The sequence below is a fragment of the Bacillus sp. ES1-5 genome (genome assembly GCF_022487605.1).
GTDB classification, from domain to species: domain Bacteria; phylum Bacillota; class Bacilli; order Bacillales; family Bacillaceae_G; genus Bacillus_A; species Bacillus_A wiedmannii.
This window is the reverse complement of sequence record NZ_JAKVPU010000003.1, coordinates 189,328-246,998: the sequence shown is the minus strand read 5'-3', so window position 1 is coordinate 246,998 and position 57,671 is coordinate 189,328. Positions and strand designations below refer to the sequence as shown.

Below are 57,671 nucleotides of genomic sequence, written 5' to 3'. Positions count from 1 at the left end.
CTTTTGATATACGTGATACAGCGCGAACGACAGCGCGGCCAAATGCATCATGATCTGGATGTACGCCGTGCTCTGGATAAAATGTAATAATTCGAGATGGATTTACTTCTTGAATGATTGCTTCAATTTTATCTGCAACGAAATCAACATCTTCAAATTCTAACGTTTTATCATGGAAACCAAGCATTCTTAAATCTTGAATTCCCATCGCTTCACATGCATCTTTTAATTCTTTTTCACGGATATTTGGAATCGTTTCACGGTTAGCGAATACATTTTTCCCCATGTTACGTCCCATTTGTCCTAAAGTACCACATGCATACGTTACAGGTACTCCTTGATCTGTTAATAAGCGAATTGTTCCTCCCGCCGCAAATGCTTCGTCATCTGGATGCGGAAATACAACAAGTACATGTCTCTCCATAAGTTTCCCTCCTTCTTACTTAAATGGTGTTAAGCTTAACTCAAGTGCAACTGCTAAGCGGCCTTGATTATCATGTCCTGCTAGTAATAAACGCTCTTTATCGTCTACTTCCCAGTGCGTAATACCTTCTGCATATACCCAGCCGTGATCCATTTTTAAACCAACTCGGTATGGATTCGTTCCAGTAATCTTCCCGCGTTCAAAGCGAATAATTGCATTTCGAATGAATGCCCCAACTGTCATCATCTTTTCGTTAAAGTGTGACGCATACGCTCCGTTCGTTGTTTCTAAATGAATATATACATCTTTATTTACAAAGCGTTCAATTTCATTTTGAATAAGAGAACTATCTTTTACTATTTCCATCGGAATTCACCTCTTTAAACCATTTTACGCAAAAATAATGTAAATTGCTATCTCTATATTAGAGGACAACGCTCACTTTTCCTAATAATTTGCACTATGTTTTTTATATTTTTTATATGATATGTAAAAATCATATTTCTTCCTTCACTTTGTTAAATAGTTTTCTTTCTTTTTTGAATTTGCTACAATATATTTTATCCCGTATTTATGCAGCGAGATACATTTCGACAATTGAATACATACTTTAAAGAAGGTGACATGATTGGAACAATCAGCACATGAAGTAGCAAATTGGCAATATTATTTTGCAATTGCCGTATTTTTAATCACGTACGGATTTATTATTTCTGAGAAATTGAATCGTGCTGTAATCGCACTATTCGGCGCTGCTATTATGATTATTTTTGGAGTTGTAGATTTACATACCGCTTTCACATCACATATTCAGTGGGAAACGATTACCCTTTTAATTGGGATGATGATTCTCGTACATATTACGAGTCAATCGGGCGTATTTGAATTTGTGGCCATTAAAGCAGCGAAAGCAGCTGGTGGAAAACCAATCCGCATTTTATTATTACTATCCTTATTAACCGCAGTTGGTTCTGCATTTTTGGACAACGTAACAACCGTCTTATTAATCGTACCTGTTACACTATCCATTACACGTATTTTAAAAGTAAACCCTGTTCCTTATTTGATTTCAGAAGTACTATTTTCAAATATAGGCGGAACAGCAACATTAATTGGTGACCCACCGAACATTATGATTGGATCAGCAAATAAACATTTAGATTTTAATGCCTTTTTACTGAACTTAGCTCCAATCGTAATCATTATCTCTATCGTTACACTTGGCATTATTTACTTTATGTATCGCAACAAACTAAAAACAACACCTGAGCAAATCGAAAAACTTATGGTATTAAACGAAAAAGATTATATTAAAGATCAAAGCCTCCTTTTAAAATCGATCACGATTTTGGGACTAACTATTTTAGGCTTTATACTTCATTCTGTTATTCATGTAGACGCTGCGGTTGTCGCGATGACAGGCGCTACACTTCTTATGCTAATTGGAGTAAAAGAACATGATATTGAAGATGTATTTGCCCACGTTGAATGGGTAACCATTTTCTTCTTCGCTGGATTATTCGTTCTCGTTGGCGGGTTAATTGATATCGGGCTTATTTCTTCACTCGCAAAAGAAGTGCTCGACGTAACGAACGGTGATATCGGTTTCGCTGCGATACTTATTTTATGGGTATCAGGCATCGCATCTGCGACGATTGACAATATCCCATTTGTCGCAACGATGATCCCGCTTATTCAAGACTTAGCTACAGGACTCGGACTATCTGTCGACTCTCCGCAAATCGAAGTACTATGGTGGGCGTTATCACTTGGGGCTTGCTTAGGAGGAAACGGAACATTAATCGGAGCATCCGCAAACGTAGTCGTTGCTGGTATTGCAAAACGTGAAGGACATGCTTTCTCTTATATGGACTTCTTAAAAATTGGTTTACCGTTAACAATTATTGCGCTATTGTTATCACATGCTTACATATATTTACGTTATTTAATGTAGAAGTTGTATTGCATGAAATTATATCGTCAAATAAAAAAGGTTTGCAGCACTATGCTGCAAACCTTTTTTCATCACCAAAATATACCAATAATTGCTAACCCACCTAAAATCATACCGCCAATTTGTCCGACGATTGTTGGTGATAATTGAACACCTTTTCTCACCTCAACGACCGGTCTTTCGTGCCTTAGTTGCTGCACTTCACTTTGAAGCTGATGTACACTTCCATGTAATTCTTTAATTAGTTCCTTTAATTCAGCGACTTCTTCATTTACTGGTTTTGCTTTTTCTAAATTCATTTTGCATAACTCCTTATAAATTCAATGAACACACTGTAAATTTTCGCCAATTATCATTATATCTCCTGCATACTACATATATAATTTCGAATCTACTTTCTAACCTTGCAGCTCCATCCATTCATCCCGCAATATCCCCATAATAATACGATCAAAACACTTCCCATCTCTTTGAACCGCTTCTCTCATACAGCCTTCCATCTGAAAACCCATCTTTTTATACAGCTCAATAGCAGCTTTGTTATAAGAAATAACATCAAGACCGATGCGGTGCAAATTCAATTCATAGAAAGCATATTTTAAGATAAGATGGATTGCTTCTCTTCCATATCCCTTACCTCTATCATTTGCATCTCCTATACCAATTGCTAATAAACCCGTTCTGTTATTCCACTCTATACCATGAATCGCCACAAAACCAATTAATCGATTATCTTTAACTGTTCTTACCATGAAAGAAATGCTATTTGATCTCCGTCCCTTTAATAGCCCATCACTTGCTATTTCATGTAACGATTGCGGGAATGCTATATCTGTATCGAGATTTCTTACATACTCACTATCTTCTTGCCACATAGCCATTACTGCAGCGTCTGCTTCTCTCATAACTGATAATTTAATCGATTTATTTTGAAAAAGATTCATTGTCATTTCAGGCTCCCCCTTTTTTAATAACGGGGATACTTATTTTAGCTTATTTATCCCCTTGTTCCATAAACTGTTTCTTAAACGGGATACTTACAATAAGCGCTGACATTGGCACATCTCCTCTACATTAAATTACATTCATTGTATAATTTTTCATTTATTCTAACAATAAAAAAAGACCCTCAAAATTTAGAGGATCTTCCTAACAACGAATCGATATTATTTCGTAAACATTTTCTCCGCTTCATCCATTGCCATTTTGTTACCTAAAGCAGAATAGTCAAGCCATGGTTGGTCATTAATGATGTATACGTGCTTACCTTTAACTGCTTTTAAGTCTTTCCAAATTGGTGTTTCTTGAAGTTGTTTAAATGCAGCTTTTGCCTTATCGTCTCTATTTACAACAACGAAAATAGCATCTGCATCAAAGTCAGGTAATACTTCTTGTGAAATGACTTCGAAAGGACGGTTTCCATCAATTTTCTCTACACCGTTTGCAGGTTGTAATCCTAAGTCTTGGAATAAAATTGGTCCCATCGGTCTTTTCGTACTAAATACACGTAATTCTTTTGCAGTAACACGAATTGCCATTACTTTTTCGTTATTACCTAATTCTTTATCTATTAAACTTTTTACTCGTTTTGATTGCTCTTCGTAATCTTGAATATATGTATCCGCTTCTTTCTCACGGTTTACAAGTTTACCAACTTGTTTTAACTGATTTCTCCACGTACCTTCATCTAAATTGAAAGAATGTGTTTTTGCAATTTTTTCGTATTTCGCTAAATCTTTGCCCGCGTATTTTTCATCCACATAAATGTCAGTTGGCTTCAATTGAAGTAATGCTTCCATATTCGGATCTGTTACAACACCAAGTTTCTTCGTATCTTTCAACCGCTCTTTTGCATGCGGTAAGAAATCTTTTAAATCTCCACCAATAACAGAGCCTACAGGTGTAATTCCTAATGCCAGTAAATTATTCGTTAAGTGAATAGACATAGAGGCGATTTTCGGATCATTACTTTTTTCAGTTTTTTTCGTTGCCTCTTCATTAGATTTCGTTTGACCACATGCTGCTAATACTAAAATACACATCATGCTAAATAAAATAGTAAGTTTCTTTTTCATATGTTCTCCTCTTTGAAGTATTTATTTTGTTTTTGTAAGTAAATAAAGAAAATACGGTGCTCCTAAAGCTGCCACTACTACACCAGCTGGAATAGAATTTGGCTCGAATATAGAACGACCTATCGTATCTGCTAGTACTAAAATAATCATTCCGATAATGCCAGCAAGCGGGAGGAAATGTTGATAGGTAGTACCTACTAACTTTCTTGCAATATGCGGAGCAACTAAACCGATAAAACCAATTCCTCCTGCCATCGATACACTTGCGCAAGATAATCCAACCGCTGTAGCTAAAAGTAGTAACCGTTCTTTTTGAACAGAAACACCAAGCCCTGCTGCCACACTATCACCTAGTGACAATGCATTTAACGTTTTAGATTTTAGCCATGCATACGGGGTTAGTATGAAAATCCAAGGTAATAATGCTAAGACATGAATCCAATCCCTTCCCCACACGTTACCAACTAACCATCTAGAAGCGAATGTATACGTCTCATCATTTAACTTGAGGGAGAAAAATAACGAAATCGCACTAAATCCAGCCGAAATAGCAATACCAACGAGAATAAGTCTAATAGGAAGTAAACCTTTTGACCGATCATGCGCAAGTATAATAATTAAAAACGCAGCTAGTACTCCCCCGCCAAATGTAAATAACGGTATTAAAATCGATGCATTCTCATTAATAGAATGAAAGAAAGTAACGAATATAATTAGCCCGAAAGATGCACCTGAATGTAATCCTAAAATACCAGGGTCTGCAAGTGCATTACGTGATAGCCCTTGCAAAATCGCACCGGAAATCCCAAGGCCAATACCGGCTAACATTGTAATTATAATTCTTGGCATACGATAATCGTATAGCACTGTTGCGCTCTCAAAATCACCATAACCGAAAAGCGTTTGAATTACTTTGAGCGGTGCAATGCTCAGTGTCCCTGCATTTAAACTAATTAAAATGACAGCGATACTAATACAACCAAAAATTGTAGTTACAGTAATGGCTCTCTTTTTATCTGTGTTCAAAAGATCCTTCACTTATAGCTCCCTCCCAACTTTACGTGCTATATAGAGGAAGAACGGAACTCCAACAAGAGCTACCATAATTCCTATTGCAAGTTCTTTAGGAGGGTTTACTGTTCTTGCCCCTAAGTCAGCTAAAACTAATAACATAGCTCCTAAAAATGCTGACATAGGAATAATGAGTCGATAATTCACACCAACTAATTTTCTAGCAATATGCGGGATAACTAGTCCTACAAACCCAATAGAGCCAACAGCTGAAACAGATACACCTGCAAGAATGACTACTATAATCATCCCTAGTATTCTCGTTCGGTTCGTTTTTACTCCTAAATTCGTAGCGACATCATCCCCCATTGATATGAGTGAAATAGACCGCCCTAACACTGTCGCAAAAACAATTGTTATGAGAATAATAGGAACTAAAAATTTCAAGTGTTCCCACTTAACCCCTGCAACACCACCAGCGTACCAAAACGCTAAATCTTGACTTAAGTCATAATAAATCGCGACACCTGAACTTAACGAATGTAAAAGCGCAGCCATAACTGCCCCAGCGATCGTTAATCTCATCGGTGTTAATCCGCCTGATGTTGCTGATCCGATAATAAAAATGAGTACTGTACTTAAGACCGCTCCAATAAAGGAGACAATCATTAAATAGGCATACGGCATATGCGGGAAAAAGGCAAAACTAAGTGCTACTACAAACATCGCACCTGCATTTATGCCAAGCACACCTGCATCCGCTAAAGGATTTCGTGTTACTCCTTGCATAACAGCTCCAGCCACCGCAAAAGCAGCTCCTACAACTGCTGCACCAATTACCCTTGGGAGTCTTAATTCATAAATAATTTGGTGCTGCGTTAATTTCGGATTATAATCAAAAACCGCTGTCCATACGGTTTGCAAATGGATATCCTTTGCACCAAATGCAACAGCTAAAAATATAGAGCCGATTAAACATAAAATTGTTAAGCTCATGAAACATATGAACTTAATATGTAGCCAGCGATTATTGCCAGCATATACAGCAGGCTTATGTAACATGTTTCATTTCATCCTTTATATTCAGTTGTTTTTTATAATTATTTTTTATTTGTAATTATTATTGATAATAATTATCATTTTCATTTAGATATTATATCGCCACTTTTTTTAAATAGCAAACTATTTTTTCACTTCGCTAAATATTAAAATACTTATTACAATTCCCTTCCAAAACTTACAAATACACGCAAAATAGACTACTAGCTTATTTTTAAAAGTGTAGTATACTTAATCATTATTTTGAGTTTTCAAATAAAAATATCCAAGGTGATGCAATGTTATATATAAAACAACTACTCTATTTTACTTATGAACAAGCATTATCCTGTTTATTCCCTGTCGTTATTTTTTTAACACTAGCCCTTTCAAAAATCGTTTTTATCCCAGGATTATACCGATATGATTTCATACTCATCGTATGTCTTCTTATGCAGTGGATTATGTACAAGACTGGGCTTGAGACGAAAGACGAATTAAAAGTAATTACTGTCTTCCATCTCATCGGCCTTCTACTAGAAATATATAAAGTACATTTCGGTTCATGGGGTTATCCGGAAGAGGCATATTCAAAAGTTTTTGGAGTTCCGCTTTACAGTGGCTTTATGTACGCAAGCGTTGCAAGTTACATATGCCAAGCGTGGAGAAGATTGCACTTACAAATGCACCATTGGCCGAGGGCTATTTTTGCCATACCGCTAGGCGCTATGATTTACTTTAATTTTTTCACACATCATTTTTTATATGACTTTAGATGGGTATTAACTGTTCTTTTATTCATCGTTTTCTTTCGAACATTTGTAGAATTTTCATTACGAGGTGTTACATATAAAATGCCACTCGTTCTCTCCTTTTTCCTTATTGGTTTCTTTATTTGGATTGCAGAGAACATCGCAACTTTTTTCGGAGCATGGCAATATCCAAATCAACGGGAAGCGTGGAATCTCGTTCACTTAAGCAAAATTAGCTCATGGTTTTTACTCGTTGTTATTAGCATTATGATTGTTACACAACTCAAACGTTTGAAGGAGTCCAAAAAATAACGCTGATTATGTAAAAACAGGTAGCCCATCACTCATTAAAGAGTGATGGGCTTTTTTAATAATATTTTTTTAAACTGCTCGTTATAAATTCATCATAATTTACAAGAGCATAAATTATGAACTACTACTAGCAGAAGATGTTGTAGCAGATGAAGCAGCAATCGTTGCCATCATAGCTGCCTGTTGTGCTTGTATGAGGACTTCTATCATTGTTTGTAAACCTGTGTTGGTAGTTTTACTTTCCTCACCTTTCTGACTTACGAACAGTTGAATAGCAATAAGAATATTTGTATCTGTATGCCAACGGAACAATTTCTCTCCCTGCAATTTTTCAATAAATGCTTTAATAGAATGAATCTCTTTTTCTCCATCCTCAAGTAACGCTAGTAGCCCGATAGCTGGATAATGCATCTGTTTCACTTTTACCTTTTCTTGTTTTAACAAATTCCATATGTTTGTACATGTTGCAACTAACATTTCTTCACGGACATCCTTCTTTAGTGAAAGAATGTGACTTAAAAATTGAAGATCGTTCCCCTTACGCAAACCCGCTTTCGCTAGTTTCTGATACAGACGTTCTACACGGTCCATAAGTGTTTCTACATTCTCTGATTGTCCTGCTAATAAAACCGCGAGCGGATAATCATTAGTACCTGTAAGAAAAAGATGATCCTCTTTCATGCGTTTATATACTTGCATCGAACGCTGAACGTGCGTGCCATGCTGTTCATTTTCTTCTGTTAAAAGCACAGCTGCTGCGAGATAAGTAAATATACTTCGGCTAAAACCACCAGCGACCAATTGTTCATATAAATCTAAAAACCTCCGAAAAGCTTCCTTGTAATCTGTAAAGTGAATATCTAAAGTTGCGGCCACCACAAAGCGATGATAAGACTTTAAGTATGAAAACATCCCTACCTGATTCTTAATATAACTACTAATTTCTAAAAAACGGGCGAGATCAAACAATTTATCACTACTTGCATACATAGCAGCAATCATCATACCTGTTCGAGAATCACTCGTTTTCCATTTTAGTTCTCCCTTTAATTGTGCATATGTATGTGTGTATTGCTCCAACTTTTGTTCTAATGTAATCATAGTATTCACCCCTATTTCTAGTCTTCTCTATTATTATACGCATATTCCATATTTAGGAATACTATAATTAATAATCACACCATAAAAATCAGTAGATTTATTTATACTAATAATTTTGTTTCCTGTCCTTCTTCATCAGCATCACGATGATAATCCCTAATCCTTCAAAAAGTTATACAAAAAAGGTAGATAATAATTTATCTACCTTTTTTGTATATATTATTTAACATTATACCTTTATTGTGAAAAATAAGGTTGCAACTACCTACACCCCAATTTTGACAAAGCATCCGTGGTTTCGTTTTTTAACTAAAGAACTTTTATAATACGTTCCATCGCCTTCATTTGCCCAATATGATCAGCTTCATGATAAAGCATCATACCGTATAGCTCCCCTACTGTTTCCAATCCTAGGAATGGCTCTGGCAGTTTATTTTCAAATGCTTCTGCTGGAATTTCATTAATACGTTTTGCTTGTTCTTTTAATTGAGCCGTTAACACTTCTAACGATGGTCCTTCTGTTTTCCATTTAGACGGTCTTGATCCATATCCAAACATACCTGGATATTCAGTTGGTAATTGTTTAAATTCTTTTCCAAACATGAAAACTTCTGCTGCCGTTAACACATGACCGATATGCCAACGAATTGTATTGTTAAAACCCTCTGGCTGCGTATCCGCAGTTTTATCATCTAACGTTTCAATAAATTTAACTAATGCCCCACGCGTTATTTCAAATTGTTTTAAACCAATTATTCTATTCATTTTATCGTTCCCTTTCTTCATGCACAATTTATTATGAACTAAGAATGTTCAACTTATTAAAGTTTCACTTTGTTTAATTTATCAGAAACAATGAAGAAATACATCTAATTTGCTTAGTAAAAATAATAAAAAGGTTCACCTCTCGTAAATATAGAATTACTTACTACACAAATAGTTTAGTAAATAAAAGAGGAGTGTTAATTTCATGTTACATGTTTTAAAACAGCAATATAATCTTATTAGCGCTACAAGAGAAACTCTATTTTCGTTTTTGGAAGAAATCCCACTAGAAAAATTACATAGTACTGTTCCTAATTTCGGGAACGGTAGCATTATAAAGACGCATATTCATGTAGCCGATTGCTATCGATACTGGCTTGGATCATTCGCATTCAAGCAAAAACGGGCAGATTTTTCATTTGCTAGTGATTATGAAATTGAGCATGCAGATGTCGCGAAAGTCCGTGCTAGATTTAAGTTAGTAGATGAGGTTGTAATACGTTTTTTAGATGAATACAATGACCGTTGGCTCGAAAATATAGCCAATGAAGTGAAATGGCAAAAAGAACCTTGGAGTTCAACACCGCTATGGCTTTTAACTCATACAGAAACACATGAGTTTCATCATAAAGGACAAATCGTATCAATGGCTCGTCACCTTGGATATACTCCTCCTGATACAGACCTTAGTTGATTCGTTTTTTCAATTATTATGGCCATACTTAAAAGTGATTATAAAAATATACTATAAAGAACCGATACTTGTTACATGCAAGCATCGGTTCTCTCTATACAAAAGTGACATTTATCTGTCACATAAAATCAAATATTTCTCCACTTAATCCCTTGCAAAAAACTCCCTCGTTACATCAATAAATTGCTGTAACGGCGATGTCATCCATTTATCTTTATGCCAAGCAATTTGTGTATAGATCGGAGAGATTGTATTCTTTAAAACTAACTCCTTTATCGTTCCTTCTCGTATATCTTTTTCAACTACTATCGCTGGCAAAACGGCTATACCTAAATCCGCAATGACACATTGTTTAATTGCCTCGACACTAACAAACTCAATCTTATTTGCTGGATATACATCCTCTGTACGAAATAACTCTTCAAATAAAGTCCGATACGAGCAACCGAGTTCTGTTAGTAAAAGTGTTTCACTCTCTAAATCTTTTGTAGAAACGGAAGGTTGCTCAAGTAAACGATGCGTAGGAGCAGCTACTACTTTTAATTCTTCTTTCATAAGTGGCTCCACATGTAAAACATCTTCTGTTTTGCATTCGTCTAAAATAAATGCAAGATCTACTTTCCCTTCCATTAATTGTTCTTTCGCATCTTTATTGGATTGCGCTGGTTTAAATATAAGCTTGATTTTGGGGAATTGTGCTTTAAACCTCTTTAATATAGAAGGAAGCCTGTATGTACATTGACTTTCTTGCGCACCAATTATTAACGTACCTGCTAGTTCCTCATCATCTTTCACAGCCATTTTCGCTTCGTTACTGAGTGCGATCATCTTGTCTGCATATAGTTGAAACTTCCTTCCTGCTTCAGTTAAGAAAAGACGTTTTCCTAACCTTTCAAATAACGGCGTACCTAACTCAGCTTCTAACGTTTTAATTTGCGCCGTTACGCTCGATTGAGCAAAGTTTAATTTCTTCGCAGTTTGTGTAAAATTCAAAGTATCTGCCGCTACTTTAAATGTAATTAATTGTTTTATCTCCATTTACCATACCTCTTTTCAATCGATATTTCCGATTGATTCCATCGAAATAATCTTCTTTGTCTATCGATATTTGTATTGTATGATAAAGAGCATCGACAAACAATAAAAATGGAGGTATTCCATATGAAAGCACTTTGTTTCGAACAGTTTGGAAATCCAGATGTACTACAATATAAAGAAATACATGATCCAATCATAAATCCAAATGAAATTCTTATCCGCATGAAAGCAATCGGTTTAAATTTTGCTGATATTTATAGACGCCGCGGCGATTATCATCTCGCTGGCAATCCACCATATATATTAGGTTATGAAGGCGCTGGTATTGTTGAAGAAGTAGGAGCTAACGTTACGAATATCACTCCTGGAGACCGTATTGCATTTGCTGATGTTCCATTTGCAAACGCAGAATTAGTAGCTGTTCCATCAGAGAAAGCAATCCCACTTCCTAAATCTATTTCTTTTGAAACAGCCGCTTCTGTATTATTACAAGGATTAACTGCACACTATTTAACGAAAGATAGCTATCAAATAAAACAAGGTGATATAGCTTTAGTACACGCTGCGGCTGGTGGCGTTGGGCAACTTCTTATTCAAATGATTAAACTACAAGGCGGAGCAGTAATCGGCCTTACGTCATCAAACGAAAAAGCAAAAGTAGCCACGTTAGCTGGTGCTGATCACGTATTTTTGTATACTGAAGCATGGCCTTCAAAAGTACTTCAAATAACAAATGGTACTGGAGTAAATGTTGTATATGAATCAGTAGGCTCTACATTAGAGGAAAGTTTTAACGCTACTAAAATTGGTGGTACTGTCGTATTTTACGGAATGGCTGGTGGTAATCCTGCGCCCGTTGATCCGCGTATGCTTATGGATACTTCAAAAACTTTAACTGGCGGAGACCTTTGGAACGTGCTTACTACTTTTGAAGAACGTAAGCAGCGCTCTACTCAATTATTTGATTGGATCGCTAGTGGAAAATTAAACATTGCTAGTCCTACTACATTCTCTTTACAAGACGGTGCCCGTGCCCATGAATTATTAGAGAGCAGAAAAAGTACTGGGAAGATTTTATTAATCCCATAATTCACAAAATGAAAAGGAAGCTAGATTTCTCTACCTTCCTTTTCTTATTTCTATTTGAGATTTAATTATATTTCCACACTTTCTTTCCCTTTTGCAACATAGCTCATATCTCCAACTGATTCGACTGTATATGTTCCACCTTGATATACAATCTTCGTCACACTAGCGTTTTCCACTCCAAGTTTTGTTTTGCTACTGTCTAACATTTCTATTAAGGTAGTAATCAAAAGCCCATGAACGACAACTAATACGTTACCGCCGCCATTTTTAGCAGCTTCTTCACTAATTTTATCAATCTCTGTTTTTATACGAGTAGAAAACAACTCCCAATCTTCCGCTTGTTTCGTAGGGTCTGCTGCTCTAATAAGATCAATAACTTCTTGAATAGAAAACTTCATGAGTTCTTCTGGTGATGAAACGCCCGCAGCTTTTCCAACCACATCCCACATAATTTCAAGTTTTTCACCTTCAAAAATACCGAAATTCAATTCTCGTAAATCTTTTATTTGCTCAAGTTTCAATTTTGACTGCTCACTATATTTTAATACTAAATTAGCAGTTTCAATTGCGCGGCCGCTGTCACTACTATACGCATTCGTAAAATGAATATCTTTTAATCCTGCTCCTAAATTTGTAGCAACTTCCACACCTTTTTCTACTAACGGAGAGTCTGCCCAACCTTGCGCGCGATGATTCGTATTTAATATTGTTTTACCGTGTCTTGTAACATATAACGTAACTGCATTCTCATTTCTCTCTGTTTCTCGCTTATTCATTCTCTTCGCTCCCTTTACATTGCTAAATCAATTTTACCATCTTAATTATTCATAGAGCAAAATATACGTCAGTAATATTCTTACTAAAAAAACGCTATCTTTCTGTATATCCCTACAAAAAGATAGCGTCTTTTATAATTACATTTCTTAACCGATTTTCCTACTCAGCAAAAGCACTCGAATATTGCACCCTTCCTTCTACACCTTCAAGAGCATTCTCCCTTAGTTCCATCGCCATAAACACTTCATCTGGCACTTCAAATGGTGCCTTTATATTCCACTCACTTGCTTTCTTAAAACCAAATTTCGGATAGTACTCTGGATGCCCTAACACTACAACTGATCCATATCCAAGTTCTTTCGCCTTTTCTAAAGCAGCTACAATAAGCTTTCCACCAATTCCTTTCTTCTGATGGCCCCTAGCAACTGAAACTGGCGCAAGCGCTAATGATTCTACAGAAGCCCCATCTTGTTCTATTGTAATTTTTGATAACAGAATATGACCAACTATTTCCTCATCTACCGCAACGATTGATAACGCTGGAACAAACGCGTCACATTCTCTAATACGTTTTACAAGTTCATGTTCTGTTTTATCACTAAATTCTTCCTTTAAAAATGCTTCTTTTACGACTTCTTCTGTTTTTCTATAATCGTTTTTTTGTTCTTGTCTAATCGTTACCATTTTAACTTATCCTCTATTCTTTCTTATTTCTTTTTGGATTTTACGAAGCGCTTTTTTCGATCCGCGCTCAATATCATGCTGCATTTTTCTTTCTTTATAATCGACAAATAGTGTATTTAAATCGTATCCCTCTGGGTATAATTCTTTTGCTGCTACCTCTAACGTAATACGTTTTACATTCACTTCAACAAATTCACCGTTATAATATACAACGACGTTATAGAAATTATCTATTTCCTTATAGATAATACCAAAATCATCATAATCTAATACATTTACACGATCCCCGATTTTATACTCGTAATGGTTTTCTCTTTTTTCTTGCACGAATTTCGGTTTTCTAATTTTACTTTCATTTACTTTTTCTAGAGCGTACTCTTTATTCCCCATATACTCTTTCGCTCTTTTCAGTACATGTTCTCTTACATTCATTTTATTCGCAATCCAAAGTGCATTACTTTCACCTGATTTACCGATTACTAATTTATAAAGCGGTTCTAGTGTCTCACTATTAAATTGCATCGCTGCATTCATAAAATCATCATGCATTTCTGAGAAGCGCTTAATTTCACCGTAATGCGTACTCGCAATTGTAATACATCCTGCAAGGTACAACTCTTCTAAAATAGAAATTGCAAGTGCTGCTCCTTCATTCGGTTCAGTCCCGCTTCCTATTTCATCAAATAATAGCAACGTATTATTATTTGCCATCCTCATAATCTCGGATAGATTTTTCATATGAGATGAAAATGTACTTAGTGCGTTTTCAATACTTTGATTATCACCAATATCTACAAATACATTTTCAAAAATAGCAATTTCTGTTTCTTTATCTCCAGCGATATGAAGGCCTGACATTGTCGCTAATGTTAACAAACCGATTGTTTTTAATACAATTGTTTTCCCGCCCGCATTCGGTCCTGTAATAATTAAACTTCGGTAGTTTTGACCGATTTCAAAGTTTAATGGTACTACTTTCCCACTTAAAAGCGGATGCTTACAATTCACTAAATGAATATAGCCATGATCGTTTAACTTCGGTTCTATTCCATCAATCGATTTACTAAACTTCGCTTTTGCAAATACCATATCATACTGACTAATTAGCTCCATGTTAATCTTTATACTATAAATGTTTTCTAACACCATTCCTGATAACGTTGCTAAAATTTGATATTCTTCCATCGCTTCTTCTGCTTTCAAACTTGCGAGTTCTACATTTAACTTTGTAACGGTATGTGGTTCTATAAATACAGTAGAACCTTTTGCAGATGCTTCAACAATACTTCCCGCAACTTGATTTTTATAGGTGGATTTGATTGGAATCGTATAGCGATCATCCTTTTTACTAATAAAGAATTCCTGAATATACTTCTTATTTGTACTATTATTTAAAAACTTCGTTAAACGTTCTTTTATTTTTCCATCTACAGCATCGATATTATTTCGAATTCGTTTTAACTCTTTACTCGCCGCTGTATCAATGCTACTTCCTTTAATTGAAAAGTTAATTTCCTCTTCAATACTTTTAAATTCAGTCATTGAATTTGCATATGAAGCTAATACTGGCGCAAAAAATTCTTTATCTATCATAAACTTTTTAATCTTTCTACAGCCACGTAAAAAGTCAGAAACACTTACTAACTCTTCAGGATCTAAAATCATCCCTTTTTCTAATTTTTGAATTGTACTAGCAATATTAGAAATGCCGAAGAAAGGAACATGCCCTTCTGCATCTAATATAGCCCTTGCTTCTGTCGTTTCATTTAAACGATTTCTCACTACTTTTATACTTGTACTCGGCTCTAATTTATTTAATAATTCCTTACCTAACCCACTTACACAATAAGATTTCACTATTTCCTTTAATTCGTTATATTGTAACTTTTCAAAAGTCATCGTATTCATTTTGTTTCTCCTCACTATGATTGATGTTTATCATAAATGAAGATACCTACTCATTAGATCCCAATGAGTTTTACATTATTCAATTACCATTTTTATACATTAAAAACATATACAAAAAAGCTGCGGGGATACCGCAGCTTTTACATTTACAAGGCATGTGTAATAACATATGAGGAAATAAGCCATCTAAAAGGTATATGGCATTCCTCTTATTACACGCTTTATAAAGTATTGTAGGTATCTTCATAGGTTTCGAAATAAATGCATGACAAAATTAGGGGTATGATATACATAAAATTCCCCTGGTCTTATCCGATTTATTTCATTAAATTTTTCCTATTTAGTACCTACCGCACTCACAAAAAGCACCTCTCATTAATTTATATTATAGTCATTGAAATCTAATTTACTGAAATCATCATACTATATGTTTTGTAAGAAGTAAAGGTGTCATACTTTTATAACTATACAGAATGTAAAAAGAAGAGGAAACTTATATTTCAGTCTACCTCTTCTTTTTCAACACCAATTTACTGCTGAACATATATAGAAACTGAGCCTCCACTTACATGGAATTGCCCCCATCCATCCTTATTAATTGTTACAGTATTTGTTTGATTACCTGTAATATCGTACCATACTTCCCCTGCGTTATTCTTTCCAACATCCATCCACTTTGCCCCTCCTGGTCCATCAGAGATTAATGTTGCTAAACCAGAATTAGCATGTACACTATCACCTTCTCTTGTCCAGCCAATCACATCTGGATGATCAAAATAATCACGCTGCGTACCATATGCAAAGTTTTTTCGTGCCGTTAAAATCGGATCAATTTTGTCCTTTAACGCTGGAATTTCATAGTTACTATTTCCTTTTGTACCATAGTAATCACCATAGAAAACAGAAGGATATCCCTCTGCACGCGTTAAAATAAATGCATATGCCAACGGTTTGAACCAAGGGCTCACTACAGATTCCAATGACTGACCAGGCTGTGAATCATGATTTTCAACTAGCGTAACTGCAAGTGTAGGATGATTCGCAACTACTGTTCCTTTTAAAATATTTCTCATATCATAATTCCCATTTCCTTTTGAAGCATAATGAAAATTGTAATGAAGTGGTGCATCGAACACAGATTGATTATAATTGACCTTCGCTAAATAATTATTTAAAGTCTGGATATCATTTTGCCAATATTCAGCTACTGCAAACATTTCTTTCCCCGTTTGCTGTCTGACATGATTTACCCAATCGCGTAAATATTCATGATCAATATGTTTAACAGCATCTAAACGAAATCCATCTAAATTTAATTCATTCGCATACCACGTTCCCCATTTTTTCATTTCATTCGCAACATCTGGATGATCAAAATCAAGATCCGCATACATCAAATAATCATAATTTCCATTCTCGCTAGACACTTCCCAGTCCCACGCTTTACCTATGCCCCTAAATTTATAAATTCGGTTTAATTTCCTTCCTTCATCCCAATCCGTTCCGTCAAAATGATACCATTTCCATTTGAAATTAGAATAAGAATCTCCGCGCCCCGGAAAGTTAAATCCCGTCCACGCACTAATTTCATAATCACCTGATACTTCAACATTTCGATTGCTCGGATCTACCTCAACTGCTGTGACAGTTTCCGTATAATCAGCCCCACCTTTATGATTCATAACTACATCACCGTATACATCGATGTTTTTCTTATGTAAAGCGTCAATTGCAGATTTCAATTGTTCTTTCGTCCCATATTTCGTCCGCACTGTTCCCTTTTGATTGAATTCACCTAAATCATATAAATCATATGCTCCATATCCTACGTCATTTTGCGTAGTTCCTTTATATGCAGGTGGTATCCAAACAGATGTAATTCCTTTTTGCGCTAAATTTTCAGCATCTGAATGCAAGCGATTCCAATGATTCCCATCATTCGGAGCATACCACTCAAAATACTGCATTAACGTTCCATTGTTAACCGTATCTGCATACACTTTACTTCCCCCATGTATACTAAGTAAAAACAAAACAACCGACAAGCCGACTACTGTTATTTTTTTTAACATATTTACAACATCCCCTTCTAAGAAAACGTTTGCATAGTTTATCGGAATTATTATAATATTCGTTCTAGAATTAGTAAAGTAGCAATCTCTCACTCTCCCACATTATTTTTTAATCTAACATCAAATATTCACCAAATACTGCACCGTAGTTTTTATTTCACATCTTATTCAAGATTGTTTACAATTTATCTATAAACGCATAACGGAGGGATTTCTATGACGGACTTTCAAAAACAATTTTTTTCAAGATTACATATAGAAGAAAAACACAAAGTTTCATTTGAAGATTTACCTAACATTATGTGCGCAATGGCACAAACTGTCCCTTTTGAAAACTTAAATATTCTCGAAAACAGCTTTACACAAATATCAAAAGAAAATCTAAAAGAAAAAATTTTAGTAAACAACCGTGGCGGTCTTTGTTATGAACTCAATCCTATTATGTATTACTTCCTTAAAGACGCTGGATTTGATGTTCATCTCGTTTCAGGAACAGTGTACAATGCTGCAAATTCTATATGGGCTGTTGATTCTGGCCATATCGCAACTGTTTTAACACATCATAATGAACTTTATTTAATTGAAGTAGGATTCGGATCATACTTACCTCTTGCACCTGTCCCTTTCTCAAGTGAAGTCATTCACTCCGTTACAGGAGATTATCGTATTCGTAAAGAAATGACTGAAAAGGGAAACTACATTTTAGAGATGCGTAAAAATAATGAGTTTTTGGATCAATCTTCTGCTGATGATTGGACGTTAGGCTATGCATTTTATATAGAAGAAGTAGATGAAGAAAAAGCAAATGCAGCACAAAAAATTATCGTTGAACATGAGGGCTCACCATTCAACAAAGTACCTCTTATTGTAAAATTAACTGAAGATGGGCATGCATCTTTAACAAAGGATAGTCTGACACTAGCGAAAAACGGTAAAAAAACGAAAGAAAACGTTACAGATGTGCAATATAAAAAGCTTTTACATTCAAAATTCGGAATTACATTATAATTTTTTAAGCCTTGCCATTTTAGCAAGGCTTTTCATTTTCCAGCAGGGATTTTTTGCAATTTGTTGTATTTCATAGTTATATAGGAATATAACTACATATTTAGAAAGGAAATGATTATGACTGAACTTAAAGATCGACTACAAGTAGCTGATAAGGAGAAATGGGATTTAACGGATATATACCATAGCATTGAAGATTGGGAAAGCGATTTTCATAAAATTGAAGTATTAACGAAAGACTTACATGAGTTTAATGGCACTATTCACGACGGCAATAGCTTATTAGCTTATTTAACAAAGAGTGAAGAAATTTCTAGCATAATATCTTTAATGTTCGCTTATGCACGATTACAATCTGACCTTGATACGCGCGATACTGACGCCCAATCTCTTGTCGATAAAGTATCACAATTACACGTGAAAGTAAGTGCGGCTAAATCTTTCTTTTCCCCATTCTTACTTAGCGTAGATGAAAACACATTACATTCTTACATAGAAGAAGCAGAAGGCTTACAATATTATAAAGAAAATTTATTTGAATTATACCGTTATAAAAAACACGTATTGAATAAAGACCAAGAAGAGATTTTATCACAAATGGGTGAAGCACTTTCCTCTCCGCAGCATACATATGGCATGTTAAATAATGCGGATATACTATTTGGTGAAGTGACTACTGATGATGGAGAAAAAGTTACTTTAACGCGCGGAATGTATGCAAAGTTAATAGAAGATGAGAATCGCGAGAAACGTAAAGAAGCCTATAAAGCTTATTACAAGCCATACGTTCAATTAAAGAATTCTATCGCTTCTACTTTATCTGCTGCTATTAAAAATAATGTTACTGTTTCAAAGCTAAGAAAATATCCATCAGCTTTAGAAAAGTCATTATTTGGCGACATGGTTCCGAAAGAAGTATATGAAAATTTAATTGAGACGACGAAAAAAAATATTCAATCACTACATACCTATAATGAACTTCGAAAAGAAAAATTACATGTAGATGAACTACGTCAATACGACTTGGGCGTTGATTTAGTAGCGGGTGTAAAACAAGACATTCCATATGACAAAGCATTTGACATGATGATCGAATCACTAGCTCCATTAGGTGAAGAATATATTGAAACATTAAAAAGCTTTAAAGATAAACGCTATATCGACGTAAGAGAAACACCTGGAAAACGTTCCGGCGCTTATAACTTTGGTGTATACGGTGTTCATCCTTTCATTCTTTTAAATCATCACGATGATTTAAATAGCCTTTTCACTCTTACTCATGAATGTGGACACGGCATGCATACACATTACTCACACGGATACCAACCAAGAATTTCTGCACACTATACTATTTTTGTCGCAGAAGTTGCTTCTACAGTAAATGAAGTGCTATTAATTCATCATTTATTAAAAGAAGCCAAAGATGCTAATGTACGTAACCATTTAGTAAACCATTTCATCGAGAAATTTAAAGGCACTTTCTTTACACAAATCATGTTCGCTGAGTTTGAAAAAATCACACATGAAATGGTGCAGCAAGGTAAACCATTAAATGCCCAAGTCTTTAGCGAAGTTTATGAAAACTTGTTTAGAGAGTATAATGGCGACTCTCTCGTATTTGACGAAGAAGTAAAATACGGCTGGGCTAGAATACCGCATTTCTATCGTCCATTTTACGTGTACAAATATGCAACTGGATTCGCTTCTGCAATCCAAATTGCTGATAAGTTATTGAGCGGCGACCCAAATGCTCAAAAACATTATATTGAATTCCTTAAAGGCGGAAGTTCTGACTATCCATTAAACTTACTGAAAAAAGCTGGTGTTGATTTAACTACGCCAGAACCGATTGAAAGTGCATTAAACCGTTTTAGCTCACTTGTTGAAGAATTTTCAGCATTATAAAAAAGCATGCAGAGTATATACTCTGCATGCTTTTTTCATTTCGGTTACTTTATGCTAAATGTTGCTGCGTCACACAGTGAATCATGCCACCATACGCAAACAGTTTATTTACATAAATACCGACAATTCTTCTTCCCGGAAACTGCCCTTCAATGATTTGAAGCCCTAACTTGTCATGCTCATCCCCATATATAGGAACTAATACAACTTCATTTCCAATATAAAAATTCAAATATGAGCCCTTACAGTCTGCTTCTTTTACCATTTTTCTTGTCACCGGTACCGGTATGAGCTGAAATGGTTTTCCATCTATATTTCTTGCTTGTCGCAATTCTTGATAATGCTTTTCGTATGCTTCCAAAAGGTATGATTCACTTTCCCCGAAAGGATCATATTCATAAAGAATTGTATTTTCATTTACAAAACGCGCTGCCCCATCAATATGGTAATCTGTATCTTCATCATAATTATCCTCTCCGCGAATACCAGTTATCCATATAAAATTCGTTACTCCCAGATACTTCGTTAACTCTATTTCAATCTCTTCCTGACTTAGTGTAGGATTTCGATTTTCGTTTATAATAGAAGTTTTTGCCGCCATTAAGGTGCCATTTCCGTTTATCTCTATTCCCCCGCCCTCCAAACAGACACTAGATTTAACTTTTGGAATGCTAAACATTTCACTTATTTCCGCCGGAATACCCGCATCATTTTCATACGGATATTTCTCACCCCACCCATTAAAAATCCAGTGTGTTAAGCAGAGATTGCCTTCCTTATCTTTTACAAAAATCGGCCCATTATCTCTTACCCACACATCATCCGTCTCTTGAACTAAGAAATCAATTTTATCCATATCCACTTTCGCTTCCATTAACTTCGATTGGACATGTATTTTTTCTTCTTCATCATATACAACAATATGCACAATTTCTCCGTAATGAAGCTCCTTTGCCATCGTTACCCAAATATCATCTAGCTTAGCTCTGTAACCTTCACCTCTATGAGCTTTATCATGAGGCCATTGGAGCCATGTCCCCTCATGCTTTTCCCACTCAGCTGGCATATAAAACAAACTATTTTCCATATTTCTCATACATGTTCACCCCTTCTTCGAATGTAAGTTCAGTCTAAACTTTGACATCGTGTTAAGGTCAACAGGAATATATTCATTTCCTTGTAACTACTTTATAAGGTGTCTCTTTATTTCTCCTTGTGATACACTACTTCTCCTTGTAAAACCGTCACTAAAACTTTCGCATTCGGAATCTTATCGGCACTCATTTTAGTAATATCTTCATTTAGTAATACCATATCGGCTGATTTACCTACTTCAATTGAACCAGTAATATTATCAAGACCTAATGCTTTGGCGGGCTTAATTGTATATGCATCAATAGCTGCGTATACATCAGACAAGCCCTTTTCATCAATACTTAGTGCATTCGAAATCGTCACAAGTGGATTTAGTTCATTTACATCCCAATCACTGCTAAGTGATACGTTTGCTCCTGTTTTCCAAATGCGTCCTAACGGCATAATTCGTTTCATCTGTTGATCTGAGAAATACGTACTTGCCCAGCTTTGTTTTGGATCTTCCGCAAAATCATGACCTACTTGGAAATCAGCGCTAATACCTAATTTAGCAAAACGATTTATATCACTATCTTCTACCATCTCAACATGCGTAAGTGTATAAGGCTGATTCGCCCCTTCTTTTTTCGCTGCTTCAATTGCATTTAAACTCTCTCTTACCCCGCCATCTCCAATTGTGTGGATGAGTGCACCGTAACCAATTTTATTGAGTTCACTCAACCACCACTTCATTTTTTCTTCTGGAATATAGTTCAAACCGTACGGTGTTCCTTTAAACCACTCAAATTTATATTTTTCTAGTATTTTAGCTGTGCTGTTAATGCTAATTCCATCACTATACATTTTCACTTGATTAATAAGCATTCGAGATGAAACATCATCGCGCTTAATTTTTTTGAAATACTCCATTTGTTCTGCTTCATTTAAGTTCGGATATACCCACGGACGAAGTACTACTCGCGATGTTAACTTTTTCTCATCATTTACTTTATTCCAAACATCTAACCAACCTCGTTTCCAATAGAGACGTCCATCGCCAACTGTAGTAATACCATTCTTCGCAACCTCATCTAAACCGTCTAACAAACCTTCATAATTTTTTTCAAACAGATTAGGTTGGGAGTTCCATGCTTTTTCCATCACAATGTCTCCAGCTGTATCATAAAGAATTCCAAACGGCTCTCCTGTCTCTGGATCCCGAATAATTCTTCCGCCTTGCGGATCTTTCGTATCTTTATTTATTCCCGCTAATTCCAATGCTTTTGAGTTAACCCATACAGAATGAGAAGTTCTTTCCATAATTAATACGGGATTATTAGGAAATAACTCATCAAGAACTTGTAATGGCGTTTGTTGTTCTGACTTTTCGTCCATATCTTTTAATAGCTCTTCCAAACTAAATCCCGTTCCACTGATCCATTCGCCATCTTTCACATCTTTTTTACAAGCCTTTAAATACGAGCGTTGTTTTTGCAGGGAAGCATCTGATGAGACACTACAATTCCCTGCTGCTGGTGATTTCGCTTCAAATATGTGATTATGATTGTCCACAAAACCAGGGAGGATAAATCGCCCTTGTAAATCCACCACTTTCGTATCTTCCTTTATAAATCCCTCTACATCCTTGTTTGAACCAACAAATGTAATTTCCCCTTCTTTAACGGCTACAGCCTCTACAATGTCTTGCTTTCCATTTGAAGTATAGATTGTACCATTTTTAAACACTACATTTTTAGGCAACTGATTAGGTAGAACGAAGCTACCATTCTCACCTTCTCCAGGAGTACACGCTGAAACCCATGTCATACTTAGAATTAGACAAATAATCATGATTGTTCTTTTCATATTCTTTCTCCTTTTTATTATGATGAATTACTTACATAAATAGAATAAGGATTGACATAATGTTAATGTCAATCCTTATTCTCAGTCTATTTTTATAACTAAAAAACAAATTTGTGTCACATACTCCTCTACTAAACAATCACATTCAGGTCCCTTTATGTAGACCTCATATGGTGAATCATCTATTACATAACCATTTCTTTCAATCCATTTTTCTAACGCAATATAAGCGTAACCTATATAGTCATAACTTCCATAATGCATAGTAGTAACGATTTGATGTGGATTTAATTTTTTCATTCCATATTCTTGTACTACATCTTTATTGTTCCCATGCATGACCGGAATCCTTAATTCAACATCACTTTCATTTGGAATATACTCTTCATCATAAAAGACCGTAGAGGGCGAACCAACTATTTGTAAGTTATGCTTTTGTACTTTTTCATATAAGTCATAAAAATAATCATCCATATCATCTATATTTATTTGCAGTCTTTGAGCAATTACTGTTATTTCATTTCTCATTCCAATAAATATATCGTAATTTCTATGGCGAGCAATATTCAGACCATTGTTCACATTTACCATTTCATTCATTTCTGAAATAACCTGTAAATTTTGCTTCACTTCATGAGACAACTCTATAATTTGCGCTTGCATATGGTGAATAAATGAATCTTGATCTGATGACTGCAGAATTACTTTAATTTTCGGCAAAGGAAACTTGTACTCCCTCAGCTTTTTAATTTTCAAGGCTATCTCTAGCTGCCCTTGCTCATAATACCTATATCCATTCACTGGATTTACATATGCCGGTTTCAATATTTCCTCTTTATCATAATGTCTTAACATCCGTGTACTCATTTTACAAATCCGCGAAAATTCAGTAATTGTATACATATACATACCCCTTGAACACATTTTCCTTTATAAACTTTATTATTAAAACCAATCAAAAAACTTTCTAATTGAAGAACCTTCATTCTGATTGTTTAATCTTTTCATTTTTGAAGGTAACAAATGACTCGGACAATACCACGTTAAACAATTCATTGCGCCTCCCATAGTTGATATTTCTCCAACATGAATTTGAATAACTTGTTTCTCCGTATATTGTTGAATATATCGTAAAACTTCCCCATCTTTAGCTAGTCCAAACTTAGGGACATAAAGAGCATCACATGTTTCTAACATATTTATATATAAACCTTTTGCCGATGCTATTTCTTGATCATATTGTCCTTTCTCTGTATATGAGGAAGGAACAACGATAAATTCAGCTTCTGGCATTTGCTCTTGAATAATCTCTTGAACATGATATCTAAATTCATCATCCCCTAAAAAATCACTAATAAACATCGTATGTTCATCAATAAATTTAACCATTCCGTCTGCATGTGCAAGTACGTCCCCTTCTTCAGCAGGAATAATAATAACGCGGCTCACATCCAAATCCCATTCCAGTTGCTCTATAATTTCCTCTTCCGTCCAATCATCATTATCATCAAATATGCGTTCCGTTAATATAACGGTATCTTTTTTATTCCAAATAAGATTACCACCATCTAATATTAACGGGGATTTCACATATTCAAAGTCGTTCTTTTTCAGCCATTTATTAAACTGTTGATCTAAATATCGCCCTTGATCATCTGGCAAATAATTTGGTCGATATTTAAATTTAACAAGATGATTCGTTACAACTGGTGCAACATCTCTTAGCCAAATATCATCATACTCAAAAAGGCTTGTATGAAAGTCTTGTTCTTCAACAGATAAAGAAATAAATTGATCTGTAACTCCCTTTTTTTCATTTAAATTTTCATTAAAATAAATAAGTTCTTCATAAAACGGTTCATAATATTCATTTGATTCATCTGGTATCGCAGTAAAAATAATTCCCTTTTGTTTTTGTTCCATCTTCTTTACCTCGCTTTTTTATAATAATTGGGTTGCCCGCTCTTCCTCAATACCCTTCACTTTTCATTACAACTTTTGAAACGTGCACATTTCTTGAATGGATTATAGCACGGGGAAATATTATATATTTATATAAAAAATATAAAGCCGTCATTAAGCCTTAAATTAACTATTGACAGGATTTTTAAATACCCTATTTAAAAATCAACAATACATGATTAGATGATTTTTTTATCACGATTCAAATCCATTACGTCTAATAGATCATTTTGATTATATAAATTCACTAACTGCGCTTCTATTCCTATACACATTCCTTCTAACGGAAGATCGTTTGGATCCTGACCAAATGGATCCTCAATTTCAACTCCTATTGCTTCAATACCTATAAATGCAAAACTTATAAACGTAGTTGCAAGTACTGTAGACCATCCCAGGCTATCAACAAGACCAATTGGCAAAGTTGCGCAAAATATAATCAATAAAATTTTTATATGAGCAAAATACGCAAAAGGAATAGGTGTTGTTTTAATACGATCACATCCACCCACAGACGTAAGTAAAGTATTCAAATCAGTCTCCATATTAATTATTGCATTTGGATGAATTTGACCTGTTTTTAAACCTTTTGATAGTATAGTTTTTAACATATAAACTATACTAATTGGTAAATGAATAGATTTAGCCAAAATTTCTCTTTCCTTCTCAGAACAAATATCAAGCAATGATTTTATTTCAGATAAATCTTTTTCGTCTCTCAAATGTCCTTTCGCTATCTTTGGAAAAGCAATTAATAAATGTAAAAATTTTAGTTTTTCCTGATCCACCTTTTTCCCCTCGGACTCCCAATAACACAAAAAACTAACTGCTAAATTTCTAGTACAAGCACCAATCGTGCCAAATAACTTCCTACCTTCCCAGTACCGATCATAAGCAGTGTTAGTACGAAATACTAATAGTAATCCTAAAGCTCCTCCGACGATTACCCAGGGAGTCTGATTTATATTTATTTCTGCATAGTAATAATTAATCACAGCTACTATCGTTGAAACACACGTATAAAATACGATTTGCGGGAAAATATCTCTTATAATTGTTCCTTTTAATGTAAATATTTGATGTAAACTATTTTGATTATCGTAATGAACCATATTTACAAAAACCTCTTTCCTTATTAACCTTTAATTCTTTTAAATTATGAAAGGATACAATTAAATAGTAGGATCATAAACCCTATCATTATAAGGCTGGTTAAGATTATTTCTTTCAATACTGTTACTCCTTTTTCCAAAAAGATAAAATACCTTATTTAATTTCAATAACAAATATCTACTCTTCTAAATCACGACGCATTATTTTAAAGTTCGCAATGAATAAAGCACTAATTAATACAAAAATCGCACAGGCATATAACAATAAATCGACCGGACTATCGTGATTTATAATAATGAGACGAACGATAGCTGTTATACCTATATATATAAAATATCGTAATGGAAAATGAAAATTCATTTGGAAATACTTTATAATCATTACGATGAATTCGAAGTATAAAAAAAATACGACGATACTATCAATTAAATGATAACTAGATTCTTCACCATTTAATTTCAGTTCTTGTATAAATTGAATGACTTCTTTCATAAGAAACACACTTAATACAATCCCTAAACAAATCAAAGCTACATTTAAAATGTACTGTAGAACGATAGGGAAAAACGAAATTACTATTTTTAAGTTCTTTAACACAAATATTTTTCTCCTTTTCCATATAAAACAAAAAGTGAATACACACTAACATTCCTTTATCGTTATATTAAATAATCTTTACAAAATAATAAAGAATGACAAAATAGGCAAAGATACTATTTCACCTATTTTGTCTATATAGCAGCACACCGAAATTTCAATCCATTACTTCAATGCAATCGGTTGTTGCTGTGTAACACAATGAATCATGCCTCCATTTTTATAAAGCTCTCTTACATCAATACCAACCACTTTACGATCTGGGTATAATTTCTGAATCGTATCATTTGCGATTTTATCATTTGGATCATTATAATTAGGCACCAATACAACTGTATTCCCAATATAATAATTAATATATGACCCCTTATAATCGAGAGTTTTTCCATTTTCTAATACAACTTTTTCTTTACTAAGCGGTAAGTATTCATACTTATATTTCTTTCCTGAAGCATTTTTTGCATCTAACAATGTATCCATATCTTTATTAGATAAACCCCATTCGGCTAGGTCATCTTCTTTCATCGTTACAATGGTAGATTTATTATGGAATTTAGCAAATCCATCAATATGAAAGTCCGTAATATCTAAATTAGGCACTCCGTCTAACCAAATAAAGTTTGTCACACCCAGATCACTTATATATTTTTCAATTTCCTTTTCTGATAAATCAGGATTTCTATTTTTATTTGTTACTGCACTTCTAGTTAATAAAGCAGTCCCATTGCTGTCTAATTCAATTGCGCCGCCTTCAAGGACAAATTTCCCCCAATCAATTCTTTCAATCCCTGTTTGTTTACTAACATTTTCACGTACACGAGCATCATTTTTATAAGGTGTTTTCTTTCCCCATCCATTAAATGCCGGATCCAATATTTTTAAATTTTTATTATTGTCATAAACAAAAATCGGTCCACTATCTCGTGCCCATACATCATCAGTAGGAGCGATAAAGAAATCAATTTTATCCATATTCAATCCTTTATCTATTAAAAGCTTATTGATTCGCTCTTCCTCCTTCTCATCGTATGCAACAATGTGGACTTTCTCACCTTCAGTTAAAGCACTTGCCATCTTAACCCAAATCGGTTCAACTTCCTGCTTATACTCTTCACCATATGTAAATTCATGAGGCCATTGTAGCCATGTACCTTCATGTTTATCTTTTTCATCTGGCATCGTATATTTCCCAGCATTTTTCTGTACCTCTACTTTTTCACTCTCTTTCCCTTTAGCATTTTCATTATTCCCCTCAAAAGAGCATCCACTAATAATCGTTGTAGATAATGTAACCATTAAGCAAAACTTTACTATTTTTTTCATTTTGTAAACCTCCTGTTCTTGTCTCCAATAATGTAAAGCTTCACATAGTGTGAAGCTCAAGCTTTTTTGTAGATGTAAAATTTAACAATTAATCTTACGCATAAATTCAATACGAACAGATGAACTTCACGCAGCAACTTTCCTATATTTAACATACATATCATTTAACTTCCTATATAAAATTATTCTAATAATCCCTCTTCATAGTTACTTCTTCATTGAAATTTCCCAAATAAAAAATCGGTATTGATAATTACATATCAATACCGATTTACAAATTATTATTTTCCTTCTATTAAATCATTCGCCATTTTCCTAAACTCCTGATTAAACGTATCATTCATACCATTTTGTACGTTAGAGAATAATATTACAAACGTTCGTTTATCCCGGTTAAAATTATTAAATGTATTCCAACCAGCTAATACACCATGATTATGATAATAATCTGGATTAGTATAGAAACTAAATCCATATTTTCTTACTGGTGATGCAGTAAACATATCTGATACACTTTGTTTAGAAATCAACTTTCCATCCATAATAGCCTCATCTAATCTTTTCATATCTTCAACAGTCGTATACATTTCACCACACCCATATAGCCAATTCATTTTTAAGCGGGGTGCAGCTATTAACTCATTATCTTTTTTCGTATAACCTTCTGCTAAGAAAATATCTTCAGGAAGGGTAGCCCCCATTCCTGATTCATGCATTTCAACAGGCGTAAAAATATTTTCTTTCACATATTCAGCGAGCGGTTTATTCGATATCTTTTCTACAATATACGCAAGCACCATATAATTATAATCTGTATATTTCCACCCAGTCCCTGCAGGAAATTGCAATTTTTGTGCACCAATCCACGTTACTAACTTTAATCGTGACGCCGCATCAACCCTACCTTGTCCCTGATCTGGCAACCCAGACGTATGTGTTAACAAATTTCGTAACGCAATGTTTTTATCTGCCGGAAATGAAGAAATATACTTATTTACATTGTCTTCAATGTTTAATTTCCCTTTTTCTTTTAGTTGCATAATAGATATTGCAACTACTGTTTTCGTAATAGAACCAATACGATATTTCGTTCTTGGCGTCGTGACTACTTTATCTTTCACATTCGCATACCCATAACCTTTTCGTAAAATCACATGATCTTTACTAGCTACAAGAACACTCCCATTAAATCCTTTTTCTTTTAAATATTGATCTAGTTTTCCAGCTACAACTTCATAGCGCTTTTTTTCATTTGCATCAACTTCTTGCATACCGTCCTTTTGCTTACTATTTAAATTAGAAAATGCCTTTATATCATATTTCTTACCTTTATTTACATGTATTAGTGCAACGACACTCCCACAAAAAATAGCAAAAATAAAGAAAACAATTAACCATTTCTTTAGCATAATAGGAACCCTCTTTTATCTAGTTTCACTTAACGCGCATCCATTCTATTCTATATCTTTTAATTTTCAAATATTTCATAATATTATCTATCTATTATTCACCTATTTAAACTAGATTCCTTTTTCTCATATTCAGTTTTTGGCTACTCTCTATTGTATTTCTTTCTTGCAAAATTTCCACCTTACAATCGGATACACCCTACTATAATTTCAACAGCTTATGTAACATTTGTTACACATAATAAGAAATGGAGTTGTTACGATGAAAAATACCGATAAACACAATCGTTTAAATGATATGATGTTCCATTACAGAGTAACAAAAAATAACATAGTTTTAATTGAATATTACGGAAAACAAATTAAAATATTAAAAGGAAATGATGCTGAAAAATTTTTAAACAAAATAAATCATGCACATAACGATACAGAAAAACAACTCATTATGGCTAAAGTAACAGGTAATTTCAAAAGAGGCAATGAACGTCATTGAAAACGAATCTCATTTATTTTTTGATTATACAACATATAAAAAAGAAATGTCGCACATTCGGCATTTCTTTAGATTTTCTTCATATAAAATTTACATTACTAACTTTCTTTTATTTTTTGTTTTTACTATATAAACTCACTGCCGAGATACATAGTAATACCACTATACATAACCACGCATACGTATAGCCTTTTTCATCTACAATATAACCAAATAAAACAGGTGCAACAATAATCGCAATTTGATTGAATGTCAGTGCCAAACTAACTGTTATTCCAACACGTTCTTCACTTGCCAATTCAGCAACTTCGACGATAAAAAGACTAAACCATCCAATTGAAAAGAAGCCTAACAATGCACTTATACCATATAATACTCCACTCGTTACTGTATGTATGCACATTACTAACAATAGAATCAAACCGATAGAAGCGCAGACAGCTATAAATAAAGGTATGTGCCGATTCCCCTTATAAAATAAATCACTAATAGCTGCTAATATAACACGGCCAATCATTCCAGAAAAAAACATAACCGAAAATATTGTTCCGGCTACAATAGATGGAATTGATTGTTCCCTTACTAGAAATTTCATAAAGTGCCCAACTAACACCATTTGCAATGAAATCATGCAAATCCCCGTTATATAAATTGGATACAACTCTTTTTTGCATATCACTACTTTTAGCTGCGTCCAAAAAGAAATTTTAATATGTTCTTTCCTTACTTCCTCCTGAGCATATGGCTCTTTATAAAACATAAAAAATAATAAACCTCCAATTATACAAATGCATGCCATACTATTTATCGCGTAAGTCACATTATATTGTATCGTAAGAAAAGGGATTAACACTCCCGCTAACGCACCACCAATCGGTATACCAGCTTGCCTTATTCCCATCGCTAATCCACGATTTTCTTTTGAGAACCATTTTAAAATCACTTTACTTCCTCCTGGCTGGGAAACACTATAAAACATTCCTACTAATAAAAGTACAAATAACAGTCCATTAAATCCACTTACTATATTGGTTAGTAAAAGCGAACCTCCTAACAAAAATGAACTGATAGAAATTAATAATTTTTCATTATATTGATCAAGTAGCCGACCGACGAACAGCATACAAAATAGCGGTCCAACATTTACAACACTTACTAACAATCCACTCTCCGTATTCGTAAGCGCATATTCTTCTTTCCAAAATAACGCCAAAACTCCAACACCATACGTTATAAGTGTCGCTGTTGTTTGAGCAATCGTCGCAGCAATTAACATCATCCACTTATAATTTCTATTCATCCTTTCTTCGATTAACAAAATAATCCCTCCATCCACTTCCATTGTATGAAAGTTCTGATATCATATAAAATAAAGATTCATCATGTAATCCATCAAAAAAAATGATACCTTTTTGGAGGGATAATACGTGGATATAAAAGATTTAACTGTATTTTACGAAGTTGCGAAGGAAAGTAATATTTCTCACGCAGCTAAAAATTTGAACTATGTACAATCAGGCGTAACAATGCGTATGAAACAACTAGAAAATGAATTAGGTGTGCCTTTATTTTACCGTAACGGAAAAGGTGTAACTTTAACTTCTAACGGTGAGATTTTATTAACATACGCTAAACAAATTATCCACTTAATGGATCAATCTATAAAAGCGGTTCAAAGTAATGGAACTGAGCCAAAGGGCACGTTGAAAATTGGATGTACAGAATCTACAACTGCGGTAAGGCTTCCCTCTATATTAACGGCCTACTATGAAAAACACCCAAAAGTCGAATTGATTTTAGAAACAAATACGACCGAACAACTAATTAGGCTAGTGTTAGAACGAAAACTAGACGGAGCGTTTATAGCTGGCTCTACTCAGCACGCTGAACTTCATACAAGTGTATTTCGTGAAGAAGAATTAGTTCTCATTAGTAAAAAACCTTTATCCTCTCTTAAAGACATAGAAGATATGAATTTACTCGCTTTTAGTCACGGTTGCTATTATAGAAGTTTATTAGAAGACTGGCTTCAAGAAGTAGGAATCTCCCCTAAACGATTATTAGAGTTTGGAACAATTGAAGCGATACTCGCATGTGTAAAATCAGGTATGGGCGTAGCGATTATGATGAAATCTATTTTAAATGGTCATGCACATAACTTATCATTCAACCCTTTACCAAATAGATTCAAAAAAGTTCCTACTACTTTTATTACTAGAAAAGATATATATCACTCAGCTGCATTACAAAAATTTATGGAGATGATTTAACAATGCGTGAAAAGAAAATACGTGGTATGAAGCGTAAAATTAACACTATGATAAAGCGAATTGAAGAAAATACAAAAACGTTCCCTTCTGCTTTCTGTGACGATGAATATTGGTATATGCCCTTACCAGTTTCCCAAGCTTTTATCAATTCATGTAAAACACCTAGAAAAGTAAAACGTTTGTGTATACAAACCTTATTAAATCAAGCAAAGCATTTAATAAAAATGAAACCGATCGATACATATACATATCGAGTTGTTGTTTTAATTTCTATAGAAAATTTGCGGGATTCCCAAATCATTGTATTTAAAAAAGAGGGGTACTTTCATAATTTCTTTAATAGAAATAGTGAATTTCAAAAATGGATTCCTCTTTCAAATGAGTCTGATTTTTGGGAGACATGGGGAATTTCAATTTGTTCTACTGTCCACATGCTACACTTTCAAGAAGTCATTTATGATGAGGATGCAATCGATGAAAAAGAGATTTGGTTTGTTGGAGAATTATCTTAAAAGGGGAACTTTACTTCTATCACCTGGCATAATAAAAAGGTATACCTAAAACAACGATATACCTTTTCACCTATTTATTTTTCCTTTAGCACACTATGTAATCGATCAGGATAATTTGTAAACATTCCTGTAGCACCCCATTTAATTAACAATCTCATATCTGGTTTCTCATTAATTGTATACGGGTGAATTAACAGTCCATTTTTCCTAGCCATTTTCATATATGACTCGTCAATAATTAGTTCTCCGTTATCATTACGTAAGTTTGGTCCAATACCAGCTGCATATTTTTTAATTTCCTGAAAATCATCATTCGTTACACTTTTCGGTTCATGTGTAATGCCAGACCATTCAACAATCTCATTGTTTTCATTTGGATAATACCAAAGCAGTTGAACTAACGGAATATTTTCATTCATACTATGAATCTTTTTTAAACTGTCTTTACTAAATGATTGAATCATAACACGGCTAGAAGACATGTTTTGACCTACTAAATTATATTTATTTAACAACGCTAACAATTTCTCTTCCATTCCTGGGTACACATCTGGTGATTTTGTTTCAATGTAATACTTCATGCTTCTTCCGTACTTTTGGAAGATTTCTTCAAGAGTCGGAACTTTTTGCCCAACATACTCTTGCTTAGCCTTTTCTGGATAAGATTTATTGAACCAAGATCCCGCATCTAAGCTCTTTATTTCACTTAATGTTTTATTTCGTACTTCACCTGTACCATTTGTAGTGCGGTCAACTGCTGTATCATGCATTGCAATCAACTGGCCGTCCTTAGTTAACTGAATATCTAATTCCAAATAATCCGCTTTCATTTTTTTCACAAGATCATAAGAAGCAAAAGTATGCTCCGGTGCATGTCCACTTGCTCCACGATGTGCAATATTTAAAAATTTATTCGTATTCCATTCATGCTTCTCTTCTGCTTTTGCATGAACAGCTCCCCCAGCAAAGATACTTCCCATCATAAAGAAAATAACTAACACGCTAATAATTTTTCTCATCCTTCTAACCCTTCCTACGTTGCAAATTTCAACAAGTTAATGAGATTTACACGAAATAGAAGATATACTCTCATTATTTTTATAAGCTTATATTAAAATTCCAATCTTACAAATATAATTCCCCTATGTTATTACTATAGAAAAATGTTACTATACTATTTATTTTTTTATATCCCTCCTTTTCACATGTAACTCCCTATTGCTTACAGTTCATTCAATAAAAAAAGCCATAAATTATTTAGAGGAAACTTCTGTATCCCTAAATAAATTTATGGCTTGTCTCAAATATCTCCGGCCTCGATTAACTTGTCGAAATTAATCATACCAAACCTATTAAAATTTGTGAATATTATTTTTTCAGTACAGTGAAGCATTTAAGACAATTCTCCCATAGTTACTTAAAAATCATATAATAAATTACCCATTACCTCTTCTAGCAATAAATATGGATTTACTACCTCTTTTTCCGAACGCCACCCAATAAAGCCATCTGGTCTAATTAATACAGCTCCTTCATCACCTAAACCATATAATTCGCTAAAAACATTTTCTTGAGCAATAAAGTCTCCATTTAGACCAACGCGATATATTTTTATATTTACTCCTAACCTAGATGAAACATCCTGTACACAATCGGCCCAAGTACAATTTTCTGCTCCAGTAAGTAGCACAAAATCGTTACCTAATAAATCAAGGACAGAAACATCATTTCCACCATACGTCCCCAAAAAATGTGGTGCTCGCGTTCCAGGTCTTCCGTTCAACTGTACTATATCCATTCTATGTGGCGTGGCTGAATCATCTATAATCGCCTTTGAACTATACTGATACCCAACCGTTACAGCTAAACCATCCATATTATTCATACTGCCTTCCTCCCTATTTGCAGCACGGAACAGTAAACTACTTGCATAATCCGTCGTTAATTTTGCAACAGGATATCTCTCTTCATGATATGTTTCTAACAATTTCGGCTTTGCTTTCCCTTTTATAACAGTCGCTAATTTCCAAGCTAAGTTATGCGCATCTTGTATACCTGTATTTGAACCAAATCCTCCTGTTGGCGGCATAATATGCGCAGAATCGCCAACTAAAAAAATACGATTATCTTGAAATTTTGTAGCAGTACTTTCAGTTGCTTCCCACGGTAAAACACTTACTATTTCTGCCTTAATATTTGTGCTTCCAATTGCGGTTTGAATAATTTGTTTACAGCGTTCTATAGTAAAATCCTCTGACCTCTCTCCTTTTAATGGATCGTAGGATACATGGTAAATCCATCTTCTTTCGTTATCAACTGGAATAAGTGCACCAAGAACTTCTGGATGAAGTACCATAGTAAAACCAAATGCATCTCCTTGTATAAACTCACTTAAATCCGCTTCAAAATAAATATTCATATAATAGCCACCGATCGTACCTCGTCCCTCGGTACGTATCCCTAGCTGCTCACGTATTTTACTTTTTGCCCCATCTGCTACAATTACATAGTCACAATGAATAATACTTTCTTCTTCCGTTTCACGATTCCGAATCGTTGCTATTACTCCGTGCTCATTTTGTTTATAAGAAACTAATTCATGATAAAAAGATAATTCTCCGCCTAATGTTCTCGCTTCTTGTAACATCATCTCTTCTAAAGTAATTTGATAACAAGCCGTTTGTTTTGATGGACTAATCTCTTCTATTTTTTGAAGTAACTTTTCATCGTTTCCATACTGAGCGGTCCTCATTTTTGCCAATTCTTCCTTATTCGCCTCAGCTATTGTATGAACTGCTATTCTTCCTCGACAATTTTCTAACGCTTTACCCGCCGATCTAATTCTTTGTTCTAAACCCAATTCTCGAAATAACTCCATCGTACGAAAAGTGATTCCACCTGCTTTTGGATGAATTGCAGTAGACGGGTGCCTTTCAACCAGTAAATAATTAATGTTATGTTTTGCAAGGAATAACGCAGATGCTAATCCTGATAATCCTCCTCCAACAATTAAAACTGGTACATCATTCGATTTCATATATTTACCCTCCACATCATTGTTCTGAGCTCAGTGACATAAATATAATCAAAAAAAACAATAAAATATAGACTTATATTTCATTTTCAATTATCATATAGATAGATTACGCCCCAAATTACTTTTACTTTTTCATACATCTATAATCTGTTTGAATTATGCGTGTATGAAAGAGTAAAACGAAACAACTCACTTTAATAGACACCAAAATAATAAAAACATGATAAGCGGTCGTAACCCTATAAATTATACAGGGTTGCGACCGCTTAATTTGTTGGTTAATGGCTTAAGCTATCTCATCTGTAAACAACGTATTATTCAAGCCTTTTCTATCCCCTACCATTTTCAACACATAAAATTTCATTCGTCTCGATTTTCTTTCCCAATATTGCAGCTCATTCAAGAATCTTGTAGCATTACCTTATCGACGGAATGGTTCATCATCTTAAACTTTTCGACTAATTACCAGGAGGTAAAGTGATTGAAATGAATAAACAAGAACAATTAAATGTTATAAAAAAAGATTTTATTGATTCTCAAAAAGTATTATTGGCAATTGGCGATGAAACACGTCAAGCTATTTTGTTTGTTCTCATGGAAACGGAATGTCAAACCGGATTACGTGTAGGAGAAATTACGAAACAAACACACCTTTCTCGACCAGCGGTATCACATCACCTTAGAATTTTACGAGAAGCCGGTATTATTTTAATGCGAAAAGAAGGTACAAAAAACTTTTATTATATTGATATACGTACAAAATTAGGCTTATTAAAAAATCTTGTATTAGATATTGAAAAGCTATTGCACAACTTTTATTGAAGTTTGGAGGTATAAGAAATGAAAGCAATGATAATTGAAAAGTACGGAAAAGTCCCAATGCGTATGACAGAGGTACCTACTCCTGAAATAAATGAGCATGAAGTGCTCGCAGAAATTCATGCAGCTAGTATTAACCCGATTGATTTTAAAATACGCGATGGAAAAGTGAAGATGTTACTTAAATATGAAATGCCTCTAATCCTTGGAAATGACTTTTCTGGTGTCATCGTAAAGGTTGGATCAAAAGTAACTCACTTTAAAGTCGGTGATGAAATATATGCACGCCCAAGAAAAAATAAAATCGGTACTTTCGCGGAATATATAGCCATTCACGAGGATGATGTAGCCTTAAAACCGAAAAATTTAAGTTTTGAGGAAGCGGCTTCGATTCCACTCGTTGGCTTAACATCATATCAAGCACTACATGACATCATGCACTTACAAAAAGGACAAAAGATTTTAATTCACGCTGGATCTGGTGGTGTTGGTACTTTCGCAATTCAGTTAGCAAAAATAATGGGGGCCACTGTTGCAACGACCGCTAGTGAAGCTGGTGCAAATTTAGTAAAGTCTCTTGGTGCAGATGAAATTATTAATTACAAAACAGAAAAATTTGAAGATATACTAACAAATTATGATGCGGTATTTGATACAATCGGCGGAACAACACTTGAAAAATCATTCAATATTATAAAAAGCGGTGGCAACATTGTTTCCGTTTCAGGAATGCCAAATGCTCGATTCGGTAAAGAATTTGGTTCAGGATTTTTTAAAACACTCTTATTTTCATTAGCAAGTAAAAAACTTACTGCACTTGAAAAAAAACATAATGCTCCATATTCATTTTTATTTATGAAGCCAAGCGGAGATCAATTACGTACTATTGCAAACTATATTGAAGCCGGCAAAATCAAACCGGTAATCGATCGAGTTTTCCCTTTTGAAGATGCTCAAAAAGCAATGGAATATTCAGAGGCTGGAAGAGCAAAAGGAAAAATAATTGTAAAAATTAAGTAGTAATAAACCTCCATTTTTTTTAAATGGAGGTTTATTACTTGCTGTTAAATAGACATAGGGCAATGAAGTCCTTACAATAGATTTCAAGGGGAAATATCATATTATACTTTTAGCTAATTTTACAAAGAATACATACGTACAAATACATAATAAAAAAATAAACAAGGAGGAGATAAAATGACTAAAAAAAATGAAACTGGTTGGAATTTAGATAATAGTTATACGACTTTACCACAATCATTTTATACAGAAATCCCCCTTACTCCAGTAAGTTCACCGGAGCTAGTTAAACTAAATCATTCACTAGCAATATCTCTTGGCTTTAATCCTGAAGAATTGAAAAAAGAAGTTGAAATTGCTATTTTCGCTGGTAATGCACTGCCAGAAGGAGCTCATCCGTTAGCACAAGCGTATGCCGGTCATCAGTTCGGACATTTTAATATGTTAGGCGACGGTCGTGCCCTTTTAATTGGCGAACAAATTACTCCTTCAGGTAAACGTTTTGACATTCAACTGAAAGGTTCTGGCCCTACTCCGTATTCACGCCGCGGTGATGGTCGTGCGGCACTCGGTCCAATGCTACGTGAGTATATTATTAGTGAAGCAATGTATGCACTTGATATTCCAACTACGCGCAGTTTAGCAGTTGTCACAACTGGCGAACCAACATATCGTGAAACAAAGTTACCTGGAGCAATTTTAACTAGAGTAGCTAGCAGTCATATACGCGTCGGCACATTCCAATATGCTGCAGCTCGTGGTTCTATCGAGGATCTTCAATCACTAGCTGACTATACGATAAAAAGGCATTATCCAGAAATTGAGGCTCATGAAAACCGATATACTGCATTACTACAAGAAGTCATAAAAAAACAAGCAAGTCTCATCGCTAAATGGCAACTTGTTGGATTTATCCATGGCGTAATGAACACTGACAATATAACAATTAGTGGAGAAACGATTGATTACGGCCCTTGTGCATTTATGGACAATTACGACCAAGGAACTGTATTTAGCTCTATTGATACACAAGGTCGCTACGCATATGGGAATCAGCCATATATGGCCGCATGGGACCTCGCTCGACTAGCTGAATCTTTAATACCGATCCTACATGAAGATGAAGAAGAATCATTAAAAATTGCTCAAGACGAAATTTCAAAATTTAGCATACAGTATGAAAACCAGTGGTTCATTGGAATGAAAAAGAAATTAGGACTATTTAGCAACGAAGAACAAGATCAATCACTTATTGAGCAACTTTTAAAAATGATGGAGAAACATAACGCAGATTACACAAATACATTCCGTTCATTAACTCTTGATACGATCGAAAATACAGCTCTATTTGAAAGTCCTGAATTTAAAGAATGGTACAAACTATGGCAATCTCGATTAGAAAGACAAGAAGAATCGAAAGAAAACGCCTACGAAATGATGAAAAATAATAACCCATCCATCATCCCAAGAAACCATCGCGTAGAAGAAGCACTAGAAGCAGCTGTTACAAATAGCGACTATAGCGTAATGGAGAAACTTCTTGAAGCGCTATCTAATCCTTATGCGTATGCTACAGATCAAGAAGAATACTGCGTTCCACCTGTACCGACGAATCGTCCTTATCGTACTTTTTGTGGGACTTGATTGTTTAATACATTAAAAAAGATGTGTTTATGCAATTTGTATGAACACATCTTTTTAATCCATTTCAAGTCCCTAACTATATAGCTCTCCTCTTTCTTTAACTCAAAACCAAAACCTATCTCTTCCAATGAGCTTAATAATGAAAATACGAAACAAATATTGAGAAATATAAAACCTCATTTCTAAATATTGTTATTTTTGATAATATATTTTATAAGAATATTCAAAAAGTGAGGGGATTTCATGAACGTTCAACTACAAGGTAATGAACAAATTACAAAATTATTTAATGACTGGTATTTAGCTATGCTAAAACAAGATGTGTCCCAGGCGACAAACTTAAAGCATGAAATTGAGGAAAAGGAACTAAACTTTGAAGAAGATGAAAAATTAGCATTATACTATTCTCTACTAAATTTTCGTTTCAAAGTTTTAACTGATGGTTTAAGCATCACAAAAGACAGCTTTAATAAGATAGATTCTTACGCGATTTCACCTAATCACCAACTTTCTTACTACTATCATTTATTTAAAGCAATTCATGCTACTTTAACAACAAATTACAACTTAGCTAGCGAACATTACGAAAATGCTGAAAAGCTACTAGGAAATGTTTCAGATAAACTAGAGGAAGCAGAATTTAATTACCGATTCGCTATCTTTAATCAACATTTTTATAAACCTATTGAAGCAATTCAGCAAGCAACAAAAGCCAGAAATATTTTCATGACTGAAAACGGGTTCGAGATAAAATTAGCACTTTGCGACAATATAATTGGTTCCTCATGTGTATTTTTAAAGCAATATGAACAAGCAGAGGAAAAGTTCAATTCTGCTCTTTCCATTTTACAAAAACTAAACGAAAATGATTTAGTTTTAAGCGTTCGTAATAATCTAGGTTGGCTCTATGCAAGTCAAAACCTGTCTTCTCTAGCGATTCGACATTTATCAGAGGTGTCAACCAAAATACCTACACACTTTAAAGCGCTCTTTTTACAAGCCAGAGAGCATTCTAAACTTGGTGAAATAAACATTGCTGAAAAACTTATCAAAAAAGGTTTGGAAGTTTGTACAGAACTAAACAATGATGAATATATACTTCATTTTAAAATTTTAAATTCTCTTAACAATAATGAGACAACTGAAGATCTAGAAAATATTATTCTTGAAGGAATTACGTATTTCGACAAAGAATCTTTATATAACTACACTCAAGAATATTCAGAAAAATTAGCAATTAAACTTTACGATGAAAATAATCACATAAAAGCAAGTGAGTATTTTCATAAAGCATTACAAGCAAAAGAAAAAACTTTTGAGAAAGGGGCATTAAAATGATAAAAAAAATTAGTTCTATCTTATTAGGATTATCTGTTATTGGAATTGTGTCTATTGGGATAAATAGTTCATTTACATATAAAGCAAGTCACGCTGATCTTCCCGCACCACAAAGACCTGACTTTGTTCAATCTGTTGACGTAAGTAAAGACTACAACTCAACAACAGCTGTAAAAGCGCTTTAAAAAACGAAAGACCTTCAATTCAGAAGGTCTTTTTTTAAATATGCTCATTTAGAATATTTCCCTTTCAAGTAAACTTTATTTTCTCATCAACTCCGCAATCCCCCTACTCCCCTCACTACCAACTTTCTCAAGTTCCTCAACAACTACATTCCGTCTCTCTACAGAATGATTTTGACTTAGCTTCGCTTTTCCTTCTATTTTATTTATCTTTATTTTGAATCCAACTATCACCTTACTTAATCCTCCCATATAATTCGGGTCTACATCATTAAGTGAATAGGTACTCTGTGGATCTTCATATGTATGTACTAAATCTTGAAGAGAGTCTATTAATTCCTGTTCATCCTCAACAATTTCCAATTCTCCATATACATGCACTGCGACGTAATTCCATGTTGGCACTGCATTGTTTGTTTCATACCACGATGGTGATATGTAACTGTGTGGCCCTTGAAATATAGCTAATACTTCTTGATTCCCACTATCTTTCCACTGTTCATTCGGACGTGCGAAATGGCCATGTAAAGTTAGAGTCTCCCTATTTAATAACAACGGCAAATGCGTTGCATATGGTTCCCCGTTATGTTGAGAAAATAATGTCGCAAAGCTATTTTGTTCCATTATTTCGTACTTCATCTCTTCATCTTGTATTGCGAAATATTTTGGTATGTACATAAGCTCCCTCTTTTCCGCTCTTTTCTATTTTATTTCTTATTATATTTAGTAATCGTATCAATTAACAGGGACAGTTTGTCATTATTTTATAGTGGCAGCTTTCAATTTAAAAAGAATAGGCCGCATGTACTCAATGCGACCTTAGTTTATTTCCTTCAATATACTTGTAATAAATGCCGGCTTACCTTCACTATAGCTCGCTCTATTTTTCGATTTTCTTGCTAACACTTTCTTTAAACTTCCATATTCAATAGCTACATCTTCATGTTCACGAAGGTAATCTCGAAACACTATATGTCTTCTTAGCTCTTCACTATTCTTATCACACACATATAAATGATGTTCCATCCAAACTGTACTTTCCCCGTCCCACGGAACAAAAGCGTCCTTTCTGCCAAATGCTTCTCTCCCTTTGAAGCTCCATTCTGCTTGATGATAGTATCCTATCTTTCCAAGCATTTTTGCTACTTCAGGAAAAATCCCGTACTCTTCTATTACTATATCAATATCTAATATCGGCTTCGATGCAAGTCCTTTAACGGATGTACTCCCAACATGCTCAATGGACAAAGCAAGTTCTTTTATTACATTGTTAATGAGCGATTGTAGCTTATTAAATTCACTTTCCCATTTGATGTTATATTCTTCGATAGTAATTCTCTGTTTCAATGTATCCCTCTTTCCAAAACAATTTATAATCTTTGAATATGAGTATCTTTAAAATCCGTCTCATATTTCAATCCATATCCAAATATTCGATCCATCCCAATATGTGCTGTCCATATTAAACCAATCATTATAACGGTATCTACCTTAAAATATACACCTATTATAGCTATTACTATCGATATAATATATGTGTGAAAAATATTATAAATTTTAGCACCTACATGATTATTTATACCGTATGCTAACATTGATAAATCCGGTGCTAAAAGGAATACCCAAAATATAATCCAACTAAATTCATATATCGAATACGTATAAATCGTAGCTAAGAAAACAACCAGTCCTTCAAACTGTACAATACGTTTTTGCATTCTTTATCATTCCTATTTTTCTATATTTATTGATAAATTTTCATCACTAAAATTTCCCTTTGCATTTTTTGACCAGATGGTTGCTAAAATCGGTCCTGCAATGTTATGCCACACTGCTGCTAATACACTTGGGAGTGCAGCTGCTGGTCCAAAATGTGCCGTTGCCAGCGCAACACCTAAGCCTGAATTTTGCATTCCTACTTCTATTGAAATAGCCCTTCTTGTTCCTTCGTCTAGTCCAAGTACGAGCGCTGTTATATATCCGAGTAAAAAGCCAAATGCATTATGAAGCATCACTGCAATAAAGATAAGCAGGCCCGAAGAAGTAATGCTACTTACATTCGCTGAAACAACTGCAGAAACAATAATAATAATTGCTACAACTGATATTAAAGGAATAACAGTCATTCCTTTCGTAACAGTTTTTGGGAAAAACTTCTTCACTACTAATCCTAAAATAATAGGTAGGATAATGACTTGTACGATAGAAAGAAACATAGACATAGCATTCACTGGCATCCATTGTCCTGCAAGTAATAATAAAATAAGAGGTGTAGCAATTGGTGCTAGTAACGTTGATAATGAAGTCATTGCAATAGACAACGCTAAGTTCCCTTTTGCTAAATAAACCATAACATTTGATGCAGTGCCACCCGGTACTGAACCGAGCAACACTAATCCAGCTGCTAACTCAGCTGGCAGATTCATAACGTAGGCTAGTACGTATGCGACAAGTGGCATAATAATAAACTGAGCACATACACCGATAATAACTGGCAATGGTTTTGTAGCAATGATTTTGAAATCAACAGTCTTTAATGTTAATCCCATCCCAAACATAACAACGCCAAGTAAAATTGTTATGTAACTAGTTAACCCAAGAAATGGAGCGGGAATGAAATATGCAATAGCTGCAATACAAATAACCCAAAATGCAAAATACTTTCCAGCTATATTACTTATCGCTTCTAGTACTTTCACCCCATCATCCCCTATCCTTCAACTGAAAAACTTTATTTGGATTCAAAATGTTTTGCGGGTCAAGAGCTTTCTTTATTTTTTCCATTACGAGTAACGCCGCCCCATGTTCTTCTTCTTGATACTTCCGTTTCCCAACCCCAACACCATGTTCTCCCGTACACGTCCCGCCTCGTTTAAGAGCATATAAAACGATACTTTCGTTTATTTCGTCCGCTTTTTCCACTTCTTCTTTATCGTTCGGATCGACCATTAAGAGCACGTGGAAATTTCCGTCTCCTACATGACCAAGAATACCACCGACAAGACCTACTTTATCTAATGTTTCTTTCGCATGTTGGATTGCACCAGCTAATTCTGAAATTGGTACACATACGTCTGTACTCATAAGCTTTTTACCAGGATAGCTATGAACGTAAGAGTACGCTAGATTATGCCGTGCATCCCATAATTTATTTCTCGCTGCAGTTTCCGTTTCAAAAGCAACTTCTTTACATGTATGATCAAAAACAATTTCCTTCGTGAATTCAATATCTTGCTTTAGCCCAGCTTCATTACCGTGAAACTCTAAAAACAGTGTAGGCTCTTCTCTGTAACTTGTTTCATTATAACGATTTACTTGTTTCATAGATAATTCATCTACAAGTTCAATTCTCGCAATTGGAATACCCGCTTGTAGTATATTAATAACAGCTTCTACTGCATCATTTATAGTTGGAAACGATGCTCTCGCTGCCATAACATGTTCTGGTATGCCGTATACTTTTAAAGTTAACTCCGTAAAACATCCGAGCGTCCCTTCTGACCCTACGAAAACACCATTTAAATGGTAACCTGATGATGACTTCGCTGCTAAATTTCCAGTATGTATTACTTCCCCATCAGCAAGAACGACTTCTAAATCACGAACTTGATCACGCATTACCCCATATTTAACTGCTGTCGTTCCGCTCGCATTTGTGGCTGCCATTCCACCTAACGTTGCATCTGCACCTGGGTCTACACTAAAAAACAATCCATACTTTTTCAATTCTTTATTAAGCTGAGAGCGAGTCACTCCCGGCTGTACTCTTACAAGAAAATCTTTCTCTCTTATTTCGAGTATTTTATTCATGAGCGAAAAGTCCATTGTAATTCCTTTTTCATATGGAATGACATGTCCTTCTAAACTAGAACCTACCCCAAAAGGAACGACAGGTTTTTTATGCTCACTCGCTATTTTCATTAATCTACTAACCTCTTCAGTCGTTTTCGGAAAAACTACCACATCAGGTAAACTACTAGTATGATAAGATTCATCTTTACTATGTAACTCTCTTACTGTCGTATTTACAACTACTCGATCTTCGGGAAGTACACCCTTTAATTCATTTACTAAACGCTCTACCGTTATTTCCATCGTACACCCTCCTACTTCCTATAAATTCGAATTACAAAATATGTTAACTGTTTTATACATAATAATTCGAAAAATTAAATAATTCAAGTTTTATACATATGAAATTTGTTTCTTACTGTCGAATAAACAAAAAGAACTTGCAATAAATATTGCAAGTTCTTTTCTATAAAACTATATTTTAAATGACTTCTTTATTAACAACATAAACCAAACTAAAGTAACTGCCATTAACGAATGGGAAAATCCTACAATATAAGTTAACCCTTTAAAGTCCGCTCCATTTAGCTGAAGCAGCCCTCTCGCTGCCAATGAACCTAACATTAAAATTAATGCAATATTATGTAAAACAAACCACTTATTAAAACTTTTCGCTTCATGAAACGCGAATACTTTTGCTAATCCTAAAGCAATTAAAAAGAAGAAAAAGCCGAGTACAAGTGTATGTGTATGCAATAGATTTAACAAAGTAGAGCCTACAATCCCCTTATACTTTCCATACTCCCTAGCGAAAATCCCTGATAATAAACCGATAATCAAATACGTAAACGATGCATTATATAATTTCTTCATTATGTACCTCCTTGAGTAGAATGTGTAGTGTGTCATATTTAGTAATAATGATAGTTATATAGTAAAAACTCCTAGTTACCTAGGAGTCATTGTATAAGTATCTCACTCTTTACAATCAATTCTAATTATAAAATATCCCTTTATACAAAACAAACGAACTTTATGTGAACAAGTAGAGCACAATGAAAATATGTTGCACTTTTGTATTTCGCAATCCATACTAATTGTTATAACTATTAAAGGTGGTGCAATAGATTGATAGTTCTTGAAACTGAACGACTCGTTCTTCGCTGGTTTGATATAAAAGACGCTCCATTTATTCTAGAATTAGTAAACGATCCTGCATGGATTCAGTTTATTGGTGATAAAAGGATTAAAAACTTAGACGATGCAAAAAAATACATCTTAAACGGACCAATTGATATGTATAATAAAATGGGCTTTGGTCTTTACTTAGTAGAGCGAAAAGAAGATTTCACTCCACTTGGTATGTGCGGACTTATTAAAAGAGATTCATTAGAAGATGTTGATATCGGCTTTGCCTTTTTAGAGAAATTCCGTTCAAAGGGATATGGTTTTGAATCCGCTTCTGCTGTAATAGACTACGGTGTACAGAACCTAGGTATGAAACGAATTGTAGCCATTACTACTATTGATAACATCAATTCAGGAAAGCTTTTAGAAAAAGTAGGATTGCAGTTTGAAAAGATAATTTCAGACTCAGGAGAAGATTTAAAATTATTTGGGTATAACATATAATAAATTGTCAGATTTCTCTTTCAATCTAATCAAAAAATGTTTCTTACATATACATTCCTAAAAGTTATTATAATTCAAATACTCATCTATTTTTAACGTTATAACCACACTAATTTAAATCACAACTCTGATTTTCAGTACTGTATTTATTCTTAAAAACCCTCTATCTTGTTCTTAAAGTTGTCAAAACTCTTATGTAGTTACATGAAAAGTTTATGCTAATATGTTACTAATAAACTATGCGTTCCCTTAACCCTGTATCCGGCCCTAGATTTTTTACAGGGCCTTTGTTTATTTAATTTACTTATCACGTGCTTATACACACTAAAAGTCATTTCAAATGTAATAAACGATAAATAATAAAATAACTTTAGATAGTATGACCTGCAACTGTAATACTATTCCTTCAAATTTCTAGACGAGAAGACCAGTCATAAAAAAGGAATCACTTAAGAACAAGATAACAGCTTGAGTAATGATACATCTTGATGCAAAACATTTTGGAAACCTAACTGCTAGTTAACTCAAAAAGAAGTTCTACTTAATATAGGTAGAACTTCTTTTCCCTTTACCCCACATGTACATAGTTCTCACTTATTCCTTGCTTAAAAACTTGAGAAACTCATCTTTCTTTACAGGTTTACTGTAATAATAGCCTTGAATTAAATAGCATGCATTTTGTTGTAACACTGTTAATTGTTTCTTCGTTTCTACTCCTTCCGCAATCACTTTCATATTTAAAGTATGGGCTAGCGAAATAATAGTTTGTATAATTTCATCTCCATCATTTGAAGTTCCAACCCTATTCACAAATTCTCTTGGAATTTTCAAAGTATCAATTGGATATAAAGGTAGATACGCTAATGAAGAATATCCTGTACCAAAATCATCAATTGATAAATGTACACCATATGATTTTAATGCTTTTAACTTCGATAAAGTTTCTTTTTCATCTACCATGGCAATTCGCTCTGTTAATTCCAAATCAATCAAATTAGCTGGTACTCCTATTTCTTCTATGGTAGATATAATTGTTTGAACAAAATCTTTCTGTTCAAACTCTATAGCTGATAAATTTATCCCCATTTTTAGATTTGTATAACCTGCAGAATTCCATTCTTTCAGTTGTAGACACGCTTGCTGTAGCGTCCATTTTCCAATTGAAATAATTTGCGATGTTTCTTCCGCGATAGGTATAAACTCAAAAGGTGAAATTAGCCCCAGCTCTGGATGTTGCCAACGTATTAATGCCTCTGCGCCAATAACCTTACCTGCCATACTATCAATTTGAGGTTGATACAATAAAAACAATTCATTATTCTCAATTGCATTTGGTAAATCCTGCTCTAATCGTAATCGTCTTGTTATTTTTTGAGATAATGTCTCGTCGTACATACAAACAGCATTGCTACCTTTTTCCTTCGCACTATACATGGCGATATCAGCATGTTGTAAAAGTGTTTTGGCATTTGTTCCTCCAAATGGATACAACGCTATTCCTATACTAAGAGATAAGTAAAAGCTATGTTGATTTACTACAAATGGTTTTTCAGTTATACGAAATAGTGTCTCACACAAATCCAATAGCTGTTGCTCTGTTTTGTTATGGACAATGATTGCAAACTCATCTCCCCCTATTCTTGCTAAAGGAATAACTGGTGACAGACATGTCCTAAAACGTTTGGCAACTTCTTTTAAAACACTGTCACCAATTGCATGACCCAGTGTATCATTAATGGTCTTAAAGCGGTTTAAATCTATATACAGAAGTCCAAACTTATCCTGTGTTTTTTGTACACGCTCAATGGATCTGTCTAATTCTTGTTGAAAGAATATTCGATTCCTAATCTCCGTCACCGTATCATGAAATGCTAGATAGTTTATCTCATCCTGTTGTTGCTTCATCCTTGTTATGTCTTTTACCATTACATAACTCCCAAAAGTTTGTCCTTCTATCATAATAGGAACAATGGTGACATACCAAAAATGTATATCCTTCTCATTATTATTTTTCACACGTAACTGTAATGAAGACGAACTACATCGTTTCCCCTTCTTTAGAGCTGCTTCCAATTCAAGTTTATCTTCATCTAAAAAAATAGAGAAGCACTCTTTTCCTATTAATGCACCACTATCTTTTCCTAATAATATACTTCCAGACTGGTTTATATTTAATACGATACCATTTGGATCAATTGTTAATATAGGATCTGGATGATACTCATATAAGGACTTAAACCTCTCTTGATTTTTTACCAAATCATTAGATTTTTTTATTAAATCTGCTGTTCTTTGAGATACTTTTTGCTCTAATTGATTATTAAACACTTTTAATGTTTCGGTTAAATCTTTGTTTTGCATGCGTACAATTGTATGACGAATCAGTACAAATACAAAGGCAATACAATTTCCCGTAATCAGTGTAGATGAAGAAGTTTGCTCTTTCAAAGTAAAACCAATTAAGATTGCAACTGCAAGATAAGGGAATATGACAAGAAGTTTCTTTCCAAATGTCGGATTAATAATAAAATAATTTCTTCTAGAAGTTGCACTCCTTGGGATAGTAGCAACAATGGCAATCAATAATAGAAAAACTCTATACAAACACCTTAATAATATGAGTGAACGATATGATAAATCATCTTGTAAATAGAAATATAAGTAGTCCGTAATGGACAATCCTGTTAATACTAAAATAAAAATAAATAATTTACTTTTCGCATTAAAAATTGCTGGTCGGAAGATAAGGCTAACTCCTAGTAAAAGAAGCAATAGATCTATAATTGGGAAAATAAATGAAAGAAAAACATCTCCAATTGATAAGAATAAGATATTTGCAGAAGGTTTATTAAATAGGTACCACTCTAAGGTAAAAATAGCAGTAACAACAATACATAAATCACAAATTAAATACGCTTTTTCCCACTTGTTACATTCCATAATGATTTTATAAAAGAACGCAAGGAGAAAGAAGAATAAGAAAAACAACAAAAATACATCAGAGATATTAAAGTTTTCTATTGGTAATTCTACATTAAGTACTTGAAAAGCAGATATAAAATTCCCTATCAAGAAACACCCTATTGCAATTGTAATACAAACCCAAAAGACTCCTAGTTTAATTTTTCTTGATGCTATAGAGTAAAGTAATGAGATAAATACTGTAATTTCAACAACTAAGGATGATAGTCGTATATTAAAATCTGATACAAAATAGTGATTCGGAAAAACAAATAAAAATATAAAGCAAAAACTTAAATAAGCTATTAGAGCTAATATCAATACATAAAATTGTACATGTGAATATTTACGCAATGGACCACCTTCTTGATTTTTTCTAGACTTTTATTAAAAATGACTTGATAAGGCACAGCTCGTATTCATTAAAATGAGTGTTACCTATCATTCCATATTATGACCTTTTTTAAAAGATTTCTTTCTACATACCGCAGTCTTATTTACTCATCGTAAATTTGAATGATACAACTTAACTGTTCTTTAAATATGAGATAGAATCTAACCTTCCATTACAACATAGTTAGTCGCTTATTGTCACACTTAGAAAGAAGGGAAATATATTATCGTTAACTTAGAAATTCGAATTAAATTACTAAACTAACTGTAACTATTATAGTTACAACTAGAGGTGATGTCAATTTCAAATACCTCCCCTTTTAATGGACAAAGGATGTGACACTTTGAACGAAAATGCAATGTTTATAAAAAAGATGTAATGTTGTATCTACTTAATAAAAGAATTATAAATGATCTAGAATTAGATGACGCTAATATTGGATCTCCACCAAAAGAATGTTAATTTAAAAATTGAATGATGAAAGGAATGATGGATGAATAATGATTAACTAATTTATATTTTAAGTTGAATTTTATAACTTCAAACTACAAAATATAGGGTTAGTCTATCCATTTTTATAATTCACTTCATACTTTATTTGTCATGATTCAAATGATTAATAAGTACTTATTAGTATAAGCGAGAGACTAATCCTTCCGATTAAAAGTTGGGGGATTTTTTTATTCCCTTTTATGTAAGTTGAAATTTATTAATCGCTAAATTTACCTAACAAATAAAGGAGCGAGAAAAATGGCTAATTCAGACACTATTGTTACACATGTAATGCTCTATATAAGTCGTTAATATCCATCAAACTTATATAGAGCAATTAAAAAATGGATGGATGTTCCGACTTTATATGAAACGTTTCGATATATAAAGGAGGAATTATTATGTCAATGATAAAAGTTCAAAACTTAACTTTTTCATACCCAGGTAGCTTTGATAATATTTTTGAAGGTGTAAACTTTCAAATAGATACGGACTGGAAACTAGGATTTATCGGTAGAAACGGACGAGGTAAAACGACATTCTTTAATTTATTGTTAAGGATTTATGAGTATAGTGGAAAAATCCTTGCTTCGGTAGAATTCAATTACTTCCCCTATCCTGTTGCAGATAAGAACAAATTTACTCATGGAATTCTTGAAGAAATTTGTCCCCAAGCAGAAGATTGGGAATTTCTACGTGAAATATCCTATTTAAATGTTGATGCCGAGGTCACGTACAGAACATTTAAAACTTTATCAAATGGAGAACAAACAAAGGTGTTGCTCGCTGCACTGTTTTTAAATGAGGGCCAATTTCTATTAATTGATGAACCAACAAATCACCTAGACACTGATGCACGAGAAATAGTCTCTGATTATCTAAAGAAGAAAAAAGGGTTTATTTTAATTTCACATGACAGAATCTTTTTAGATGGATGCGTTGACCATATCTTATCTATAAATAGGGCAAATATTGAAGTTCAAAGCGGAAACTATTCTTCTTGGAAATTAAATTTTGATAGACAGCAAGAGCACGAACAGGCTACAAATGATCGTCTACAAAAAGACATAGGAAGATTAAAACAGTCTTCCAAACGTTCAGCAAGTTGGTCTCATGATGTAGAAGCTTCAAAAAATGGAACAAGGAATTCAGGTTCTAAGTTGGATAAGGGATTTGTAGGACATAAAGCAGCCAAGATGATGAAAAGAGCAAAAAACCTAGAATCAAGGCAACAAAAAGCTATTGAAGAAAAGTCAAAATCACTAAAAAATGTGGAGAAAACTGAGTCATTAAAATTAGAAGCATTGAAGTTTAAGTCAAATGAATTGGTTACTTTGGCTGACGTGTCTGTTAAGTACGATGACCAAGTCGTGAATGAGCCAATTAACTTCGTAGTTGAACAAGGTGACCGAATTGTGCTTGATGGCAAGAATGGGAGCGGGAAAAGCAGTATCTTAAAACTAATTCTAGGGCATCCGATACAGCATACAGGTTTAGTTACTTTAGGTACAGGCTCACCATTTCCTATGTCCAACAAGATACTTCTCATTTGAAGGGATCGCTATCAGACTTTATCGAAGAGCACAAGATTGATGAGACGTTATTTAAATCCATCCTACGAAAGATGGATTTTGACCGAATTCAATTTGAGAAAGATATATCTCATTATTCTAGTGGACAAAAGAAAAAACTGCTTATCGCTAAAAGTTTATGTAAAAAAGCCCATATGTATATATGGGATGAACCATTAAACTTTATAGATATTTATTCACGTATGCAGATCGAAGAGCTGATTCAACAATTTAATCCCACAATGATTATTGTTGAGCATGATAAGGCATTTCAACAAACCATCGCAACAAAAACTATATCTATGTAACTCCACTCGAATAATTAATAAATCAAGCCATTGATCTATAAAGTATTTGAATGAAGTGTCGAAAAAAGCCTAATTTCTCTACAATACATTGAGAAATTAGGCTTTTTAATAGGAAAATTAGGATTCATAAACAAAGAATAATTTATATATTAGGCTTATCTGTTAAAGCAGAAATAATCCTGTTCACTAAGTCTTCTGGCATCCATTCATGATTCGTATCATTCGTTTCATTTGGTCCTAAACAATCAATGAACTTTTTAAACTTTGGAAATAAAACAATAGAAGTGATCCAATGTATCGTATGATTTATAGAGAAGAAATGAAATACTCCTTGTTTTTCCCCCTCCTGCAATATTTCCTTTAACTGTTCAAAACTACCTATAAAATATGGTTTAATCTTTTCTAATCTTGCACTTTCCTTAATAATCTCCTCATATGCCAATGTACCAATTTCAGGATTTTCTTTTATATGTGTAGTAAAGACTGTTAAATATTCTCTTAGAGCATTAATAGGATTAAATTGATTTTTCTCAAGAAAATTAGGTAACTCATTAGCAAGGCCATATTTCTTAAACACCTCATAATATAGGTTTTCTTTCCCATTAAAATAGTAAGAAGCCATAGCAACATTCACTTTCGCTTCTTTTGCAATTTCTTGTATGCTCGTACCTTCATAACCACGCTCTCCAAATTTTTTCTTAGCAGCCTTCAAAATATTTTCCATCGTCTGCTCTCGAGATTTCCCCATTTCACACACCTCAGATAATATATATTTCACTTCAAAAATCCAATAAGGACTTTGAATAGAGTATCTTTTTAATGAAATTTAATTATATATTTAAAGTAGTAACTTAACAACTGATGAAGTCTTGATTACTTTAAACAATATCCCCCTGTTTAGCATGAATTGCTCTCAAATACTTCACGCTCTTTTCTACTTGTGTAAAAGAATAAACAAAAAAATAATAAGGACCAAAGTTTATCAATTTTTACAGATAAACTTTGGTCCTTTTATTACATTATACAGATTTAAAACAAACCTTTATACTCATATCTTGATGAAATAATTATCCATCAATTGTAACTCATTTACTGATTAGATTTGTTTAATCTCAATATAAGGTCCTTTGATGTTTAATTTGTTAATGTCATTTGAGATATTACCTACAGTTGTTTTTTCATTAAACGTGTAGACCTTTTCACCATTTACAAAGATGCCCCAATTTTTATCTTCGTAACTGATACCATAACCAGCATTGCTAGATGTAGCTTTAAGTTGATTTCCATGCATTGAAAAAGATAATTTCCCTTTTCCTTTGTTAAGTTGGTTATTCACGTTGTTGATACCAATCAATTGTTCTTCAAGGGCTCTTTGGTTATCAAGAGTAACTTGATGGTTTTTCCAGTCTAATTTATAGTTGTTTGTAAAGAACTCATTATATGTATCCTTATTATTTGTTCCCCACCATTTTGAACTTACCCATTCAATATTGTACTGATCTGAAATTCTACGATTTGTTATTTTTAAATCTGATGTAGATTCTGTTTTATCAGCAGTAATAACCGCTACTACATTAGGAGAAAAACCATATCCTGTTAAAGCTGGTACTGTGTCTTTTGAAACAAAATTATTCGTTCCTTCATTATAACTACGTGATTTCATAAATAGTTGATTACCATAGAAAGTATTGAATGAATCACGATTATAAATTCCCCACTCTGGGAAATTAAACGATTGGAATCCTACTTTCCAATTTAATTTTTTATCAGTGTGAGTCTCTAATACCGTTTTATAGTCTACCTGATCATAAGATACACTTTCTTTCCAAGCAAAGCTACCTGTAATACTTGCATCGGCATTTGGCCCTTTATCATTTACCCCAACTTTAACACTTCCACCAAGTGTATACCCTACCTCAGAAGTAACCTTTGCTGAAGTCATTGTATTAACTGGGGCAGCTTTATGGAATTGAGCGCTATCACCACTAGTTATTTCTGCTTCAGTATGATAAGCCGATGGCCATTTTAAACCTGCGTTGTAGTATCCCCCATTAATTGTATATTTCGCATCTATATTACTACCATCAGTGGTAACAATTGCAATCTTTTTATCTGCGTAAGGATCCTCAATAAAAGAAACCTTTATTGAATTTTTGATATTCTGTTTCATGTCATAAGTAGTTTTAAAACTATTATAGACTTTTCCACCATTTTGAAGATTTTCTACAGTTCCTTTAGAATCTGCAAATGCAGATGTTGCTTGTAAACCAAGTGATCCAGACATAATAACGGACGCTACGGCAACACTTTTAGCTATTCCCTTTGCTTTTTTCATACAGACAGCCACTCCTTCTTAAACATTTAAAAGATATAAACGTATTATTTTTAGCTCTCAATACTAGAGATAGATTTATAACGTTACAATGTAGAAATTTATTAATCTTTATGCCAATAACTATCAACACTTGATTTGCTAATTTCCATCTCTTCTTTACTGATAACTATTATCAATATTATTAAAACACAGAATAACGATTTAAACAAGAATTTTAAATACATATTTAAAATTCTTGTTTAAAAAAATACAAAAAATTATAGAATTCTTCATTTCGAGAATTACTATATTTTCATTTGCTTATTACAACCTATATTCAGATACATTATTTCCTTTCCATTCATAATAATCTAAAATCCCCTCATAAATGGCTTCTGCAGCAATCTGCCTTCCGTTTTCTGTAGATAACTTACTGTAATCGATACCATTATCTATAAAAGCAAGTTCCGTTAACACAGCTGGCATGTCATTTTCTCTTATAACATGAAGATCTCCATGTTTAACACCTCTATCACGTGTTTGAAGTGCGTCTACTAATCGTTCTTGAATTTTTTCAGCTAAAACACGACTTTCTTCCACATGAGGATTTGTTTTTTCAGATTTAGAAGATTTATAGTAGTATGTTTCTGTCCCTTTTGCATTACCGTTAAAAGCATTTGCATGAATGCTTATAAAGATATCACCCTGATTTTGCTTAGCAAATTTAACACGTTCCTGTAAAGAGCTTTTTTGGTCATGTCCAGGTCTAGTATCAGATTCGCGAGTTAATAAGACTGTAAATGGTGTACGCTTTTCAAGTAATTGTTGTAGACGTAAAGAAGTGTCTAATACGATTTTACTTTCGGGCAATCCTTTTGTGGGCTTTCCAGGATCTGCGCCACCATGTCCAGGATCAATAATGATTGTTTTACTTTCTATAGGATTTTTCGGACCAGATTGTAGGGTATCTGTTTTGGCAGTAAGTTGTGCGGCCTCTGCACGTGTTATGAATCTATTTGGTTGCCAACCATTATCAGTACCAACGGAAATCTTTAAATCAATTAAAATATTGGCAAACTTTTCACCCCAATGTCCTTTTAAATCATGAAACTTACTTTGCACATTATTATTTGTTCTATCTTGTAGCTTATATGCATTTACTAACATTGCTGCCATAGCAGCACGGGTAACTTTTCCTGAGGGATTGAATATTCCATTTCCTTCACCGTTAACTATCCCTGCTTTTTCAGCAGCAGCAATATAAGGGGTTGCCCAATGATTTTGAGAATCTGTAAAAGAAGGTTTTGCATTTGTATCAACATGTATACCTAGAACTTTTGTCATAATGGTTGCAGCAGAAGCTCGATCTAATGTATCACTTGAACCAAAAGTGCCATCTGGATACCCACTTAATACTTTTTTATCAACTAAATAATTAACAGATTTGTCAGCCCATGCAGGAACATCTGGGAATTTGTGAGTATTTGCAAATGCACTAGATGAGTAGGATAGAAGACTTCCAGCAAGAATTCCTGTAGCAATTAATTTGTATTTCAAAATGTAACACTCCTAAAAATTATTACAAGTTGGTAAATGAATCATTTACAGTTAAGCGTATAAGAAATATGACTTAGTTTAAAAGATAGATTAAGTTGTTATTATCAATATATTACATATAAGTAATTTTCGATTAAATTAAACTATTATCTCGAAAAGAATCCACAGACATACACTTATAGCTTGGGACTATTCGATATATTTGCCAATCTTGTGTAACTAGTATAGTTACTTATACATACGAGTGTCAATTAAATAAATCTTACATTTCTGTAAGGTAACTATATTAATAATGTAGTGATTAATTATTAAACATGGTGAATGATTATTCATTTTAATTAATATAAGAGTTAATATAAATGTTTCTAACCCTATGAAAGGAAAGGTTACTTTCGTCGTGGACCTGAGAAGCTCCCACTACAAGCTTTGCTAAGTGGGGAGTAGTTCTCTGAAGATTAAAGAGCTATTCTACCTACTTCTTTTAACTAAATTGTATCCTGCCTCTTCTTTAAATATATATGGAATTCATATACTTCATTTACTAACATATGTTGTATCTCATTTTTTCATTGTATATCTACAGTACAAAAAATAGGACACACCTTACCTTTAAATAGATACTGGTGTGTCCTTTATATAATATATTTGATTAGTATTTTTATATCACGGTAAACCTTATATTAAAAAACAATAGTAATTACTTAGGTTCTACTTGTACACGCATTACTTTATCAGATTTTAAATTCATAATTCTCACCCTATAGTCCCCTTTTAAATAGTAGTTATTCATAGTATGTTTCTCTACTGCTTCTTGAATTTCTTGATCTAAATTTAAATCAGGAGCTAATAAGGTAACCCATCTTTTCGTTAGTTCCACAACGGCCTCATTATCATATAAGGATTTCATTTCAAAATCATTTTCAGCTGGTCCTTCAATAAGTAATTGCGCACCAATTGAATCTGTTGGAAGAGACATACCTTCATCTACTAACTTAATGCTTAATCCGATATTACTAAATTTCAAATTAGTATTATATTTTTTATTAATATCACGAACTAAGCTTTGTGCTTGATCTGAAATTGAAATTTGTGAAACTTGTAGCATGTTTAATGCAATTTGATTATACGTAACATCATTTGTCACTAAAGTTTTATCGAGGTATGCTGGTAAATTAATCTCTGATTTTGTTCCCTTCTTCGCCCCAGTTGTTCTTTCTTTCTTTGGTTCTTGCTTCATTTCTGGTTTCACTTCTGGTTTTACTTCTGGTTTCACTTCTAGTTTCACTTCTGGTTTTACTTCTGGTTTCACTTCTGGTTTCACTTCTGGTTTTACTTCTGGTTTCACTTCTGGTTTTACTTCTGGTTTCACTTCTGGTTTTACTTC

The 57,671-nt window shown here is 33.8% G+C and carries 49 protein-coding genes and 3 pseudogenes (1 of these 52 running past the window's edge); 16 read left to right on the top strand and 36 right to left on the bottom strand.

Annotation, left to right across the window (positions count from 1 at the left end):
- Both bshB2 and MKO96_RS13480 read right to left on the bottom strand, forming a co-directional pair.
- Nucleotides 1-424, bottom strand: the 5' portion of a protein-coding gene (bshB2, locus tag MKO96_RS13485) for a bacillithiol biosynthesis deacetylase BshB2 (protein ID WP_240587724.1). The gene continues 239 nt to the left of window position 1, outside the view; 424 of the gene's 663 nt are visible here — the first part of the coding sequence; it begins with the start codon at nucleotides 422-424; the stop codon falls past the left edge of the window.
- Nucleotides 425-439: 15 nt separating this feature from the next.
- The gene (locus MKO96_RS13480) at nucleotides 440-790 is read right to left on the bottom strand and encodes a YojF family protein (protein ID WP_000407039.1); all 351 of its coding nucleotides are present in this window, start codon (nucleotides 788-790) and stop codon (nucleotides 440-442) included.
- A 262-nt stretch (nucleotides 791-1,052) separates the two neighbouring features.
- Here MKO96_RS13480 and MKO96_RS13475 point away from each other — a divergent pair, with 262 nt between their 5' ends.
- Nucleotides 1,053-2,378, top strand: coding sequence for an ArsB/NhaD family transporter (locus tag MKO96_RS13475; RefSeq protein ID WP_088029411.1), 1,326 nt, complete (start codon nucleotides 1,053-1,055; stop codon nucleotides 2,376-2,378).
- Nucleotides 2,379-2,449: 71 nt separating this feature from the next.
- On the opposite strand, the gene MKO96_RS13470 is transcribed toward MKO96_RS13475, so the two are convergent.
- The 5 genes from MKO96_RS13470 to MKO96_RS13450 form a co-directional block, all read right to left on the bottom strand.
- Nucleotides 2,450-2,677 carry a coiled-coil domain-containing protein gene (locus MKO96_RS13470; protein ID WP_001047304.1) on the bottom strand — a complete coding sequence of 76 codons (228 nt, stop codon included), beginning with the start codon at nucleotides 2,675-2,677 and terminating at the stop codon, nucleotides 2,450-2,452.
- Nucleotides 2,678-2,776: 99 nt separating this feature from the next.
- Complete coding sequence (locus tag MKO96_RS13465; RefSeq protein ID WP_240587723.1) at nucleotides 2,777-3,328, bottom strand: GNAT family N-acetyltransferase; 552 nt, start codon at nucleotides 3,326-3,328, stop codon at nucleotides 2,777-2,779.
- A gap of 216 nt (nucleotides 3,329-3,544) precedes the next feature.
- Complete coding sequence (locus tag MKO96_RS13460) at nucleotides 3,545-4,453, bottom strand: iron-hydroxamate ABC transporter substrate-binding protein (protein WP_240587722.1); 909 nt, start codon at nucleotides 4,451-4,453, stop codon at nucleotides 3,545-3,547.
- A gap of 21 nt (nucleotides 4,454-4,474) precedes the next feature.
- The gene (locus tag MKO96_RS13455) at nucleotides 4,475-5,491 is read right to left on the bottom strand and encodes a FecCD family ABC transporter permease (RefSeq protein WP_240587721.1); all 1,017 of its coding nucleotides are present in this window, start codon (nucleotides 5,489-5,491) and stop codon (nucleotides 4,475-4,477) included.
- A complete protein-coding gene (locus MKO96_RS13450; protein WP_240587720.1) occupies nucleotides 5,492-6,526 on the bottom strand; it encodes a FecCD family ABC transporter permease in 1,035 nt (344 codons plus the stop codon).
- A 275-nt stretch (nucleotides 6,527-6,801) separates the two neighbouring features.
- Here MKO96_RS13450 and MKO96_RS13445 point away from each other — a divergent pair, with 275 nt between their 5' ends.
- Entirely contained in the window at nucleotides 6,802-7,566 is a 765-nt protein-coding gene (locus MKO96_RS13445; RefSeq protein WP_240587719.1) for a DUF817 domain-containing protein, read from the top strand.
- A 114-nt stretch (nucleotides 7,567-7,680) separates the two neighbouring features.
- Here the strand turns inward: MKO96_RS13445 and MKO96_RS13440 are convergent.
- Both MKO96_RS13440 and MKO96_RS13435 read right to left on the bottom strand, forming a co-directional pair.
- Nucleotides 7,681-8,717: pseudogene (locus MKO96_RS13440) on the bottom strand (DUF4003 domain-containing protein).
- A gap of 259 nt (nucleotides 8,718-8,976) precedes the next feature.
- Nucleotides 8,977-9,453 carry a DinB family protein gene (locus MKO96_RS13435; RefSeq protein WP_240587717.1) on the bottom strand — a complete coding sequence of 159 codons (477 nt, stop codon included), beginning with the start codon at nucleotides 9,451-9,453 and terminating at the stop codon, nucleotides 8,977-8,979.
- Nucleotides 9,454-9,637: 184 nt separating this feature from the next.
- On the opposite strand from MKO96_RS13435, the gene MKO96_RS13430 reads away from it, so the two are divergent.
- Nucleotides 9,638-10,126: a DinB family protein gene (locus MKO96_RS13430; protein WP_240587716.1), complete on the top strand. Its 489-nt coding sequence runs from the start codon at nucleotides 9,638-9,640 to the stop codon at nucleotides 10,124-10,126.
- 144 nt (nucleotides 10,127-10,270) lie between these two features.
- On the opposite strand, the gene MKO96_RS13425 is transcribed toward MKO96_RS13430, so the two are convergent.
- The gene (locus MKO96_RS13425; RefSeq protein ID WP_240587715.1) at nucleotides 10,271-11,164 is read right to left on the bottom strand and encodes a LysR family transcriptional regulator; all 894 of its coding nucleotides are present in this window, start codon (nucleotides 11,162-11,164) and stop codon (nucleotides 10,271-10,273) included.
- Nucleotides 11,165-11,287: 123 nt separating this feature from the next.
- Here MKO96_RS13425 and MKO96_RS13420 point away from each other — a divergent pair, with 123 nt between their 5' ends.
- Nucleotides 11,288-12,253 (top strand): quinone oxidoreductase family protein, encoded by a 966-nt coding sequence (locus MKO96_RS13420; RefSeq protein ID WP_240587714.1) that lies wholly within the window; start codon nucleotides 11,288-11,290, stop codon nucleotides 12,251-12,253.
- 65 nt (nucleotides 12,254-12,318) lie between these two features.
- On the opposite strand, the gene MKO96_RS13415 is transcribed toward MKO96_RS13420, so the two are convergent.
- From MKO96_RS13415 to amyS, 4 genes are all read right to left on the bottom strand, one after another.
- The gene (locus MKO96_RS13415; protein WP_240587713.1) at nucleotides 12,319-13,029 is read right to left on the bottom strand and encodes a histidine phosphatase family protein; all 711 of its coding nucleotides are present in this window, start codon (nucleotides 13,027-13,029) and stop codon (nucleotides 12,319-12,321) included.
- 160 nt (nucleotides 13,030-13,189) lie between these two features.
- Nucleotides 13,190-13,714, bottom strand: a complete 525-nt coding sequence (locus tag MKO96_RS13410) for a GNAT family N-acetyltransferase (protein WP_240587712.1) — start codon at nucleotides 13,712-13,714, stop codon at nucleotides 13,190-13,192.
- 6 nt (nucleotides 13,715-13,720) lie between these two features.
- The gene (locus tag MKO96_RS13405; RefSeq protein ID WP_240587711.1) at nucleotides 13,721-15,622 is read right to left on the bottom strand and encodes an endonuclease MutS2; all 1,902 of its coding nucleotides are present in this window, start codon (nucleotides 15,620-15,622) and stop codon (nucleotides 13,721-13,723) included.
- 530 nt (nucleotides 15,623-16,152) lie between these two features.
- Entirely contained in the window at nucleotides 16,153-17,694 is a 1,542-nt protein-coding gene (gene amyS, locus MKO96_RS13400) for an alpha-amylase (protein ID WP_240587710.1), read from the bottom strand.
- Nucleotides 17,695-17,910: 216 nt separating this feature from the next.
- Between amyS and MKO96_RS13395 the strand changes: the two genes are divergently transcribed.
- Both MKO96_RS13395 and pepF read left to right on the top strand, forming a co-directional pair.
- Nucleotides 17,911-18,702: an arylamine N-acetyltransferase family protein gene (locus MKO96_RS13395; RefSeq protein ID WP_240587709.1), complete on the top strand. Its 792-nt coding sequence runs from the start codon at nucleotides 17,911-17,913 to the stop codon at nucleotides 18,700-18,702.
- 117 nt (nucleotides 18,703-18,819) lie between these two features.
- Nucleotides 18,820-20,607 (top strand): oligoendopeptidase F, encoded by a 1,788-nt coding sequence (gene pepF, locus MKO96_RS13390; RefSeq protein WP_240587708.1) that lies wholly within the window; start codon nucleotides 18,820-18,822, stop codon nucleotides 20,605-20,607.
- 49 nt (nucleotides 20,608-20,656) lie between these two features.
- Here pepF and MKO96_RS13385 read toward each other — a convergent pair whose 3' ends face one another.
- The 8 genes from MKO96_RS13385 to MKO96_RS13350 all read right to left on the bottom strand — a co-directional run bounded on the left by MKO96_RS13385 (nucleotide 20,657) and on the right by MKO96_RS13350 (nucleotide 29,951).
- Nucleotides 20,657-21,703, bottom strand: a complete 1,047-nt coding sequence (locus tag MKO96_RS13385; protein WP_240587707.1) for an agmatine deiminase family protein — start codon at nucleotides 21,701-21,703, stop codon at nucleotides 20,657-20,659.
- A 107-nt stretch (nucleotides 21,704-21,810) separates the two neighbouring features.
- Entirely contained in the window at nucleotides 21,811-23,547 is a 1,737-nt protein-coding gene (locus MKO96_RS13380; protein ID WP_240587706.1) for an amidohydrolase, read from the bottom strand.
- An 81-nt stretch (nucleotides 23,548-23,628) separates the two neighbouring features.
- Complete coding sequence (locus MKO96_RS13375) at nucleotides 23,629-24,450, bottom strand: MerR family transcriptional regulator (RefSeq protein ID WP_240587705.1); 822 nt, start codon at nucleotides 24,448-24,450, stop codon at nucleotides 23,629-23,631.
- Between the two features lie 42 nt (nucleotides 24,451-24,492).
- The gene (locus MKO96_RS13370) at nucleotides 24,493-25,470 is read right to left on the bottom strand and encodes an agmatine deiminase family protein (protein WP_240587704.1); all 978 of its coding nucleotides are present in this window, start codon (nucleotides 25,468-25,470) and stop codon (nucleotides 24,493-24,495) included.
- Between the two features lie 218 nt (nucleotides 25,471-25,688).
- Nucleotides 25,689-26,621 (bottom strand): bestrophin family protein, encoded by a 933-nt coding sequence (locus MKO96_RS13365; RefSeq protein WP_240587703.1) that lies wholly within the window; start codon nucleotides 26,619-26,621, stop codon nucleotides 25,689-25,691.
- Between the two features lie 178 nt (nucleotides 26,622-26,799).
- Entirely contained in the window at nucleotides 26,800-27,219 is a 420-nt protein-coding gene (psiE, locus tag MKO96_RS13360; protein ID WP_140386845.1) for a phosphate-starvation-inducible protein PsiE, read from the bottom strand.
- Nucleotides 27,220-27,384: 165 nt separating this feature from the next.
- Complete coding sequence (locus MKO96_RS13355; RefSeq protein WP_240587702.1) at nucleotides 27,385-28,542, bottom strand: agmatine deiminase family protein; 1,158 nt, start codon at nucleotides 28,540-28,542, stop codon at nucleotides 27,385-27,387.
- 281 nt (nucleotides 28,543-28,823) lie between these two features.
- A complete protein-coding gene (locus tag MKO96_RS13350) occupies nucleotides 28,824-29,951 on the bottom strand; it encodes a serine hydrolase domain-containing protein (RefSeq protein WP_240587701.1) in 1,128 nt (375 codons plus the stop codon).
- Nucleotides 29,952-30,213: 262 nt separating this feature from the next.
- Between MKO96_RS13350 and MKO96_RS13345 the strand changes: the two genes are divergently transcribed.
- Nucleotides 30,214-30,444, top strand: coding sequence for a hypothetical protein (locus MKO96_RS13345; RefSeq protein ID WP_064056690.1), 231 nt, complete (start codon nucleotides 30,214-30,216; stop codon nucleotides 30,442-30,444).
- A gap of 109 nt (nucleotides 30,445-30,553) precedes the next feature.
- On the opposite strand, the gene MKO96_RS13340 is transcribed toward MKO96_RS13345, so the two are convergent.
- Entirely contained in the window at nucleotides 30,554-31,786 is a 1,233-nt protein-coding gene (locus MKO96_RS13340; protein ID WP_240587700.1) for an MFS transporter, read from the bottom strand.
- 85 nt (nucleotides 31,787-31,871) lie between these two features.
- On the opposite strand from MKO96_RS13340, the gene MKO96_RS13335 reads away from it, so the two are divergent.
- Both MKO96_RS13335 and MKO96_RS13330 read left to right on the top strand, forming a co-directional pair.
- Complete coding sequence (locus tag MKO96_RS13335; RefSeq protein WP_240587699.1) at nucleotides 31,872-32,714, top strand: LysR family transcriptional regulator; 843 nt, start codon at nucleotides 31,872-31,874, stop codon at nucleotides 32,712-32,714.
- Between the two features lie 2 nt (nucleotides 32,715-32,716).
- Nucleotides 32,717-33,226 (top strand): DUF3916 domain-containing protein, encoded by a 510-nt coding sequence (locus tag MKO96_RS13330; protein WP_240587698.1) that lies wholly within the window; start codon nucleotides 32,717-32,719, stop codon nucleotides 33,224-33,226.
- A 74-nt stretch (nucleotides 33,227-33,300) separates the two neighbouring features.
- Here MKO96_RS13330 and MKO96_RS13325 read toward each other — a convergent pair whose 3' ends face one another.
- Nucleotides 33,301-34,245, bottom strand: coding sequence for a glycerophosphodiester phosphodiesterase (locus MKO96_RS13325; RefSeq protein WP_240587697.1), 945 nt, complete (start codon nucleotides 34,243-34,245; stop codon nucleotides 33,301-33,303).
- A gap of 398 nt (nucleotides 34,246-34,643) precedes the next feature.
- Nucleotides 34,644-36,263, bottom strand: a complete 1,620-nt coding sequence (locus tag MKO96_RS13320) for an FAD-dependent oxidoreductase (RefSeq protein ID WP_240587696.1) — start codon at nucleotides 36,261-36,263, stop codon at nucleotides 34,644-34,646.
- Nucleotides 36,264-36,740: 477 nt separating this feature from the next.
- Between MKO96_RS13320 and MKO96_RS13315 the strand changes: the two genes are divergently transcribed.
- The 5 genes from MKO96_RS13315 (at nucleotide 36,741) to MKO96_RS13295 (ending at nucleotide 41,269) form a co-directional block, all read left to right on the top strand.
- Entirely contained in the window at nucleotides 36,741-37,085 is a 345-nt protein-coding gene (locus MKO96_RS13315; protein ID WP_000571875.1) for an ArsR/SmtB family transcription factor, read from the top strand.
- Nucleotides 37,086-37,103: 18 nt separating this feature from the next.
- The gene (locus tag MKO96_RS13310; RefSeq protein WP_087981417.1) at nucleotides 37,104-38,102 is read left to right on the top strand and encodes an NADP-dependent oxidoreductase; all 999 of its coding nucleotides are present in this window, start codon (nucleotides 37,104-37,106) and stop codon (nucleotides 38,100-38,102) included.
- 177 nt (nucleotides 38,103-38,279) lie between these two features.
- Nucleotides 38,280-39,746: a protein adenylyltransferase SelO gene (locus MKO96_RS13305; RefSeq protein WP_240587695.1), complete on the top strand. Its 1,467-nt coding sequence runs from the start codon at nucleotides 38,280-38,282 to the stop codon at nucleotides 39,744-39,746.
- A 243-nt stretch (nucleotides 39,747-39,989) separates the two neighbouring features.
- Entirely contained in the window at nucleotides 39,990-41,084 is a 1,095-nt protein-coding gene (locus MKO96_RS13300; protein WP_240587694.1) for a response regulator aspartate phosphatase, read from the top strand.
- Nucleotides 41,081-41,269, top strand: a complete 189-nt coding sequence (locus MKO96_RS13295) for a Phr family secreted Rap phosphatase inhibitor (RefSeq protein WP_000592005.1) — start codon at nucleotides 41,081-41,083, stop codon at nucleotides 41,267-41,269. Before MKO96_RS13300 ends, MKO96_RS13295 begins: the two co-directional genes overlap by 4 nt.
- Before the next feature lie 75 nt (nucleotides 41,270-41,344).
- On the opposite strand, the gene MKO96_RS13290 is transcribed toward MKO96_RS13295, so the two are convergent.
- From MKO96_RS13290 to MKO96_RS13265, 6 genes are all read right to left on the bottom strand, one after another.
- Nucleotides 41,345-41,944, bottom strand: a complete 600-nt coding sequence (locus MKO96_RS13290; protein ID WP_240587693.1) for an FMN-binding negative transcriptional regulator — start codon at nucleotides 41,942-41,944, stop codon at nucleotides 41,345-41,347.
- Nucleotides 41,945-42,085: 141 nt separating this feature from the next.
- Nucleotides 42,086-42,613, bottom strand: coding sequence for a GrpB family protein (locus tag MKO96_RS13285; RefSeq protein ID WP_240587692.1), 528 nt, complete (start codon nucleotides 42,611-42,613; stop codon nucleotides 42,086-42,088).
- Between the two features lie 23 nt (nucleotides 42,614-42,636).
- Complete coding sequence (locus tag MKO96_RS13280) at nucleotides 42,637-42,984, bottom strand: DUF4260 domain-containing protein (protein ID WP_240587691.1); 348 nt, start codon at nucleotides 42,982-42,984, stop codon at nucleotides 42,637-42,639.
- A gap of 12 nt (nucleotides 42,985-42,996) precedes the next feature.
- Nucleotides 42,997-43,965 (bottom strand): bile acid:sodium symporter family protein, encoded by a 969-nt coding sequence (locus MKO96_RS13275; protein WP_240587690.1) that lies wholly within the window; start codon nucleotides 43,963-43,965, stop codon nucleotides 42,997-42,999.
- Between the two features lie 4 nt (nucleotides 43,966-43,969).
- Nucleotides 43,970-45,361, bottom strand: coding sequence for an FAD-binding oxidoreductase (locus MKO96_RS13270; protein WP_240587689.1), 1,392 nt, complete (start codon nucleotides 45,359-45,361; stop codon nucleotides 43,970-43,972).
- A gap of 171 nt (nucleotides 45,362-45,532) precedes the next feature.
- Nucleotides 45,533-45,931: a DUF2871 family protein gene (locus MKO96_RS13265; RefSeq protein WP_000737899.1), complete on the bottom strand. Its 399-nt coding sequence runs from the start codon at nucleotides 45,929-45,931 to the stop codon at nucleotides 45,533-45,535.
- A 255-nt stretch (nucleotides 45,932-46,186) separates the two neighbouring features.
- Here MKO96_RS13265 and MKO96_RS13260 point away from each other — a divergent pair, with 255 nt between their 5' ends.
- Nucleotides 46,187-46,690, top strand: a complete 504-nt coding sequence (locus MKO96_RS13260; protein ID WP_240587688.1) for a GNAT family N-acetyltransferase — start codon at nucleotides 46,187-46,189, stop codon at nucleotides 46,688-46,690.
- Nucleotides 46,691-47,284: 594 nt separating this feature from the next.
- Here MKO96_RS13260 and MKO96_RS13255 read toward each other — a convergent pair.
- Nucleotides 47,285-50,005, bottom strand: coding sequence for a sensor domain-containing protein (locus MKO96_RS13255; RefSeq protein ID WP_240587687.1), 2,721 nt, complete (start codon nucleotides 50,003-50,005; stop codon nucleotides 47,285-47,287).
- Nucleotides 50,006-50,938: 933 nt separating this feature from the next.
- Here MKO96_RS13255 and MKO96_RS13250 point away from each other — a divergent pair.
- Nucleotides 50,939-52,416: pseudogene (locus tag MKO96_RS13250) on the top strand (Lsa family ABC-F type ribosomal protection protein).
- A gap of 142 nt (nucleotides 52,417-52,558) precedes the next feature.
- Here MKO96_RS13250 and hlyIIR read toward each other — a convergent pair.
- The 4 genes and pseudogenes from hlyIIR to MKO96_RS13230 form a co-directional block, all read right to left on the bottom strand.
- On the bottom strand, nucleotides 52,559-53,164 hold the full coding sequence (hlyIIR, locus tag MKO96_RS13245) for a hemolysin II regulator HlyIIR (RefSeq protein ID WP_240587686.1): 606 nt from the start codon (nucleotides 53,162-53,164) through the stop codon (nucleotides 52,559-52,561).
- Nucleotides 53,165-53,512: 348 nt separating this feature from the next.
- On the bottom strand, nucleotides 53,513-54,751 hold the full coding sequence (hlyII, locus tag MKO96_RS13240) for a hemolysin II HlyII (protein WP_240587685.1): 1,239 nt from the start codon (nucleotides 54,749-54,751) through the stop codon (nucleotides 53,513-53,515).
- Between the two features lie 303 nt (nucleotides 54,752-55,054).
- Nucleotides 55,055-56,287, bottom strand: coding sequence for an N-acetylmuramoyl-L-alanine amidase (locus tag MKO96_RS13235; RefSeq protein ID WP_240587684.1), 1,233 nt, complete (start codon nucleotides 56,285-56,287; stop codon nucleotides 55,055-55,057).
- A 697-nt stretch (nucleotides 56,288-56,984) separates the two neighbouring features.
- Nucleotides 56,985-57,671, bottom strand: a pseudogene (locus MKO96_RS13230) (S-layer homology domain-containing protein); the annotation flags it as partial.

Excerpts from the sequence above, each read along its gene's own strand:
- MKO96_RS13425 (WP_240587715.1), bottom strand. The coding sequence starts at position 11,164 with ATGGAGATAAAACAATTAATTACATTTAAAGTAGCGGCAGATACTTTG.
- MKO96_RS13345 (WP_064056690.1), top strand. The coding sequence starts at position 30,214 with ATGAAAAATACCGATAAACACAATCGTTTAAATGATATGATGTTCCAT.
- MKO96_RS13470 (WP_001047304.1), bottom strand. The coding sequence starts at position 2,677 with ATGAATTTAGAAAAAGCAAAACCAGTAAATGAAGAAGTCGCTGAATTA.
- MKO96_RS13330 (WP_240587698.1), top strand. The coding sequence starts at position 32,717 with ATGCGTGAAAAGAAAATACGTGGTATGAAGCGTAAAATTAACACTATG.
- MKO96_RS13420 (WP_240587714.1), top strand. The coding sequence starts at position 11,288 with ATGAAAGCACTTTGTTTCGAACAGTTTGGAAATCCAGATGTACTACAA.
- MKO96_RS13385 (WP_240587707.1), bottom strand. The coding sequence starts at position 21,703 with ATGAGAAATATGGAAAATAGTTTGTTTTATATGCCAGCTGAGTGGGAA.
- hlyIIR (WP_240587686.1), bottom strand. The coding sequence starts at position 53,164 with ATGGGGAAATCTCGAGAGCAGACGATGGAAAATATTTTGAAGGCTGCT.
- MKO96_RS13465 (WP_240587723.1), bottom strand. The coding sequence starts at position 3,328 with ATGACAATGAATCTTTTTCAAAATAAATCGATTAAATTATCAGTTATG.
- MKO96_RS13295 (WP_000592005.1), top strand. The coding sequence starts at position 41,081 with ATGATAAAAAAAATTAGTTCTATCTTATTAGGATTATCTGTTATTGGA.
- MKO96_RS13365 (WP_240587703.1), bottom strand. The coding sequence starts at position 26,621 with ATGGTTCATTACGATAATCAAAATAGTTTACATCAAATATTTACATTA.
- MKO96_RS13395 (WP_240587709.1), top strand. The coding sequence starts at position 17,911 with ATGACGGACTTTCAAAAACAATTTTTTTCAAGATTACATATAGAAGAA.
- MKO96_RS13270 (WP_240587689.1), bottom strand. The coding sequence starts at position 45,361 with ATGGAAATAACGGTAGAGCGTTTAGTAAATGAATTAAAGGGTGTACTT.
- MKO96_RS13410 (WP_240587712.1), bottom strand. The coding sequence starts at position 13,714 with ATGGTAACGATTAGACAAGAACAAAAAAACGATTATAGAAAAACAGAA.
- MKO96_RS13320 (WP_240587696.1), bottom strand. The coding sequence starts at position 36,263 with ATGAAATCGAATGATGTACCAGTTTTAATTGTTGGAGGAGGATTATCA.
- MKO96_RS13405 (WP_240587711.1), bottom strand. The coding sequence starts at position 15,622 with ATGAATACGATGACTTTTGAAAAGTTACAATATAACGAATTAAAGGAA.
- MKO96_RS13280 (WP_240587691.1), bottom strand. The coding sequence starts at position 42,984 with ATGCAAAAACGTATTGTACAGTTTGAAGGACTGGTTGTTTTCTTAGCT.
- MKO96_RS13325 (WP_240587697.1), bottom strand. The coding sequence starts at position 34,245 with ATGAGAAAAATTATTAGCGTGTTAGTTATTTTCTTTATGATGGGAAGT.
- MKO96_RS13445 (WP_240587719.1), top strand. The coding sequence starts at position 6,802 with ATGTTATATATAAAACAACTACTCTATTTTACTTATGAACAAGCATTA.
- MKO96_RS13430 (WP_240587716.1), top strand. The coding sequence starts at position 9,638 with ATGTTACATGTTTTAAAACAGCAATATAATCTTATTAGCGCTACAAGA.
- MKO96_RS13340 (WP_240587700.1), bottom strand. The coding sequence starts at position 31,786 with ATGGAAGTGGATGGAGGGATTATTTTGTTAATCGAAGAAAGGATGAAT.
- MKO96_RS13290 (WP_240587693.1), bottom strand. The coding sequence starts at position 41,944 with ATGTACATACCAAAATATTTCGCAATACAAGATGAAGAGATGAAGTAC.
- MKO96_RS13350 (WP_240587701.1), bottom strand. The coding sequence starts at position 29,951 with ATGCTAAAGAAATGGTTAATTGTTTTCTTTATTTTTGCTATTTTTTGT.
- MKO96_RS13310 (WP_087981417.1), top strand. The coding sequence starts at position 37,104 with ATGAAAGCAATGATAATTGAAAAGTACGGAAAAGTCCCAATGCGTATG.
- MKO96_RS13480 (WP_000407039.1), bottom strand. The coding sequence starts at position 790 with ATGGAAATAGTAAAAGATAGTTCTCTTATTCAAAATGAAATTGAACGC.
- MKO96_RS13450 (WP_240587720.1), bottom strand. The coding sequence starts at position 6,526 with ATGTTACATAAGCCTGCTGTATATGCTGGCAATAATCGCTGGCTACAT.
- hlyII (WP_240587685.1), bottom strand. The coding sequence starts at position 54,751 with ATGAAAAAAGCAAAGGGAATAGCTAAAAGTGTTGCCGTAGCGTCCGTT.
- MKO96_RS13305 (WP_240587695.1), top strand. The coding sequence starts at position 38,280 with ATGACTAAAAAAAATGAAACTGGTTGGAATTTAGATAATAGTTATACG.
- MKO96_RS13265 (WP_000737899.1), bottom strand. The coding sequence starts at position 45,931 with ATGAAGAAATTATATAATGCATCGTTTACGTATTTGATTATCGGTTTA.
- MKO96_RS13415 (WP_240587713.1), bottom strand. The coding sequence starts at position 13,029 with ATGAATAAGCGAGAAACAGAGAGAAATGAGAATGCAGTTACGTTATAT.
- MKO96_RS13435 (WP_240587717.1), bottom strand. The coding sequence starts at position 9,453 with ATGAAGAAAGGGAACGATAAAATGAATAGAATAATTGGTTTAAAACAA.
- MKO96_RS13460 (WP_240587722.1), bottom strand. The coding sequence starts at position 4,453 with ATGAAAAAGAAACTTACTATTTTATTTAGCATGATGTGTATTTTAGTA.
- MKO96_RS13300 (WP_240587694.1), top strand. The coding sequence starts at position 39,990 with ATGAACGTTCAACTACAAGGTAATGAACAAATTACAAAATTATTTAAT.
- MKO96_RS13370 (WP_240587704.1), bottom strand. The coding sequence starts at position 25,470 with ATGGAACAAAAACAAAAGGGAATTATTTTTACTGCGATACCAGATGAA.
- MKO96_RS13355 (WP_240587702.1), bottom strand. The coding sequence starts at position 28,542 with ATGAAAAAAATAGTAAAGTTTTGCTTAATGGTTACATTATCTACAACG.
- pepF (WP_240587708.1), top strand. The coding sequence starts at position 18,820 with ATGACTGAACTTAAAGATCGACTACAAGTAGCTGATAAGGAGAAATGG.
- MKO96_RS13375 (WP_240587705.1), bottom strand. The coding sequence starts at position 24,450 with ATGTATACAATTACTGAATTTTCGCGGATTTGTAAAATGAGTACACGG.
- amyS (WP_240587710.1), bottom strand. The coding sequence starts at position 17,694 with ATGTTAAAAAAAATAACAGTAGTCGGCTTGTCGGTTGTTTTGTTTTTA.
- MKO96_RS13380 (WP_240587706.1), bottom strand. The coding sequence starts at position 23,547 with ATGAAAAGAACAATCATGATTATTTGTCTAATTCTAAGTATGACATGG.